The following is a 56163-nucleotide window of genomic DNA, read 5'->3' as shown; positions in this document are numbered from 1 at the left end:
CGGGTGCTCCTCGGTGAGCGGAATACATCTCGGGTTACATACAGAGCCGGGCCCCACTGTAGTCGGGTGGGGCCCGGGGCTCTCGGCGAGGTCGGCCGGTGGGGTCGGGGGGCGGCTCAGCCGAGCAGCTCGCTCTGCAGGGCGACGGTCTGCTGGAACGGCACGGCCGCGGCGGTCCCCTTCCGCTGCTGTGTCACCAGACCCACCATGTCCCCGGCCACCAGGTACGCCTGGCGCAGGTGGGCCGCGCCGCGCGGGCTCGTCTCGTCGTAGGCGTGCACCGTGACGTCCGTGCCGTGCGCCTCCTCCGGGTACCCCTCGTCGAGCTCGACGTCCTGCGCCCCGATCAGGTAGCGCTGCGGCGACGAGGACCCCGACGCCAGGGTGTCGGCGACCGAGGCGGCCTGCGCCCCGGTGCCGAAGTGGAGCAGGAAGATCCGGGTGCGGGTGCCGTCCGGCGTCACCCAGGCGCGGCCGGTGATGTGGCGCAGGCCCGCGTCGGTCAGGTCGACGCCGAGGCCCTCGCGCTCCTCGGCCTCGTACTGCGCGAGGAACGCCTTGGTCGTCACCCAGCCGCCCTCGGCGCGCAGGCCCGGGTCCGGGCGGGCGCCGGCCGGGGCGGGCAGCACGAGCGCGCGGGGGTCCGCGTAGTGCGCCCCTGCCGCGTTGCGCTGGTCGAAGGGGCGCGGGGCGCCCTTGGGCAGGGCGGGGCGGGTCAGGACCGGGTAGTCCCAGCGCCCGTCCGACTCGGTCGCGAGACCGGGCAGGTCGGAGCGATTCTGCTGGGTGATCCCGTAGGCGGTGCCGCCGGCCGCGAGGGCGAAGACGACGACGGCGGCGCTCCAGCGCAGCACGGCGCGTGCCACCCGCCGCGGCCGGAGGGTCTGCGGCGCCGCCGGTTCCGCAGCGAACTGCTCCGCGGGCTCCTTCGTGGGCTCCTCCGCGATGACGACGGCCTCCTCATCCCCGTGCCCCGTATGCTCGGGGCCCTGGGTGATCAGGCGCTCGCTCTGCTTATCGCCCTGGTGCTCGCTCAGGACTTCGCTCACGCTTTCGCTGGGCTTCTCGCTCAGGCTGTCGCTCTGCTTCTCGCTCAGGCTTTCGCTCATACCGCCTCACCCACCGTGCCGAGCCGGTCCAGTTGCGCGCCCATCAGGCTGGCCGGTTCACCGGAGGCCACCAGGGCCTTGCCGGCGCTTCCGAAGGGGACCTTCTTCGTGCCCTGCGCCGAGAAGGTGACCACGACATCGCCCTGGTAGGCGGTGCAATACACCATCTCCAGCACCTCCTCGGCATCTCTGGGCATCACATAGCAGCGCGCGTCCTTGTAGCCCTTGATCTTGGGGCCCTTGCGGAAGACGCCGATCGCGTCGAACACGGCCGTCTGCGAGCGGACGATGGTGCGTGCCGTGCCGCTGCCCTCCATCCGGGCCAGGGTGATCTCGGCGACGATGCCGCCGTCGGCCATGCTCTGCGAGGCGTACGAGCGCATGGCCATGCTGGTGATCTTCTGGCGGTCGATCTGCCGCTCCATGCGCCGGCGCTGGGTCATCGGCAGGAAGCTCAGCGACTTCTTGCGCAGCGCGGTGGCCTCCCGGCCGGAGAACTCCTTGTCGCTGCCGAACTCGTCCATGTCGGGCCCCGCCTCGTACCCGACCGGGTAGGGCAGCAACGATGCTCCGACCTCCCGGTGCCCCACCGTGTCGGTGGAGTCGTGGCCACGGGAGGGGAACTGCCAGCGGGGCGCGCCGGGATCCCGGTCGGCGGTGGCCACGCGGGAGGCCGTGACGCCGACACCGGTACCGACGACGCCCAAAACCAGTGCCGTCACGACGAGACCCACGACCAGGCGGCGCCGCGACCGCCGCGGCTGCTCCGGCGTCTGCGGCTGCTCCGGCTGCTGCTGCTGTACGTCCACGCTCACATCCGCCCCCACTGCGCGCGGGCCAGCTCCATGGCCCGCTTCTTGCTGACCGGCCGGTCGGCGTTGCTCAGCCAGATCTCCATCTCCAGGTCACCGCGGCTCGCGACGGCCTCCGCCTGGTACCACCCGGACTCGGGATCGCGGTCGGCGCCCACGTAGACGGTGCCGGTGCCGGAGCCCGGGATGCCGTCGGGCGTGTCGTCGGGAAAGCGCCAGTCCATGCCTTGCTGCTGCTCGATGGCGGAGGCCTGGGCGTCGGTGCTCTCCAGGTCCCGGTACTGCGTGAGCCGGACCTCGATGTCCGTGCCGTCCTCGGTCCACATCACGGAGGCCGCGCGCCGGAACTCGCTCTCCAGCAGGTGGGAGAAGGCCGACTCGGTGTCCTCGTACGTCGCCGCGATGTCCGCGACGTCCATCCAGGCGCCGTCGCCCGTGCCGCCGGACACGTCGCGGGCTCCCTTGGGCGCGCGGACCAGCAGCCGCCGCAGATCGCCTTCCGTGCGAACGGCTCGGTCCTGTGCGGCGGACAGCGGCTGTGGCGCGCCCTTGGCCTGCTCGATCGTCGGCTGGGACAGCGCAGGCAGCCGGTCCACGGCACGGTCGGCCTGCACGATGTAGCCGGTGCAGACCCCGGCGACGACACCCAGCACGGCGGCGCACGCGATCAGCAGCGTGGTACGGCCCCGGCGGCGCCGGGGAACAGGCGTCGTCCCCAGTGCCGTCTCCCCAGGCGGCGACTGTGGAGCGACAGGCGGCGCCTGAGGCGCCGTCTGCGTAGTTTGTACGTCTTCCAACAGGTCCCCCACGGAACGTGACGCACGGATTCCGTATCCGCGCGCACAGGAGACCCACAGAGACCCATGCAGGTTGCACGGTTTTGGATAACGAAAGCGCTTCGACCACATGCTTGCTCGGCGCGCCCTCACGCCTCCGTCAGATCCAGCCCCGCCAGCTGCGCCCTGCTCGCCACCCCGAGCTTCGGGAACGCCCGGTACAGGTGATAGCCCACTGTCTTCGGGCTCAGGAACAACCGGGCGCCGATCTCCTTGTTGGTCATTCCGGTGGCGGCGAGCCGGACGATCTGCAGCTCTTGCGGGGAGAGCGCGTCCAGGGCCACCGACGTGCCCGACGGCGTACCCGGGTCGCCGGTGGCGCGGAGTTCGGCGCGCGCCCGCTCCGCCCACGGTGTGGCACCGAGCCGCTCGAACGTCTCGGCCGCCGACCGCAGATGCGCCCTGGCCTCCGTCTTGTGGCGCTCACGGCGCAGCCGTTCCCCGAACAGCAGCCGGGTGCGGGCCGCCTCCCAGGGCCGCCCGCTGTCGGCGTGCAGCCGTACGGCGGTGGTGAACAGGGCGTACGCGCGCTCCCAGTCGTCCTGCGTCAGCGCGCGGCAGCGGTGCAGTACGGCGTCGGCCCACGCCTGCCCGGACGCCTCGGCCCAGGAGGTGTACCGGGCGAGCGGCTCGTGCGCCGGGTCGCCGACGCGCGAGGCGGCCTCGACCCAGTCGGGTGCGGCGTACACACCCTGGATCTGGTGGCGCCCCGGACCCTCTTGCGCGGCGGCGAGGCGCCGCACGGTGCCCGCGCCGTCACCGCGCCCCAGGTCGGCAAGGGCGAGGGCCCATTCGGCCCAGGCGAGGCTGTTGACGATGCCGGTGGTGTCGTAGTGGTCGTGGCAGCGGGCGGCGTGGCCGCGTGCCTCGTCCAGGTCGCCGCGGACGGCGGCCAGCCAGGCGAGCATGCCGTGCAGGTGGCCGCCGCGGTGCGGCTGTCCGGTGTCCGCCGCGAGGCGCAGCCCCTCGGTGGCGGTGGCCGCGGCCTCCCGGAACCGGCCCAGGTACAGCTCGCTCGCGGCCAGCGGGAGGTGGGCGAGCGGCAGCCAGCCCACGTCTCCCCGGTTCCGGCACTCCTCCGCCACCTCGGCGGCGATCTGCCGGCCCGCGTCGAAGTCGCCGATGAGGCCCGCGACGAACGCCGCGTTGATCCGCAGGGCGCGCGGCGCCGTCGCCCCGGTCCGGCCGTACGCGACCAGCGGCCGCATCACGGGGACGGCGCGCGCGGGCCCCTGTTCCAGGAAGATCGCGGCGCCGCACACCGCGTCGATCGCGGGCCCGAGCCCGTCGCCGGGGCCGGGGCCGGGGGTGAGCGCGGTCAGCCGGTCGGCGCAGCTCCGCAGCCGTTCGGGGTCGCCGAGCTGCCAGGCGTTGCGCGCGGCGTCGACGAGCAGCGCCCCGGCCTCGGCCCCGCGGCCCAGCGCCGCCGCGCCCCGGACAAGGAGGTCGTGGGCCTGCTCCGGCGCGCCCTCCTCGAACGCGGCGCGGGCCCGCAGCGCGTGGAGGCGGGCCAGGGTGTGCGGGTCGTCGGCGGCGGGGCGGGCCTCGCGGAGGAGGGCGCGGGCCCGCTCCGACAAGCCCGCGTCGGCGGCGGCCCGCGCGGCGTCGACGAGGCGGCGGGCCTTCAGAGCCGGGTCGGTGGTGAGGGCGGCGGCGCGGGCCAGTGCGGCGCCCGCGCCCGCGTGGCCGCCGAGGGCGTCGGCGCGGACGGCGGCACGGGCCAGCGCGTCGGCGATCTCGTCGTCGGGGCCGGTCGCGGCGTGCGCCCGGTGCCAGACCTGCCGGCCGGGGTCGTCGGCGAGTACGTCCGCCAACTCCGCGTGCACTGCCCCGAGTTCACCGTGTTCGGCGGCGTTCAGGATGGCGCTGCGCAGCAGCGGGTGCCCGAACTCCAGACGTCCCGTACCGCCCCGCAACCACACGAGCCGCGCCCGCTCGGCCTCCTGGAGCGGGGCCGGCCCGGTCACCCGCTCGATCACGGCGAGATCGCCGTCGCCCGCCGCCGCGACGAGCAGGGCCCGGCGCGCGGGCTCCGAGAGCCCGGCGACCCGGAACGCGTACGCGTCCTCCAGGCGGCGCGGCAACGGCAGGACGTCCCCCGCACCACTCACACCAGCCACGTAAGTCACACCAGCTACACCAGCTACACCAGCTACGCCACCCGGACCGTCTCCGTAAGCCGGAAGTCCGAGTAACGCCAACGGGTTCCCCGCGCACTCCGCGACGGCCCTGCTCCGAGCCGCCCGCGGCAGATCCGGCGCGTGCTCGTCGAGCAGCCGCCCGGCGCTCGCCTCGTCGAGGCCGGTCAATCGCAGCGAGGGCAGTCCCGGCGGGTTGAAGCCGTGCCCGAGCCGTGCGCCGAACAGCAGCACGATGCCCTCGGCGGTGAGCCTGCGGGCCGCGAAGAGCAGCACCCGCGCGGAGGCGTGGTCGAGCCAGTGGGCGTCGTCGACGACACACAACACGGGCCCGTCAGACCCCAGTTCGACGAGCAGCGACAAGGTGGCGAGCCCGGTGAGCAGAAGATCGTCCGTTGCCCCTGCGCCCATTCCCAGCGCCGCACGCAGCGCGTCCGCCTGCCGCTCGGGCAGCCCGTCGAGCCGGTCCAGCACCGGGTGGAGCAGCAGATGCAGCGAGGCGAACGGGATCTCCGCCTCCGTCTCGAACCCGGTGGCCCGTACGACGCGCATGCCGTACGTGTCCCGGGCGCGTTCGGCGGCGTGGTCCAGCAGCGCGCTCTTGCCGATGCCCGCGTCGCCCCGGACCACGAGCACACCGCCGGCCCCTGCGACCGCGCCGCCGAGCAGCCCGTCGAGCCGCGCCATTTCCTCGTCGCGGCCGTGCAACCGGCGCCGCGCCATTTCCTCGTTCCGGCCGTGCGACCGGTCGTCTCCCCCGCCCATGCGGCAGATCCTAGATCGCCCGGCGGGCCGGTCCTGGGCACATGTCCGATACCGTCGCCGCCCCCGCCCGACCAGGCTCTCGGGCATGGAGACAAGACCTGCGGACGCGTCCGTCGTCCTCGACCACGTCACGCGCCGCCACCCCGGCGGCGAGACCCCGGTGACCGCGCTCGACGACGTGTCGGTGACGTTCGCGCACGGCACGTTCACGGCCGTCATGGGCCCGTCCGGGTCCGGCAAGACGACGCTGTTGCAGTGCGCGGCCGGGCTCGAACGACCGCAGGCGGGGCGGGTGTTGGTGGCCGGACACGATCTGGCGCGGCTCAGCGAGCGCAAGCGGACGCTGTTGCGCCGCGAGCGGATCGGGTTCGTGTTCCAGTCCTTCAATCTGCTGCCGTCGCTGACCGCCGCGCAGAACGTCGCCCTGCCGCTGCGCCTCGCGGGCCGCCGCCCCGACCCGGCCCTGGTCCGCCAGGGCCTGGCCGCCGTGGGCCTCGCCGAGCGGACGGGACACCGGCCGGCCCAGCTCTCGGGCGGCCAGCAGCAGCGCGTGGCGCTCGCCCGCGCCCTGGTGACCCGGCCCGCCGTGCTCTTCGCCGACGAGCCGACCGGCGCCCTCGACGCCTCGACCAGCCGCCAACTCCTCCAGCTCATGCGCACCCTCGTCGACCGGCACGCCCAGACCCTCGTCATGGTCACCCACGACCCGCTCGCGGCGGCCTGCGCCGACCGCGTCCTCTTCCTCGCCGACGGCCGCCTGACCGGCGAACTCACCGACCCGACCCCCGACGCCGTGACCACCCGCATGCTGCACCTGGAGGCGTCGTGCTGAGCCTCGCCCTCGCCACCCTGCGCACCCGCTGGACCTCCCTCGCGGGCTGCCTCACCGCCCTCGTCCTCGGCACGTTCCTGATGGCGGCGTCGGGCCAGGTGCTCGCGTCCACCCTGACCTCGCCCGAACGCGGCCCGCAGCGGTACGCCGCCGCGCCCACCGTCGTCGTACCGGACACGGACCTCGAGGTGGAGACCGCGCGCGGGACGAGCGGCGCCCCGCTCGCCGAGCCCCGTTCGCTGCCCGCCTCGCTCGCCGGGCGCGCGGCCGGGCTGCCCGGCGCGGTCGTCGACCGGATCATCCCGGCACGGCTCGCCTCCGGTACGACGCTGACCGGCCGCCCGTGGTCGGCGCACCGTACGGCCCCGCAGCGGCTGACGGCGGGCCGGGCGCCGCGCACCGCCACCGAGATCGCCGTCAGCGGTCGAGAGGGCCGGCCGGGCGACCGGGTCACGGTCGTGACGGCGGCGGGCCCGGCCACGTACCGGATCGTCGGCACCACCACCTCAGAGCCCGGACCGACGGTCTTCTTCACCGACACCCGCGCCGCTCGGCTCTCGCCCCGCATCGACGCGTTGGCGCTCCGGCAGCCCGCCTCCTCCGCCGCCGTACGCGAACTCGTACGCGGTACCGGCGCGCACGTCCTCACCGGCGACGACCGGGCGCGGACCGATCCCGCGCGGGCCGCCGACACGAAGGCCCGCAACGACGCCAGCACGGTCGTCGGGATCGCGGGCGGGTTCGCCGTGTTCGTCAGCGCTTTCGTGGTGTCGTCGACGTTCGCCTACGCCACCGGGCGGCGCCGCCGCGAGTTCGCCCTGCTCCGCTCGGTCGGCGCGACCGGCCGCCAGCTGCGCCGCATGGTGCGCGCCGAGGCGTGGCTGCTCGCGCTCGTCGCGTCCGGGCTCGGCGCCGTGCTCGGCCCGCTCGCCGCGCCCGCGCTCCTGGACCGGCTGATCGCGCTCGGCCTGGCCCCCGACTGGACGGTGGTCAGCGGCTCGGCCGTCCCCGCGCTCGTCGCCTTCCCGACCGGTGTGGCCGTCGCGCTCGTCGCCGCCGCGGCCCCCGCGCTGCGGGCCGGGCGCACCGGCCCCGCCGAGGCGCTGCGCGAGGCGGCGGCCGAGAGCCGGGCGATGACCCCGACCCGCTGGGCCCTCGGTCTCGGCAGCCTGGCCACGGCCCTGGTCTGCATGGCGGTGAACGCCCTCACCGATCCCGCCTCCGCCACGCACAACAAGACGGCGATGCCCCTCGTCATGCTCCTCGTCGCCGCCGCGGCCCTGCTCGCCCCCGCTGTCGCCGCCCCGGTCGCCCGGCTCGTCGCCGTACCGCTGTCCCGGCTGCCCGGCGCGGCCGGCGAGGTCGCCGCCTCGGCCGCGCTCGCCTCGGCCCGGCAGACCGCGATGACGGCGGCCCCGGTCCTGGTCACGGTCGGCCTGACGGCGGCGCTGCTCGGCGGCGCGGCGACCGGCGACGCCGCGAAGGAGGAGATGCGGACGGGCCCGGTGCGCGCCGAGTTCGTCGTCACGGCGCGCGGCGACGGCGGCCTCGACCGGGAGCTGATGGACCGGCTGCGCGCGCTGCCCGGCGTGGACGTGTCCGCCCCGGTCCCCACGAGCGTCTACACCCTCGAAGGCGATACGAAGCTGATCCGGCGGCCCGTCGAGGCCGTCGACCCGAAGGCGCTGGACGCGGCGGCGGACATCCCGGTCGAGGCCGGTTCCCTGGCCGTGCTCCGCCCCGGCACCGTCGTCGCCTCGCCCACCTGGGAACACGGGCTCGGCGAGTCCTTCCCGGTCTGGGGCCCCGACGGCAGCCGGTCCACGCTCAAGGTGGTCGGCCTGCTCGGCGCGGGCGCCACGGCCGACGCGTACATCACGCCCGGCCGCGCGCTCACCGCCCGCCCGCCGCTCGCGTACGTGAAGCTGCGCCCCGGCACCGCGCCCTGCCCCGTGCACACGGCACTGGAGCGAGCCACGCGCGGCCACAGCGCCACGGCTCTGACGAGGGAGCGGTGGAGCGCGGAGGCGGCAGAGGGCGGCCGGTCGGCGAGCCGTACGGGTCTGCTCGCGGTCCTCGGGGTCGTCCTCGCGTACACGGTGCTCGCCCTGGTCAACATCTCCCTGATGGCGGCGGCAGACCGCACGGCCGAACGCCGCGCGCTGGCCCTGCTCGGCGCCCGACGGCGCCAGGTCGCCGCGTTCGCCGCGATGGAGGCGCTCCTCGTGGTGACGGTCGGCGCGCTGCTCGCCCTCGGCGCGGCGGCGCTGAGCCTGGCCGGGCTGTGGTGGTCGGTGCTGCGCCTGGCGGGCCCGATGTGGCCGCGCGTCCCGTGGACGGCGATGGGCACGGCGACGGCGGTCTGCGCGCTGCTCGCGGTGGTGGCGGCGACGGTACCGGCGGCGCTGAACCGCCGCCCGGGAACATGACACCGATGGGTGTCAGGGTGGGTGTCCGGGTGGGTGTGGTGTCAGGGTGGGTGTCAGGGCCTGGGGCGCTTCTTTCCGTCCAGCTCGTCCCACCACTCGTCGGACTCGGTGTCACCCGACGGGTCGTCCCACCAACGGTCCTCGGGGCCACGCCGGTTCGCGACGATGGCGGCGACCGGCGGGATGACCATGGCGACCACGCACATCCCGACGGCGGCGGGCACGGACCAGAGCCGCACGAGGCCCCACGCCAGGACGAAGAGGCCGATGCACAGGCCCATCATGGCGAAGTACAGATGCTTCCGCCGCGCGTACATACCCCCAGCGTAGGCCCGCTTCGCTCCCCCCGCGCAAGCCGAAGGACCGCACCCCGTACCAGTGGCGTCCAACCCCCGGGATGCGGCCCTTCGAGCCTGTGATGTGCGCGTCGCGGCGCCGCCGTCACACGGCGATCGCGACCTCCGCGAGTCCGCCGGTCTGCGCGACGACCGTACGGTCCGCCGTGCCGCCCGGGACCAGCGCGCGCAGGGTCCACGTGCCCTCGGCCGCGTAGAAGCGGAACTGGCCCGTGGCCGAGGTCGGGACCTCGGCGGTGAACTCGCCGGTCGAGTCCAGGAGGCGGACGTAGCCCGTCACCGGCTCGCCGTCGCGGGTCACCTGGCCCTGGATCGTGGTCTCACCGGGCTTGATCGTCGAGGCGTCGGGACCGCCGGCCTTCGCTCCACACATACGTAACTCCTAGGCAGGAAAGGTCAGTTGGACGTGGTTCGGGTTGCTCGAGGGTTACTTCGCGGCGCCGAGCTCGATCGGCACGCCGACGAGGGAGCCGTACTCGGTCCACGAGCCGTCGTAGTTCTTGACGTTCTCGACACCGAGCAGCTCGTGCAGCACGAACCAGGTCAGCGCGGAACGCTCACCGATGCGGCAGTACGCGACGGTGTCCTTGGCCAGGTCGACCTGCTCGTCCTCGTACAGGGCCTTGAGCTCGTCGTCCGACTTGAACGTGCCGTCGTCGTTGGCGTTCTTCGACCACGGGATGTTCCGCGCGGACGGGACGTGGCCCGGACGCTGCGACTGCTCCTGCGGCAGGTGCGCCGGGGCGAGGAGCTTGCCGCTGAACTCGTCGGGCGAGCGCACGTCGACGAGGTTCTGGTTGCCGATCGCGTTCACGACGTCGTCACGGAAGGCACGGATCGAGGTGTCCTGCGGCTTGGCCTTGTACTGGGTCGCCGGGCGGTTCGGTACCTGCGCGCCGTCGACCAGGTCGCGGGAGTCCAGCTCCCACTTCTTGCGGCCGCCGTCGAGGAGCTTCACGTCCTGGTGGCCGTAGAGCTTGAAGTACCAGAAGGCGTAGGACGCGAACCAGTTGTTGTTGCCGCCGTAGAGGACGACGGTCGTGTCGTTGCCGATGCCCTTCTCCGACAGGAGCTTCTCGAAGCCCTCCTGGTCGATGAAGTCACGCCGGACCGGGTCCTGGAGGTCCTTGGTCCAGTCGATCCGGATCGCGTTCTTGATGTGGTTCTTGTCGTACGCCGACGTGTCCTCGTCGACCTCGACGATCGCCACGTTCTCGTTGTCGAGGTTGGCCTCGACCCAATCGGCGTCGACCAGGACGTCGCTGCGGCTCATGCTGTCTTCCTCCGGGGCAGTTGCGGCGGGGCATGCGGGATTTCGGTGCGCAGGATGGGCGCGGGGCGGCCCCGAGTCCGAACTCGAGGGGCCTGGGAGAAGGCGGGTGCCGGTCGTGTGTGGCCGGGTGTCCCGCTCAGACAGTGCGACAGAGCATGGCGGCGACGCGGCACAGGTCTACTGCCCGCCGCTTCGTGAGGTCCGCCTGTCGCTTCATGCGTCCGATCGTAAGGACGTATCGGGCGCCGTGTCACCGGCATGTCGCATACTGAGACGTAATCGTCCGAATGGCGGGAACCGACGCCTGTCCGGGCCGTCGCGCGGCGGCCCCGGGGGCGCTTCCGCCGCCCGTCCTTCTGATGGATGGACGGCTCCGTCTCGCAGTACGGACGGTCGCCGCTCAGCCGCCCTCGTTCGTCCCTGCGCGTCCCTGCGCGTCCCTGCGCGTCTTTACCCGGTCGTCCCTACCCGACGAGCTTCAGGTTCGAACCCTTCACCGTGATCTCCACGCCGTCCTGCACCGCCTGGACGTTGTCCAGCTCGATGCCCGCGGGCAGGTTGTCGATCGCCTGCTGGAAGTCGGTGACGGCCCGGACCCGGCCCTCCGCCAGATCGAACGCGCCGATCTTCGGCAGGCTGTCGGCGCGCGCCGAGACCTTGCCGTCGGTGACCTTCACGGCGCTCAGCACGGTCGGGTGCAACGTGCCGACCGGCGTCTTCACCGTGACCGCCACCTTGATCTTGTCGCCGCCGCCGTACGAGAGCCCGTCGATCTGGGCGGTGATGCCGGGGGCCACCTGGGCGACGTCCTGCTTCTTCACGGCCTTCAGGAGCTCGGCGTAGGAGATCCGGGCGGTGCCGGTGGCCGACTCGGCGGTGGCGGAGCTGTAGCTGCTGTCGAACTCCACGCCGTGCATCTCGGCGTCCAGGTCCGCGATGCGGATGCTGTCGCCGCCGCTCTTCGCGTCGTAGTCCTTGATGCCGATCTCCACGTCGTCCAGGGTGCCGCCCACGACCTGGGTGAGGAACGGGAAGCCCTTGATGCTCACGTCCGGGGTGTCGGCCAGGGCCTCGCTCGTGCGGATCTTGTCGGCGGCCTTGTCCTCGGCGAAGTTGACGGCGACGCGGTCGGCGATCACGAAGAGGCCGCCCACGATGACAACGAAGATCAACAGTATTCGCAGTGCGCGCATCGGGGTCCCCCATTTGCCAATTTGCCGTGTATACGTACCCGGCGCCTCTTGTCCCCCGGCCGGGGTGGATCTCGGGGCCGAGGGTACGTTGCCGCGATCGCCTCCGGCGGAGCCGGGCGAGGTTGTAGCGGAGTTGTCGATCAGCTGAGGGTTCGGGATCGGCTGATGCGGATCGGCGGCCGCGGCTCTCGTGGTGGCTGGTCGCGCAGTTCCCCGCGCCCCTGGGGTGCGCACTGCGTGCGGCATTCTCTCGTCCGTCATCGGGTGTGGCTTTCGTCGTGGTTGCTCGCGCAGTTCCCCGCGCCCCTGAGATGCGCACTGCGGGCGCCGTCCCAAGGGCCTCGATGGGGCGCGGGGAACTGCGCGGCCGGCCACGACGGCGGCGTGGACGGGCGGTCAGATCAGGGCTCGGCCCAGCAAGTAGACGGCCGGGGAAGCCGCGGCCAGCGGGAGCGCGACGCCCGCTGTCATGTGGACGAACCGCGACGGGTAGTCGTAGGAGGCGACCCGGTGGCCGATCAGGGCGCAGACACCCGCGCCGAGCCCGAGCAGTGCCCCACCGGCCCCCAGATCCGTCACACCCCCGGCGGCGACCCCCGCCCCCGCGGCCGCGAGCAGCGCAACCACCACGGACGCGGGCGTCGGCAACGGCAGGGCGCGGGCCACGATCACGACGGCCACGGCGACCGCCCCGACGGTCACCGCGTCCGGCTCCGCCGCGAGCCACCCCGTGGCGATGACGGCCAGCGCCGCCGAGGTGACGGTCGCCATCAGCCCGTACATGCGCTCGTCGGGCGAGGCGTGCGAGCGGAGCTGGAGGACGAGGGTGAGCAGGACCCAGACGCCGAGGGTGCCGAGGATCGCGGCGGGCCCGTGCTCCCGCCCGGCCGCGAGCAGCGCGATGTCGGCGACGACCCCGCCGAGGAAGGCGAGGGCGATGCCCTGACGGGCGGGCCACATCCCGTTCAGCCGGAACCAGCCCGCGGCCGTGACCGCCTGGAGCAGCAGCAGCGGGACGAGCAGCCCGTATGAGCCGACGAGAGCCCCACCGGCGAGCAGTACGCCGAGCGCGGCCGTCAGCGCGGCGGGCTGAATGCCGGGCTCGATCACCGGCGACCGGCCCTCGGCGCGGGCGCGCTGCGCGTCGGTGACGCGGGTGTTGCCGGTGACGGTGGGCGGACCGTACTCCGGCTCGGGCTCGGGCTCGGCCGAGGAAGCGGGGGCGGCGGGCGCCGGGGACGCCGGGGACGCAGCTCCGTACCCCGCCCACTCCTGCTGCTGAGCCTGCTGCTGCGGCTGCTGCGGTGGCAGATACGGCTGCACAGGCGGCTGCACCTGCGTGTCCCAGGTCTGCCCCTGCCACTGCTGCGTCTCAGGCGCGTCGTCGTACGCCTGCGCCTGCTGCGCGTACGGCTGCCCGTACTGGTCGTACTGGGGCTGCTGCTGCTCATACTGCTGCTGGGCGTACTGCTGGCGCTGCGCGTATTGCTGCTGCTGCGCGTACTGCTGCTGCGAGTACTGCTGTGGATAGTGCTGCTGCTGCGGATACTGCTGGTCGTCGCTCATCCGGTGTCACCCTCCTGCGAACGGCGGGAGCACCTCGACCGTGCCGCCCTCGGCAAGCCGTACCGTCTCATGCCCGCGGGTCCCCACGGGATCCCCGTCGATGAGGAACGAGGAGCGCCGCAGCACCCGTACGAGATCACCGGGGTGCCGCGTGCGGGCGGCGTCGAGCGCCGCGGCCAGGGTCTCCGCGTCGTACGGTTCCTCGGCGACGCCGGCGGCCGCTTTGGCCGCCGCCCAGTAGCGGATCGTGCCCTGAGCCATGGAGGCGGCTCCTCTCCTCGTGTGCGGTCGGCGTCCTATTGTGCGGCACCGGCGGCGGCCGCCCACGCCCCGATCCGGTCGAGCAGGGCGTCGCTCGCCGCGTGCTCCGCGTGGCCCATGCCCGGCTCCAGCCACAGCTCGGCGCCGCCGTCCGCGGCCTCGGCGAGCATCCGGGGGTGGTCGACGGGGAAGTACGGGTCGCGGTCGCCGTGCACGACGAGCAGCGGCGTCGGCGCGATCAGCGGGACCGACTCGACCGGCGACAGCGGCACCGGGTCCCAGTCATAAGGATGGATACGGGTACGGAGCCCGAGCCGGCCGACCATGCGGCCCGTGGGCCGGGTCACCACCCAGTGCAGCCGCCGCATCGGGGCCGTACCTCGGTAGAACCAGCGGGCGGGGGCGCTGACCGCGACGACCGCGTCAGTGCGCGCTTCCGTGCGCCCCCTGTGCGACGCGGCGTGCCGGAGGACGACCGAACCGCCCATCGAGAACCCGACCGTCACCACGCGCGCGTGGCCGAGCGAACGCGCCCATTCGACGACCGCGGCGAGATCGAGCACCTCGCGGTCGCCCACGGTCGACCGACCGCCGGAGCGCCCGTGGCCCCGGAAGGAGAACGTGATCACGGCCGCACGCTGGGCGAACACCGCCGCGGCGCGCCGTACGTGCGGCCGTTCCAGATCGCCTGTGAAGCCGTGCGCGAGCACGATCACGGGGTCCGCGCCGGGCGCCGGACCGGGCTCGTAGGCCGCCTCGACGGCGATGCCGTCCGGTGTCCGCAGCATCACGCGCCGTGTCCGTTCAGTGATCGGCCGCACAGAAGATCCGCTCTCTTCACCTGCCGGATCCCAAGTCATGTGGGCTATTGTGCTGTGCAGAGGACTCGGGCAGTGCAGCCCCCGGGTCCTTTTGTGCTTTCAGGAGCACACCTCAGCACCACCCCGGCAGCACCCCAGCACCACCACGAACAAGTACGAAGCAGTGCCGCAACGTCCTCGCAGGGACCGAGGAGGAACCAGACGTTATGGGCCAGCGAACCGTGCACGAACGTACGACGACCCAGGTAGGTGGGGCTCGATGAGCTCTTTGCTGCTCCTCACCAACGCCCTCCAGCCGTCGACGGAGGTGCTCCCCGCGCTCGGCCTGCTGCTGCACAACGTGCGGGTCGCCCCCGCCGAGGGCCCCGCACTCGTCGACACCCCGGGTGCCGACGTCATCCTCATCGACGGCCGCCGCGACCTCCCGCAGGTCCGCAGCCTCTGTCAGCTGCTGCGCTCCACCGGCCCCGGCTGTCCGCTCGTCCTCGTCGTGACGGAGGGCGGCCTCGCCGCCGTCACCGCCGACTGGGGCATCGACGACGTGCTCCTCGACACCGCGGGCCCGGCCGAGGTCGAGGCCCGGCTCCGGCTCGCGATGGGCCGCCAGCAGATCGTCGCCGACGACTCCCCCATGGAGATCCGCAACGGTGACCTCTCCGTGGACGAGGCGACCTACAGCGCCAAGCTCAAGGGCCGCGTCCTCGACCTGACCTTCAAGGAGTTCGAGCTCCTGAAGTACCTGGCGCAGCACCCCGGCCGCGTCTTCACGCGCGCGCAGCTGCTCCAGGAGGTGTGGGGCTACGACTACTTCGGCGGCACCCGCACGGTCGACGTCCACGTACGGCGCCTGCGCGCCAAGCTCGGCCCCGAGCACGAGTCGCTCATCGGCACCGTGCGCAACGTGGGCTACCGCTTCGTGACCCCGGAGAAACCGGAGAAGAAGGCCGAGAAGAAGGCGGAGAAGGAGGCCGGGACGGGCGCCGGCGAGAAGGCGGAGGCGGGCGCGGAAGAAAGCGAGCGCGCCGCCGTTTCAGCCGAGGCGTGAGAAGGGGGCGCACGCCCTGCCCACGGCGGGGTCCATCCGCGTAGACTCCGCGCGTGGCCAAGGTGACTCGGGACGACGTGGCGCGACTGGCGGGTACTTCGACCGCCGTCGTGTCCTACGTGATCAACAACGGACCCCGGCCGGTCGCCCCGGCCACGCGCGAGCGCGTACAGGCCGCCATCAAGGAGCTGGGGTACCGGCCCGACCGGGTCGCCCAGGCCATGGCGTCGCGGCGGACCGACCTCATAGGCATGATCGTGCCGGACGCGCGCCAGCCGTTCTTCGCGGAGATGGCGCACGCCGTGGAACAGGCGGCGTCCGAGCGCGGAAAAATGGTCCTCGTCGGCAACTCCGACTACGTGGGCGACCGCGAGGTCCACTACCTGCGCGCCTTCCTCGGCATGCGGGTGTCAGGACTGATCCTCGTCTCGCACGGCTTCAACGATCTGGCCGCCGCCGAGATAGAGGCGTGGGACGCGCGCGTGGTGCTGCTGCACGAGCGGCCCGAGTCGATCGACGACGTCGCCGTCGTCACCGATGACGTGGGCGGCGCCCAGCTCGCCACCCGTCACCTCCTGGAGCACGGGAACGCGTACGTGGCGTGCCTGGGCGGCACCGCCGACACCCCGTCCGTCGGCGACCCGGTCTCCGACCACGTGGAGGGGTGGCGCCGCGCGATGCAGGAGGCGGGCCTGCCCACCGAGGGCCGCCTGTTCGAGGCCCCGTACAACCGCTACGACGCGTACCAGGTGGCGCTCGGGCTGCTCGCCGGGCCCGACCGGCCGCCCGCCATCTTCTGCTCCACCGACGACCAGGCCATCGGCGTGCTGCGGGCCGCGCGCGAACTGCGCATCGACGTGCCGGGCGGGCTGGCCGTCGCCGGGTTCGACGACGTGAAGGAGGCGGGGCTCACCGACCCGCCGCTGACCACCGTCGCCTCGGACCGCTCGGCGATGGCGCGCGCCGCCGTGGACCTCGTCCTCGACGACTCGCTGCGCGTCGCGGGCTCGCGCCGCGAACGCCTGAAGCTGTTCCCGTCGCGCCTGGTCGTCCGCCAGTCCTGCGGCTGCGCGTAACCCCCGGGCCCGTCTTTATTTCGGGCAAACAGGGTTCTGCCGGGACTCTCAGGGCGCACTCAGGCGGCTCTCATGTACGGGCCACACGCTTGTCCCATGACCGAGAGCTTCCGCCGCAGCGGCGAGTACCAGCAGGACAGCACCGCCCCGCAGCAGTCCCCGTACTCGGGGAGCGCCTACCCTCCCCCGCCGTCGTACGAGCCGTCGTACGAGCCGGGTCGGACCGCCCAGTTCGCGACGTACGGGCCCGAGCAGGCCCCGGCGCCGGAGACGCCGGCCGCTCCGAAGAAGCGCAGGCGGCTGCGCGGCCCGGTCGGGCTGCTCGCCGCCGTCGCCGTCGCGGCGGCCGCGGTCGGCGGCGGTACCGCGTACGCCTTCCAGGAGCTGAGCGGCTCGGACACCACGGCGTCCAGCTCGACCAGCACCACCGTCGTGCCGAGCAGCCAGAAGGGCACCGTCTCCGGGGTCGCCACGGCGGTCAGCCCGTCGATCGTCGAGGTCAGCGCCACGCTCTCGTCGGGCTCCTCCACCGGCTCCGGCGTCATCCTCACCAGCGACGGCGAGATCCTCACCAACAACCACGTCATCTCCGGCGCCTCCTCCGTCAAGGTGGAGACGAGCGACGGCAAGTCGTACACCGCCGAGGTCGTCGGCACCGACGCCAAGAAGGACCTCGCGCTCATCAAGCTGAAGAACGCCTCCGGCCTGAAGGCCGCCACGCTCGGCGACTCCTCCGGCGTCGCGGTCGGCGACCAGGTCGTCGCCATCGGCTCGCCCGAGGGCCTGACCGGCACCGTCACCAGCGGTATCGTCTCCGCGCTCAACCGCGACGTCACCGTCTCCACCGACGAGGGCCAGCAGCAGCAACAGCAGCAGGGCGGCGGCACCGGGGAGTGGCCGTTCGAGTTCGGCGGCCGCGAGTTCAACGGCGACACCGGCTCGTCCACGACGACGTACAAGGCGCTGCAGACCGACGCGTCCCTCAACCCCGGCAACTCCGGCGGCGCCCTCATCGACATGAACGGCAACATCATCGGCATCAACTCGGCCATGTACTCCGCCAGCTCCGACTCCTCCGGTTCGTCGGGTGACTCCTCCAGCGCGGGCAGCGTCGGGCTCGGCTTCGCCATCCCGATCAACACCGTCAAGGCCGACCTCGACACGCTGCGCGCCGGGGGCGCCGACAGCTGACCGTTCCCTCACGTAAGGCCCGCACCATGAGCATCCGTACCGTCCGTCACCCCGAAGGGGCCGCCACCGCCGGCCCCGCCGACCTCTCCCTCGCCCTCACCGTCGTCTCCGCCCTGCACCGGCCCGTCACCCGCGCGCCCGAAGTGGTGCCGACGGCGACGCGCCGCGCCGTACGCGGGCGACGCGCCTCCGTGCGAGGCTGAGAGACGGCCCTGACCGCCCCCTCCCTCTAAGGAAGCGCAACCCATGAGCCCCGCCGAAGGCGACCGCGACCCGCACCGCATCCTCATCGTCGACGACGAGCCCGCGGTGCGGGAGGCGCTCCAGCGCTCCCTCGCCTTCGAGGGCTATGCCACCGAGGTCGCCGTCGACGGCGCCGACGCGCTGGACAAGGCCGCCTCCTACCAGCCCGACCTCGTCGTCCTCGACATCCAGATGCCGCGCATGGACGGCCTCACCGCCGCGCGCCGCCTCCGCGCCACCGGGTCCACCACCCCGATCCTCATGCTCACCGCCCGCGACACCGTCGGCGACCGGGTCACCGGCCTCGACGCGGGCGCCGACGACTACCTGGTCAAGCCGTTCGAACTCGACGAGCTGTTCGCGCGGGTGCGCGCGCTGCTGCGGCGCAGCGGGTACGCGTCCGCCGCGGTCGGGGCTGTCGACGACTCGGACGTTCTCTCCTTCGCCGACCTGCGCATGGATCTGGTGACCCGGGAGGTCACCCGGGGCGAGCGGACGGTCGACCTGACCCGTACGGAGTTCACGCTCCTGGAGATGTTCCTGGCCCATCCGCGTCAGGTCCTCACCCGTGAGCAGATCCTCAAGGCCGTGTGGGGCTTCGACTTCGAGCCGTCGTCCAACTCGCTCGACGTCTACGTGATGTACCTGCGGCGCAAGACCGAGGCCGGGGGCGAGCCGCGGCTCGTCCACACGGTGCGGGGTGTGGGGTACGTGTTGCGCTCCGGCGGGGCCGAGTGAACGGGGTGCTCCGCAGGGTGCGGGGGATGGCGTTGCGGTCGCGGCTCGCGCTGCTGGTGGCGGTGGCGGTCGCGGCGGCGGTTGCCGCGGTGGCGGTGACGTGCTGGTTCATCACCCGGGGTCAGTTGTACGGCCAGATGGACAACGAGCTGCGCAGCCAGGTCGGCCAGCTGAACCAGAACCGCCAGGCGATCCCCCTGCTGAACTGCCCCGACACGGGGGGCCAGCGCGCCATCCCGGGACCGACGATCCAGGTGATCAACTCCGACGGCACCGTCTGCACCGTACGGGGCGACACGCCGATCTCCGCCCGGGCGTCCGACCTCGCCGTGGCCGACGGCAGCTCGGACCGGGCCCTGCACACCACGGATGACGACAAGGGCAAGGCCATGCGAGTGCTGACGGTCCCCGTCACCTCAAGCCCCGGCAACCAGCAGGTCCAGGGCATCGCCGTCTCCATCGCCAAGCCGCTCGACGAGGTCACCAAGCCCCTCACCACCCTCGCCTGGGTCCTCCTCCTCGTCGGCGGCATCGGCGTACTCGGTGCCACCGCCGCCGGGCTCTGGATCGCCCGTGCCGGGCTGCGGCCCGTCGACAAGCTCACCGACGCCGTCGAGCACGTGGCCAGGACCGAGGACCTGACCGTCCGCATCCCGGTCGACGGGGACGACGAGATCGCCCGCCTCTCCGCGTCGTTCAACTCGATGACCGCCTCCCTCGCCTCCTCCCGCGAACTGCAACAGCAGCTCATCGCCGACGCGGGGCACGAACTGCGTACGCCCCTCACCTCGATGCGGACCAACGTCGAACTGCTCACCCGCAGCGAGGCCACGGGCCGCGCCATCCCCCCGGACGACCGCAAGGCGCTGATGGCGTCGTTGAAGGCGCAGATGACGGAGCTGGCCGCGCTCATCGGGGACTTGCAGGAGCTGTCGCGGACGGGGCTGAGCGCGGGTGAAGGGCCCGTCAAGGTCGTCTCCCTGCACGAGACCGTCCGCAGCGCCGTCGAACGCGCCCGGCTGCGCGGCCCCGAACTGACCATCGACGCCGAACTGGCCCCCTGGTACGTCCGCGCGGAACCGGCGGCGCTCGAGCGGGCGATCGTGAACCTGCTGGACAACGCGGTGAAGTTCAGCCCGGAGAAGGGCACGGTCGAGGTACGCCTGATGCGCGGGACGCTCACCGTGCGGGATCACGGCCCCGGTATCCCGGCCGAGGAACTTCCGTACGTCTTCGACCGGTTCTGGCGGTCCCCGACCGCTCGCGCGCTGCCCGGTTCGGGGCTCGGTCTGTCGATCGTGGCGCGGACGGTCGAGGCGAGCGGCGGCGAGGTCGCGCTCGCGGCGGCGGACGACGGCGGGACGGTCGCGACGGTGCGGCTGCCCGGCGCGCCCACGCCGCCACCGGAGATCCCGTAGCTCAGGCGCTCAGCGGCCCACGGTGAGACCCGCCCCCGACAGGTCCACCCGGATCCCGTCCTTCTCCACGTGCACGTCGCGCAGGCGTACGTAGCCGTGGTCGCCCGGCAGTTTCGGCAGCCGGAAGGCGAGGGAGAGCCGGTCGGCGAGCTGGGGGCGGGTGAGCTGGGACAAGCCCTTCAGGAGGGACGGGTCGAGGCCCAGCTTCTGGAGCAGCCACGGGTGGTCGATGGCGATGTCGATGAGGTTCGTCTTCATCAGGCTGTGGACGAAGCGGGGCGCGCCCGTCACCTCGCTGATCTTCTTGTCGCCGCGCAGGGCCTGGCGGACGGCCGAGTCGGGCACCCCGGCGCGGTGGGCGATCGCCGGAATGGCGAGCAGCCGCTTGGCCTTGTCCGTCTCCTCGGTGATCCGGCGCACCGACTCGGCGGTGAGGTGCAGGCCCTCGTCGGCGCGGGTGCCGGGGCGGTAGGTGGCGAGGTCGCCGATGTCGAGGCGCATGCCGTCGATGTCGGTGGAGATGCCGGAGGCGCCGAGGCGGCGGATCGTGGCGTCGGCCCTGACCTTCACGTCGTGCCCGGCGACGGGCAGGGTGCCGCGGGCGAGCACCCGGTCGCTGCCGTGCCCGGTGAAGGTGACCTGCGAGGCGCCGAGCTCGCGGTTCATGTCGGCGAAGCTGAGCAGTACCTCGCCGTGCATCGCGTCGACGTACGCGCCGCTGATGTCGGTAGGGCCCGAGCCCTCGATCCGTACGTCGTGGGCGGTGGCCGAGACCTCGGCGAGAGTGACGCGGTCGGCGGCGACGTCGGGGACGGTGATCTTCAGCTCGTCCACGCGGCGGTCGGCGAGCTGGGTGAGGAAGGGGAACCCCTCGATCTCGACCTCGGGGGCCGCGGTCAGCTTCAGCTCCTTCTTGAGCTGTTGCGCGGCGCGGTGCTCGGCGTAGAGGACGGCCCAGCGGTCGGCGAGGACGAGGAACGCGGTGAGGACGCAGACCGCGATCACACCCTTGACGGCGAGCGAAAGCCCGGCGAACCGGTTGCGGCGGCGTCCGCGCCCGTGATCGGGCGGCCGCCACGCGTCGTCGGCGTCGTCCGTGGCGGGCGGCTCGTCGTCCAGCACCTCGTCGAGCGGGTTCTCCGGGGGGGTCGGCGAGTGCGGCCAACTCCTCGTACGGGTTGCGGTAGTTATTTATGCGGTGGGGGGTACGCATCGGGCGATTCCACCACACACCCCCACCATCTCGGCAAGCAACCTTCACCAACGGACGGGTGGCCCACGGTCCACCGTAGGCCACCCCGTGTTCTCCCGCTCCACCCGGTTACTTCACGATCGTGATCCGGTCCGCCTTCGGCGGCGCGATCGGGTTCGCGGCCGAGGAGTTGGCGGTCAGGTAGTCGTTGAACGCCTTCAGGTCGTCCGCGCCGACCAGCGGGTTCTTGCCCTGGCCGAGCGACGCGAAGCCGTCGCCGCCGCCCGCGAGGAAGTTGTTCATCGCGACGCGGTAGGTGGCGGCGGGGTCGATCGCCGCACCGTTCAGCCTGATCGAGTCGACGACCACGCGGGCGGCGCCCGACTTGGTCATGTCGAGGGTGTAGGTGAGCCCGGCCGACGGCTGGAGGATCTTCGGCGAGGCCTCGTTCGAGCCGCTGACCTGCTCCTTGAGCGCGGCGATCAGCTGCGCGCCGGTGAGGTCGGCGAGGTTGACCGTGTTGCTGAAGGGCTGGACGGTGAACGCCTCGCCGTACGTCACGACGCCGTCGCCCTCGCCGCCGCTCGCCTTGAAGACGAGGTCGGAGCGGACGCCGCCCGGGTTCATCAGCGCCACGGACGCCTTCGGGTCGAGGGTCTTGGCGTGGGCGAGCTGCGCGTCCGCGATGAGGTCGCCGAGCGGCTCCTCCGGCGTACCGGCGCCACGGCCCGGGATGTCACCGGAGATGTAGCCGACGGCCTGGTTCGAGACGGGCGCGGCGAGCTTGTTCCAGCGGCCGATCAGCGCGGTCATGTCCGGCGCCTTGGGCTGGGTGCGGGTCACGACGTGGTTGACCGACTTCGCCGACTTCGAGGACTTCACGGAGGTCCGCACGATGTCCTTGGTGCGACGGTCGTAGGTCAGCGCGGTGTCCGTGTAGAGCTTGCCGTAGGACGACGCCGAGGTGACCATGCGCGGGTTGCCGGCCGGGTCCGGGATCGTGCACACGTACGCGTTGTGCGTGTGGCCGGTGACGAGCGCGTCGACCTTCGGCGTGATGCCCTTGGCGATGTCGACGATCGGGCCCGAGACGCCGGAGCCCGCGCCGGAGGCGTCACAGTCGTAGTTGTACGAGGACGACGCCGGCACCCCGCCTTCGTGGATCAGGGCGACGATCGACTTCACGCCCTGCTTGTCGAGGATCTTCGCGTACTTGTTGACGGTCTCGATCTCGTCGTGGAACTTCAGGCCCTTGACGCCGTCCGCGGACACGATGTTCGGCGTGCCTTCGAGGGTGACGCCGATGAAGCCGACCTTCACGCCCTTGTGCTTCCAGACGTAGTACGGCTTGAGGACCGGCTTGCCGGTCTTCTCGTCCGTGACGTTCGCCGCGAGGTAGGGGTAGTCCGCGCCCTCGAACTCGCGGCCCTTCTCGTAGCAGCCGTCCTCCGGGTGGCAGCCGCCGTTCTGGATGCGGGCCAGTTCGGTGGCGCCCTCGTCGAACTCGTGGTTGCCGACGCCGGTGACGTCCAGGTCGAGCTTGTTCAGCGCCTCGACGGTCGGCTCGTCGTGGAAGAGGCCGGAGAGCAGCGGGCTCGCGCCGATCAGGTCACCGGCGGCGGCCGTGACGCTGTACGGGTGCCCCTTGCGGGCCGTGCGCAGGGACGTGGCCAGGTATTCGACGCCACCCGCCTCGACCTGCTTCGTCGTGCCGTCGGCCTGCTTCTCCGTCACCTGTCCGGACGATCCGGTCGGCGGCTCCAGGTTGCCGTGGAGGTCGTTGAAGGACAGCAGCTGGACGTCCTGGTAGCGGCCCTGGTCGTGCTTGCCGTGGTCGCCGTGGTTGCCTCCGTGGGCCGCGTTCGCCGGGAGCGCGGCGATCAGGGCACCGGCCGTGGCGAGGGTGGCGACGGCGCCGAGCGTGGCCTTGACACGGCGGCGGACCGGGCGGGGGCCCGCACCGGAAGCTGGTCTGAATGTGGGCATACGTCCCCCTGGGGCCGGAGTGCACTGGTGCCGGAGTTGCTGCGGTCGGCGTGACAGCGGGAAGCCTAGAGTCAACGCGCGTAGCGCAACAGGGGGTTGCTGGTTACGAGCTGGTTGCCGCCATCTGGCCACGGGTCCGCCGTACCCTCGACCCCATGACCACCGACCCCGCCTCCACCAGCGATCCGGCCCGCCCAGGACGCCAGATCGAGACCCTTTCCGCCCTGACCGACGCGCAGGCCGCCACCGTGCTCGCGCTGCTCACGGACGCCGCCCGCGCCGACGGCCAGCAGGCCGTCTCGGAGCAGGGGCGGCTGCAACTGCGCGGCGGGGAGCGCGAGGGCGTGCACCACCTGCTGCTCACCGTCGACGGCGAGCTGCTCGGGTACGCGCAGCTGGAGGACACCGACCCGGTCGAGGCGCCGGCCGCCGAGCTGGTCGTGCACCCCGGTTTCCGCGGGCGCGGGCACGGACGGGCGCTCGGTGCGGCGCTCCTCGCCGCCTCCGGGAAGCGGCTGCGGGTGTGGGCGCACGGCGGGCACGGCGCGGCGCGCCACCTCGCGCAGGTGCTCGGCCTGTCCCTGTTCCGCGAGCTGCGGCAGATGCGGCGCCCGCTGACCGGCCTGGACCTGCCCGACCCGGTGCTGCCCGCGGGTGTGCGCATCCGCACGTTCGTGCCGGGGCAGGACGACGCGGCCTGGCTGGCGGTGAACGCGGCGGCGTTCGCGCACCACCCCGAGCAGGGCTCCCTCACCCAGCGCGACCTCGACGACCGCAAGGGGGAGCCGTGGTTCGACCCGGCGGGCTTCTTCCTCGCGTTCAAGGGGGACGAGCTGGCCGGCTTCCACTGGACGAAGGTGCACGCGGAGGAGCGGCTCGGGGAGGTGTACGTGGTGGGCGTCGCCCCGGGTCAGCAGGGCGGCGGGCTCGGCAAGGCGCTGACCACGACGGGCCTGCGCCACCTGGCCTCGGCCGGGCTCCCGACGGCCATGCTCTACGTCGACGCCGACAACAAGGCGGCGGTGAGCGTGTACGAGCGGCTCGGGTTCAGTACGTACGAGACGGACCTGATGTACCGCACGGAGTCCTGACCAGCACCTTTTACCCGTGGGGGTGACGTCGCTTGACGTCACCCCCTCTTTTGCATCACCCTTTCACTACTTGATTAGTGAAAGGGGGGTACACCGGTGGCCGAGGACATGACGGGGGACATGGCGAGGGGCGCGGCGAAAGACACGGCGAGAGACACGGCGAGAGACACGGCGACGGGCAGGGGCAGGGACACGGCGGTGGGCACGGGCAGGGACACGGCGACGGGCACGCCCTCGCGCGAGTACGTGATCGAGTTCCGGATCGACCGTCACAGCGGCGTCGCCACCTACCTCCAGATCGTCCACCAGACGGAGCAGGCGCTGCGGATGGGGCTGCTCGAACCCGGCGACAAGCTGCCCGCCGCCCGCGAGGTGGTGGAGGCGACGGCCATCAACCCGAACACCGTACTCAAGGCCTACCGCGAACTGGAGCGTTCCGGACTCGTCGAGGCCCGCCGGGGCCTCGGCACCTTCGTGCGCAGATCCCTCGGGTCCGCGCCGGCCGACTCACCGCTGCGGGCGGAGCTCGACGACTGGGCGAGACGGGCGCGGGAGGCCGGGCTCGACCGCGAGGACGTGGCCGCCCTGTTCGCCAGCGCGTTGGACACACACTTCGGCACCACCAGCACCACCAAGGGGACTGCATGAGCACGGCCATCGAGGCGAACGGCCTCGTCAAGCGGTACGGGCGGCGCTCCACCGCCGCCCTCGACGACTGCTCGTTCCGGCTGCCGACGGGCCGGATCAGCGCACTCGTCGGACCGAACGGGGCGGGCAAGTCCACGCTCCTCGCGATCGCCGCGGGCCTGCTGCGGCAGAGCGCGGGCCGGATCGAGGTCCTGGGCGGCGCCCCGGGCGAGGCACGCGCGAAGGTCGCCTACCTCTCCCAGGACAAGCCGCTGCACCCCCAGCTCTCCGTCGCGGACACCTTGCGGATGGGCGCCGAGCTGAACCCCGGCCGCTGGGACGCGGCCTACGCAGCGAAGATCGTCGAGCAGGGCGGCCTCGACCCGCGGACCCGGGTCCGCTCGCTCTCCGGCGGCCAGCGCACCCGCGTCGCGCTCGCCCTGGCGCTCGGCAAGCGGCCCGAGCTGATGCTCCTGGACGAGCCGATGGCCGACCTGGACCCGCTCGCCCGGCACGAGCTGATGGGCACGCTCATGGCGGACGCCGCCGAGCACGGCACCACCGTCCTGATGTCCTCGCACATCGTCGCCGAGCTGGCGGACGCCTGCGACCACCTGCTACTCCTGGGCGGCGGCCGGATCCGGCTCGGTGGCGGCATAGACGACCTGACGGACGCGCACAGTCTCGTCACCGGGCGCGGCGACCTGTCCGGGCACACGGTCGTCGAGTCCCGCGCCTCGGGCCGCGGCGTCACCGCCCTGATCCGTCGCGACGGCCCGCTCGACGCCGGCTGGCAGATCCAGGAGCCCTCCCTGGAGGAACTGCTCCTGGCCCACCTCCGGGCGCCCGACGCCCCGGCCCTGCTGACCCCGGGCACCACCGCCCGCACGGCCACCACCGGATCGGCGGTGTCCGCATGAGCACGACGACCCTGGAGCGGCCCGGGACCGGGGCGCGGGGGCCGCGACGCACCCTGCCCGGCCCCGACGGCCTGGTGTGGACGGTGCTCCGGTTGCACCGCACGGCCCTGTGGATGTGGCTCGGCTACCTGGTGATCACCGTCGGCCTGCTGCTGTGGCTCTGGGGGCCGGGTTCATCGGCCGCGCAAAAGGCGTTCGACGCCTTCGGCTACAGCGGTTCGCAGGACGACGCCTTCCAGGGGCTGTCCTCCACCCTCCCCCTCTTCGGCTCCTTCGACGCCGTCTTCTACAACCCGCTGTCGCTGACCCGGATCGCGGCGGTCGCCGTCGCCGTGTTCGCGGCGGGCCCCTTGATCGCACGCGAGCTGGAGTCCGGCACCGCCCAGCTGGCCTGGACGCAGTCCGTCTCCCCGGCGCGCTGGCTCGCCGCCAAGCTGGCCGTGCCCGCCCTCTTCGTCACGCTCGGCACCGCCCTGGTCGTCGTCCTCTACCAAGGGGTCTGGGACGCGCGCGGCCATCTCCTCGTCGCCGGGATCGGCCCGCGCGACTTCGCCTTCTCCATCGGCCCGGCGACCGTGGCCAACGCGCTGTTCGGCCTGGCGTTCGGCGTGCTTGTCGCGCTGCTCGTCCGCCGTACGCTGCCCGCGCTGGCGATCGCCGGGACCGGCCAGTACCTGGCGGGAGCCCTGCGCTCCAACTCCTGGCCGTTCCAGGGCTGGTACCAGCAGCCCGAGCTGGCCGTCCACAGCAAGGCGATCACCTCCACCGGCGCGGAGATCGGTGACCCCGGCTGCTACGAGGACCTGAAGTGCCTCGCTCAGCACCACGTCACCGGCTTCACCCGGCACTACCTGCCCTCCCCGGACTACTGGCCCCGCCAGCTCACCGAGACGGGCCTCCTGCTCGGCCTCACCGTGCTCGCCGTCGCGGCCGCGTTCCTCGTCCTGCGCCGCACCCAGCCCGAGGGGGCCACGGCATGAGCCTCGCACTTCCCCGCACCCGGGGTCTGACCTGGACGGTGCTCCGGCTGCACCGGATCGCACTGTGGCTGTGGATCGGTTACGTGGCGGTGGCGGCGGGCGTGCTGCTGTGGCTGTGGGGGCCGGGCACGAACGGGCTCGGCCTGAAGGGAGCCTGCCGGGGAGGCCCGGTGGTCGACTGCGTCGCGCACGGACAGACCCGGGACACCTACCACCGCGCCCTCGAGGCCGTCGACCTCTCCTTGAGCTTCCTGCCCCTGGCCGTCGCGGTGTTCGCCGGCGGGGTGCTGGTCGGACGCGAGCTGGAGCGCGGCACCGCCCAGCTGGCCTGGACCCAGTCGGTGTCCCCCGGCCGCTGGCTCGCCACCCGCCTCACGGTCCCGGCCCTGCTGGTCACCGTCGGCACCGGGCTCCTGGTGGCCCTGCGCCACGCGGTCGCGTCGCGGGCGAGCGGCCTCGACGACAACCAGTGGTACGTCGGCGCCTTCCACGTCCTGGGTCCGACCGCGGTGGCCCTGCCCCTGGCCGCCCTCGCCTGCGGCGCGCTCGGGGCGCTGCTGGTGCGGCGTGCCCTGCCCGGGGCGTTCCTGGGCCTCGTGCTGACGTCCTTCCTGTCGGCGGCCGTCTCGCTCGCGCACCCGCGCCTGTGGCCCACCGTGACCCGCGTGGGCTCGGTCGAGCAGGGTTACACCGGTTTCAGCGGCGAGATCGTCGAACAGGGCGCGGTCACCAGGTCCGGCGCACACCTCGCCGACCCTCTGTGCATCACCGACCAGGCTTGCCTCACCGGGCGAAACGTCACGGGCTTCTACACGGAGTTCCACCCGCCCTCCCATTTCTGGCCCCTCCAGCTCACCGAGACCGCGCTGCTGCTGGCCCTGACCGCCCTGGCCGTGACCCTCACCCACCGCACCCTGAGAAGAAGAGTCGCCGCATGACCCCGCCCCGCCAGGGGCGCGGGGAACGGCGCGGGAAAGGGCCACCGGCCGGTACCCGGAGGTCAGCGCACAGCCCCAGCGGCGCCGCATTGACACCTCGAACAAAAAACCGTCCGCGCCGTGCCCGCCCCCGGGACGTCATGTCACCGTAACCAGCGATTCAGAACGCCTTGCAACCCTCACGGAATGCAGAGCCCCGCCCCCGACCCCGCGAAAACCCCGGGCCCCACCCCGCTGGGCCGCCTCCACGTCGCGCCCGGAAGGGCCACCGCGCGGAAGAATGGGGCCATGAGCCAGCCGAGTCAGTCGAACGCCGCACAGGAACCGACCACTCCAGCGCCGCCGCAGCCGTCCGTGGGCTCTCTCGCCGCGCACCGCCCGCAGCCCGTGGCGGGCGCGGACTACGACCGCACGGCCGCGAAGCTCGCCGGGATCGTCGCCGACATCGACGCGGACCCGGACGACTACGAGGACGAGTACGCGGGTCAGGACGCGACCGGCGCCGACCTGCCGCAGGGCCGTTTCCTGGACCGCGAGCGCAGCTGGCTGGCGTTCAACGAGCGGGTCCTCGAGCTGGCCGAGGACCCGAACACCCCGCTCCTGGAGCGCGCCAACTTCCTGGCGATCTTCGCCTCGAACCTCGACGAGTTCTTCATGGTCCGGGTGGCGGGGCTCAAGCGCCGCATCGCGACCGGCGTGGCCACCCGCTCCGCCTCCGGGCTCCAGCCCCGCGAGGTCCTGGAGCTGATCTGGAACCGGTCGCGCGAGCTGATGGCGCGGCACACCGCCTGCTACCAGGACGAGGTCGCCCCGTCCCTGGCCGACGAGGGCATCCACGTCGTGCGCTGGAACGAGCTGACCGAGAAGGAACAGGCCCGGCTCTACACGCTGTTCATGCAGCAGATCTTCCCGGTCCTCACCCCCCTCGCGGTCGACCCCGCGCACCCGTTCCCGTACATCTCGGGTCTCTCCCTCAACCTCGCGGTCGTGGTCTCCAACCCGGTCTCGGGCCATCGGCACTTCGCCCGCGTCAAGGTCCCGCCGCTGCTCTCCCGCTTCCTGGAGGCGTCCCCGCAGCGCTACGTCCCCATAGAGGACGTCATCGCCGCCCCGCGCCACCTGGCGGAGCTGTTCCCCGGCATGACCGTCGAGGAGCACCACATGTTCCGCCTCACCCGCAACGAGGACCTGGAGGTGGAGGAGGACGACACCGAGAACCTTCTCCAGGCCCTGGAGAAGGAGCTGATGCGGCGCCGCTTCGGGCCGCCGGTGCGCCTGGAGGTCGAGGAGACCATCGACTCCGAGGTACTGAGCCTGCTGGTGCGGGAGCTGAAGATCAGCGAGGCGGAGGTGTATCCGCTCCCCGGCCCACTCGATCTGACCGGGCTGTTCTCGATAGCGGGTCTGGACCGGCCCGAGCTGAAGTATCCGAAGTTCGTCGCGGGCACCCACCGCGATCTGGCCGAGGTCGAGTCATCGTCCGCGCCCGACATATTCGCGGCGCTGCGCACCCACGACGTCCTCCTCCACCACCCGTACGACAGCTTCTCCACCTCCGTACAGGCGTTCCTGGAGCAGGCGGCGAACGACCCGGACGTGCTCGCCATCAAGCAGACGCTGTACCGGACGTCCGGCGACTCGCCGATCGTGGACGCGCTGATAGACGCCGCGGAGGCGGGCAAGCAGGTCCTCGTCCTGGTGGAGATCAAGGCCCGCTTCGACGAGCAGGCCAACATCAAATGGGCGCGCAAGCTGGAGGAGTCCGGCTGCCATGTCGTCTACGGTCTCGTCGGTCTGAAGACGCACTGCAAGCTGTCGCTCGTCGTGCGCCAGGAGGGCGACCAGCTGGTCCGCTACTCGCACGTCGGCACCGGCAACTACCACCCCAAGACCGCCCGCCTCTACGAGGACCTGGGGCTGCTCACCGCCAACCAGGAGGTCGGGGCCGACCTCTCGGACCTCTTCAACCGGCTCTCCGGCTATTCGCGCCGCGAGACCTACCGCCGCCTCCTCGTCGCCCCCAGGTCCCTGCGCACGGGCCTGGTCACGCGGATCGAGAAGGAGGTCCAGCACCATCGCGCGGGCCGCCCCGCGTACGTCCGCATCAAGGTCAACTCGATGGTCGACGAGGCCGTCATCGACGCGCTCTACCGCGCGTCGCAGGCAGGCGTCCCGGTCGACGTGTGGGTGCGCGGCATCTGCGCGGTGCGCCCTGGCGTCGCGGGCCTGTCCGAGAACATCCGGGTCCGCTCGGTCCTCGGCCGCTTCCTGGAGCACTCCCGGGTCTTCGCCTTCGGCAACGGCGGCGAGCCCGAGGTGTGGATCGGCAGCGCCGACATGATGCACCGCAACCTCGACCGCCGCATCGAGGCCCTGGTCCGCGTCGAGGACCCGGCCCACCGGGCGGCCCTCAGCCGGCTGCTCGAGACGGGGATGTCCGACAACACCGCCTCCTGGCACCTGGGCCCGGACGGCGAATGGACCCGGCACGCGCTCGACGCGGACGGGCGGCCCCTGCGCAACGTACAGGAGATGCTCATAGACGCCCGGAGGCGCCGGCGTGGCACAGCGACACCTTGATTCCGTCCCGGCCGCGGCCCTGCCCGCCGACGACACCGCCGACTCGGCCCTCGCGTCCTATCTGCGGGACCAGGCGACCGAGTTCCTGCGGGCGCTGCGCCAGCACCGCGAGAGCGACACGGCCGGGAAGACGGCGTACGCGGCCCGCGCCCTGCGCCGCGCCGCCCGCCGGATCAGCGGCACCCTGCACACGTTCCGCCCGCTCCTGGACGCCGACTGGTCCGACGCGCTGCGGCCCGAACTGGCCTGGCTGTCGGGCACCCTGGCGCAGGAGCACGCCTGCGCGGACCGCCTCCTGCGGCTGAACGAGGCGCTGCACCGGCTCACCACCGTGACCACGCGCCCCGCCGTCCACCACCCCGCCGTACGGGCGGACACCACCGGAGCGCCCCCGGCCCGCGAGACCCTGACCCTCGGCGCCGCGAAGGCCGCCGCCCTGCTCGACCGCCAGCTGACCCTCGCCAAGACGCGCGCCCACAGCACCGCGCTGGGCGCCCTCGGCTCGTCCCGCTTCCACGCGGTCGCGGACAACGTCGCCGTGCTCGCCAGCGAGGTCCCGCTGCGCGGCGCCGACACCGAGCTGAAGAAGCTCGCGACGGCCGCCGAGTCCCGGCTCACCGAGGCGGTCACCGCCCTGCACCCGACCGGCCACCCGTACAACCCGGACGCAGACACGCCCTGGCACCACGTACGGCTGCTCCTGCGCCTGCACCGGTACGCGCAGGAGGTCGCCCTCGGCGCCCCCGCGACCGGCGCGCGCTCCATCGACGACGAGGCGGCGCACGCCCTGAACGCCCACCGCGACGCCGCCGAGGCCGCGGCGGCCGCCGCCCAGGCGGCCCGCACCCCGCGCATCGCGCCCGCGACGGCGTACGCACTGGGCGTGCTCCACGCCGACCAGCGCCATCAGGTGGAGGCCGCCAGAACCGCGTTCGGACAGGCATGGCAGCGAGAGACAGTGGGAACCCCGTGACCGTGCACCCCCACGAAGACACGCACACCATCCGCGCGGCGGGCTGTGTCCTGTGGCGCCGCTCACCGTTCGACGACGGCCTGGAGATCTGCCTCGTGCACCGGCCCAAGTACGACGACTGGTCGCACCCCAAGGGCAAGCTGAAGCGCGGCGAGAGCGAGCTGGACGGCGCGCTGCGCGAGGTACGGGAGGAAACCGGCCAGGGGTGCGTCCCGGGAGCCACGCTGCCCACCGCCCGTTACATGGTCCAGGGCCGGCCCAAGACGGTCGCGTACTGGGCGGCCGAGGCCACGTCGGGCACGTTCGCCCCGAACCGCGAGGTCGACCGCGTCCTGTGGCTGCCTCCGGCGGCGGCCCGCAACCGCCTGACGGAGCCCCGCGACCGCAAGCTCGTGGACGCTCTGCTGGCGTCTCTCCACACCAACCTGGCGTAATCGCTCCGTGACCTAACCACACCGCCCGCTTAGGTTCACCCTCCGTTCATTCACGGCCATCGGTCACTTCACCTGATCTGCCTAATTTCGGCCGTGCACGGTGAGTTCCCGCGACAAGGGACCCGCTCACCGTTCATTGAGAAACCCGAGAAGTACGCAGACTCCGCACGCCGCCACAGACGACAAAGAGGCCGGCGGCTCCTGGAAGGAACATCCGAAGGTGAAGCTTCAGCGCAAGAACCGGCTCCGCGCCCTCTCCCTCGGCGCTCTCGCCGTCTCCGGCGCCCTGGCCCTCACGGCGTGCGGCTCCGACGACACGGGCGACACCACGGGCGGCGGCGCCAGCTCCTCCGCCAAGGCGGACGGCTCGAACATCAAGTGCGACGACGCCAAGGGCCAGCTCCTCGGCATCGGATCCTCCGCCCAGGCCAACGCGGTCGACGCCTGGCGCCAGGCCTACGCGCAGGCCTGCTCCGACGTGCAGATCAACTACAAGCCCGACGGTTCCGGCGCCGGTGTCACCGCGTTCAACCAGGGCCAGGTCGCCTTCGCCGGCTCCGACTCGGCGCTCAAGCCCGAAGAGGTCACCGCCTCGAAGAAGATCTGCAAGACCGGCCAGGGCATCGACCTCCCGATGGTCGGCGGCCCGATCGCCGTCGCCTACAACGTCTCGGGCGTCGACAACCTCGTCCTGGACGCCAAGACGCTGGCGCAGATCTTCGACTCGAAGATCACCAAGTGGAACGACCCGGCGATCGCCAAGCTCAACCCCGGCGCGAAGCTGCCCTCCACCAAGATCCAGGCCTACCACCGCTCGGACGAGTCCGGCACCACGGACAACTTCACCAAGTACCTGAAGGCCACCGCCGCGAGCGACTGGAAGTACGAGGGCGGCAAGGCCTGGCAGGCCAAGGGCGGCCAGTCCGCGCAGGGCTCCTCCGGCCTGGCCCAGCAGGTCAAGCAGACCGACGGCGCCATCTCCTACTTCGAGCTGTCCTACGCCAAGGACGGCGTGAAGACGGTCGACATCGCGACCGGCGCCGCCGCCCCGGTCAAGGCCACCACGGAGAACGCCTCCAAGGCGATCGCCGACGCCAAGATCATCGGCACCGGCAAGGACCTCGCCCTGGAGCTGAACTACGCGACCAAGGCCGAGGGCGCCTACCCGATCACCCTGGTCACGTACGAGATCGTCTGCGACAAGGGCAACAAGCCCGACACCCTCGCCGCCACCAAGTCCTTCCTGACCTACACGGCCTCCGAAGAGGGCCAGGCCGCCCTCGCCGACCTGGGCTACGCGCCGATCCCCACGGAGATCAACGCCAAGGTCCGCGAGACCGTCGCCAGCATCAGCTAGCCCGCGTGCGGGCCACCCCCACCAACGGGTGGCCCGCACCGTCCGGTGCACCGCCGCCAGAAGCCCGTACGCGACCGCAGTGAGCGGCAAGGGCTTCGCAGACCGGAGAACCCCATGGACATAACCACGCAATCACCCGCGCCACCGGCGCCCTCCGACCGTCCCACCCCAGCGGAGCAGAAGGCCGCCGCCCGCGGCGCCACCCGCCCCGGCGACCGGGTCTTCCTCGGTCTCTCGCGCGGCTCGGGCATCCTGCTCCTGGTGATCATGGCCGCGATCGCGGTCTTCCTCACCTACCGCGCCTCGCTGGTCCTCTCGGAGAACGAGGGCAACTTCCTCACCACCTTCGAGTGGAACGCCACCGCGGACCCGCCCGTCTTCGGCATCGCCGTCCTCGCCTTCGGCACGGTCGTCACCTCGGTGATCGCCATGCTGATCGCGGTCCCCGTCGCCGTCGGCATCGCGCTCTTCCTGACGCACTACGCGCCGAAGAAGCTCAGCGGCACGATCGCCTACGTCATCGACCTGCTCGCCGCCGTGCCGTCCATCGTCTACGGCCTGTGGGGCGCCCTCTTCCTGGTGCCGCACATGACCGGCGTGTTCAGCTGGCTCGACGACTACTTCGGCTGGACCGGGATCTTCTCCTGGCAGGGCGGCGCCCCGCGCACCCTGCTCACCGTCGGCATCCTTCTCGCCATCATGATCCTGCCGATCATCACCAACGTCTCCCGCGAGGTCTTCCGGCAGGCCCCCCTGATGCACCAGGAGGCGGCCCTCGCCCTCGGCGCCACCCGCTGGGAGGTCATCCGCATGTCGGTGATCCCCTTCGGCCGCTCCGGAGTGATCTCCGCGTCGATGCTCGGCCTCGGCCGCGCGCTCGGCGAGACGATGGCCGTCGCCACGGTCCTCTCCCCCGACTTCCTGATCCACGCCAGCCTGCTCGACCCGGGCGGCGGCACCTTCGCGCAGAACATCGCCGCGAAGTTCTCCGAGGCCAACGACCAGGGCCGCGACGCCCTCATCGCCTCCGGCCTCGTCCTCTTCGTCATCACCCTGCTGGTCAACGGCGCGGCCCGGTTCATCATCGCCCGCCGCAGCGAGTACTCGGGGGCCAACGCATGAGCCACGCGACGACGCCCGCACCCGCACCCGCGAAGCGCCCCTCGTCCCTCTCCGCCGCGCGCCTGCCGCGCTGGTCGCCCTGGGCCATCGCCCTCGGCTCGATCGCCGCGGCCTGCGCGATCGGCCTGGTGGCCGACCTGAGCAGCCGCATCCAGTGGGGCCTGATAGCAGCGATCCTCTTCGTCCTCGTCACCTACGGCCTCGCCGCCAAGGTCGAGGGCGCGCGCCAGGCCAAGGACAGGACCGCGACCAGCGTCGTCTGGGTCGCCTTCATCCTGGCCGTGCTGCCGCTGGCCTCCCTCGTCTACGAGACGGTCAAGCGCGGCATCAAGGTCCTCGACTTCTACTTCCTGTCGCACTCGATGGGCTTCGTCACCGCCTACCAGCCCGGCGGCGGCATCTACCACGCGATCCTCGGCACCCTGGAGCAGGTCGGCCTCGCCACCCTGATCTCCGTGCCGATCGGTCTGCTGACCGCGATCTATCTGGTGGAGTACGGCCGCGGCAAGCTCGCCAAGGCGGTCACCTTCTTCGTCGACGTCATGACGGGCATCCCCTCGATCGTCGCGGGCCTGTTCATCCTCAGCTTCTGGATCCTGATCCTCGGCTTCGGCTTCTCCGGCTTCGCCGGCTCGATGGCGCTTTCCATCCTGATGATCCCGGTCGTGGTCCGCTCCACCGAGGAGATGCTCAAGCTCGTACCCAACGAGCTGCGCGAGGCCTCGCTCGCCCTCGGCGTCCCGAAGTGGCGCACCATCCTCAAGGTCGTCCTGCCGACGTCGATCGGCGGCATCACGACCGGTGTGATGCTGGCGGTCGCCCGTATCGCGGGCGAGACGGCCCCGGTGCTGCTCCTGGTCTTCGGCAACCCGCTGATCAACGGCAACCCGTTCGACGGACCGCAGGCGTCGCTGCCGCTCTACATCTACCAGCAGTACGCGAGCAGCGGCGGCAGCGAGGCGGCGTACGACCGCGCCTGGGCCGCGGCCCTGGTCCTCATCGCCTTCATCATGATCCTCAACCTTCTGGCCCGCGGCGTGGCCCGCTGGAAGGCCCCGCAGACGAGCCGCTGACGCGGCTACCGCGCACACGCGCTCAAGCGCACGCGCCCCTCAGCGACTCGACCCGGAAGTAGTGAAACCCATCATGGCCAAGCGAATCGACGTAAGCGGACTCACCGCCTACTACGGATCCCACAAGGCGATCGACGACATCTCGATGACCGTCGAGCCCCGCTCCGTGACGGCCTTCATCGGCCCGTCCGGCTGCGGCAAGTCGACCTTCCTGCGCACCCTCAACCGCATGCACGAGGTCACCCCCGGCGGCCGCGTCGAGGGCAAGGTGCTCCTGGACGACGAGGACCTCTACGGCTCCCACGTCGACCCGGTCGCCGTGCGCCGCACCGTCGGCATGGTCTTCCAGCGCCCCAACCCCTTCCCCACGATGTCGATCTACGACAACGTGGCGGCGGGCCTGAAGCTCAACGGCTCCTACAAGAAGTCCGAGCTGAACGACGTCGTGGAGAAGTCCCTCAAGGGCGCCAACCTCTGGAACGAGGTCAAGGACCGCCTGAACAAGCCCGGCTCGGGCCTCTCCGGCGGTCAGCAGCAGCGTCTGTGCATCGCCCGCGCCATCGCGGTCCAGCCGGACGTGCTCCTGATGGACGAGCCCTGCTCGGCGCTCGACCCGATCTCGACCCTCGCCATCGAGGACCTGATCGGCGAGCTGAAGGAGCAGTTCACGATCGTCATCGTGACGCACAACATGCAGCAGGCGGCCCGCGTCTCGGACCGCACCGCCTTCTTCAACCTCGCGGCGGTCGGCCAGCCCGGCAAGCTCATCGAGATCGACGAGACGGAACGCATCTTCTCCAACCCGTCGGTCCAGGCGACGGAGGACTACATCTCGGGCCGCTTCGGCTAGAGGCCGGCCGCCTTTGACCCGGACTCCTCGTGGCGCTGCATGGCGGTGCCGCCACGAGGCCCGAGAGCCCGCCCCCGGTAGGGGGGCGGGCTCTCCCCCATTACGAGGGGCTGGGGATCAGCGCCGCTCAGGGGCGCGGGGAACTGCGCGACCAGCCACGACGAAAGCCGCGGACGCGTCCGCTCGTGACATGAGCAGACGCGTCCGCGGCTTGTCGTGGGTTGCTCGCGCAGTTCCCCGCGCCCCTGAGGCGGCTTAAGCGAAGGCCAGCCAAACGATGCCGTAACTAGCCGCAGCGACAAGCGCCGCGGCGGGCATCGTGATGAACCACCCCACCACGATGTTCTTGGCGACCCCCCACCGAACGGCGTTGACCCGCTTGGTCGCACCGACACCCATGATCGCGGACGTGATGACGTGCGTGGTCGAGATGGGCGCGTGGAACAGGAACGCGGAGCCGAACATGATCGAGGCCCCGGTGGTCTCGGCCGCGAACCCCTGCGGCGGGTCCAGCTCGATGATCTTGCGGCCCAGGGTCCGCATGATCCGCCAGCCACCCGCGTACGTGCCGAGCGACAGCATCACCGCACACACGATCTTGACCCAGACCGGGATCGGGTCCTCGAACGTCTCGTGGCCGCCGATGACGAGGGCCATGACCACGATGCCCATGGTCTTCTGCGCGTCCTGGAGACCGTGGCCGAGCGCCATGCCGGCCGCCGACACGGTCTGCGCGATCCGGAATCCGCGCTTCGCCTTGTGCGGGTTGGAGCGCCGGAACATCCACATGATGAGGGTCATCACGAGGTAACCGACGACGAGGCCGATCACCGGCGACGTGAACATCGGAATGACGATCTTGTCGAGCACCCCGGACCAGTACACGGTCGTCCCACCGGCGAGCGCCGCGCCGACCATGCCGCCGAACAGCGCGTGCGACGACGACGAGGGCAGCCCGAAGTACCAGGTGATGAGGTTCCACACGATCGCGCCCGCCAGGGCCGCGAAGAGGATGCCCATCCCCTTGTCGCCCTCCGGCGTGGCGATGATGCCCTCACTGACCGTCTTGGCGACGCCGCTGCCGAGGAAGGCACCGGCGAGGTTCATCACCGCGGCCATGGCGAGCGCCGCGCGGGGCGTCAGGGCACGGGTGGAGACGGACGTGGCGATGGCGTTCGCCGAGTCGTGGAAGCCGTTGGTGTACGTGAATCCGAGCGCGACGCCGATCGTCACGATCAGGGTGAAGGTGTCCATGAGCCGGCCTCAGGACTCCTTCACGGCGATGGTCTCCACCGTGTTGGCCACGTGCTCGAAGGCGTCGGCCGCCTCTTCCAGCACATCGACGACCTGCTTCAGCTTCAGCACTTCCATGGCGTCGTACTTGCCGTTGAAGAGCTGGGCCAGCAGCTTGCGGTGGATCTGGTCGGCCTGGTTCTCGAGCCGGTTGACCTCGATCCAGTACTCGGTGAGGTTCGACATCGTGCGCAGGTTCGGCATCGCCTCGGCCGTCAGTTCGGCCGCCCGCGCGAGCACCTCGATCTGCTGCTCCACGCCCTTCGGGAGCTCCTCGATCTGGTAGAGGACCACCAGGTCGACGGCCTCCTCCATGAAGTCCATGATGTCGTCGAGGGACGAGGCGAGGTTGTAGATGTCCTCGCGGTCGAACGGCGTGATGAACGAGGAGTTGAGCTGGTGGAAGATCGCGTGGGTGGCGTCGTCACCGGCGTGTTCGGCTGCCCGCATCCGCTCCGCGATCTCGGCCCGGGCGGAGGTATCCGCCCCGAGCAGTTCCATCAGGAGCTTCGAGCCCGTGACGATGTTGTCCGCGGACGCGGCGAACATGTCGTAGAAGCTCGTCTCCCTGGGGGTCAGACGAAAACGCACGTGGGGTCCTCGGGGTGCTCTGGATATGGGTCAGGCTGATGCTAGGCGCATCATCCGGCCACGGCTAACCGGCGTTCCCCCAGTGTCGCCCATCAGGCACAGTGATCAGCACGGGGCCCCGGGAACCGGCCGGACCCGCGCGAAGTCCGGTATCCTATACCCGCAGGGGGTATGTGGAGCCAGGCGGAGCCACCACGGGATCCAGCACACGATCCACGACGAGAGGTCGGACACGATGACCACGGACGCGAGCCCGACGGCGGCCCCCGGGGGCGGGGCGGAGCACGGCACCGCCGAGATCGTGACCGACCACGACCGCGGCATCCACGGCTACCACCACCAGAAGGACGAGCACCTCAAGCGGCTGCGCCGGATCGAGGGCCAGATCCGCGGCCTCCAGCGCATGGTCGAGGAGGACGTCTACTGCATCGACATACTCACGCAGGTGTCGGCCTCCACCAAGGGCCTGCAGTCCTTCGCGCTCCAGCTCCTGGAGGAGCACCTGCGCCACTGCGTCGCCGACGCGGCGGTCAAGGGCGGTGACGAGATCGACGCGAAGGTCGAGGAGGCCACGAAGGCGATCGCGCGGCTGCTGCGCACCTGAGGGTTCGGCTGTCGGACGTTCCGCGGGCGGGGGCCGGGCCCGGGATCCGTGACCTCAGTTTCGGGTCTCGCCGCGCGGGCCGCCGGGCAGCGCCTCGGCGACTCGCAGTACCTCGTCGATCCGGTCCGCGCTGAGCCGCCCCTCGGGGACGGCTGACGCCGCGATGATCAGTTCACCGCACAACTCGATCTCGGCGAGGGCGACGTGGTCCTGAACTGCCGTACCTACGGGAGCCACGCTCATCACCTCTTCCAGCCATCGTCGGTCGACTTCCCAGAGTAGGGAGCGCCCTACGGACCGCGCATGGCACGGAAGAACCATTTCCGGCCCCGGTGGGACCCCTTACGGCCCGTCCTTCTCGGCGACCTTGCCCGCGTAGATGTCCTTCTTGTGCGGCAGCCGGACGCTCGCGGACTTCCCGAACCCGTAGAGCAGCGTCGTCGACGCGACGTCGACGTCCTTCCTGTTCTGCGTGTCCGCGAAGCTGAAGCGGTGCCTGACCTTGCGGATCAGGCCCTCCTCGTCGAGATAGACGTCGAACGGCACCGCGGAGCCGCCGAACCCTTTCGCCGCCGCCGCGAGCGCGCCCTTGTTCCCCTCGGACGCGGCCTCCGCGGCCGACGCCAGGTCGACGGTGCCCCGGTAGTGCCGGGTCCGCACGCCCGCGATGTCGCTCTCGCCCGCATACGTCACCTCGCGCGCGCCGCGCAGCAGTTCGGCCGCCGCGAGCGGGTCGGTGGCGCCGCCCGTGACCAGATTGCCGTCGCTCAGCGCGGCGGTGTCGACCCGCACCCACTTGTCGGCGGGCACGCCCGCGCCCCGGTTCTTCATGAACAGGGCGCCGGGTGCGAGGAGTTCGGTGATCGGCCGGTGCTCCTGGGCCCCGGCCGCGTCCTGCGGCAGCCGCACCGTCAGCTTCCCCAGCCCCGCGCGGTAGTCGTAGACGCCCTCGCCGCGGATGGTGACGCGGGTGCCGCCGCTCGCCATCTCCATCGACGTGCTCGCCTCGGAACTGCCCTCGCGGACGAGCCGGTCGGCGGCTTGGCGCACCACGTGCGTGGCGTCCGCGTGCAGGTCACCCGCCTCGGCACCGCCGCCGCACCCGGCCGCGCACGCCATGATGCCGACCGCGGCCACGGCCGCCGCCCCGGTCCTCGCCGGGCGCCTGTTCTGCACCACCATCGCTTGTCTACCCCCAAGCCCGTCCGTGCGAAATGCGGCCCCGCTGTTGACCGGTTAACGACGAGTAGGGTCGACCGTCACGCGAACGGAGGTGTACGTGGGCCGTTCACCCGGTCCCGTTACCGTGTCGGGGTGGCACAACAGCAGCACGAGCACGCGACGACCGAGCATGCGACGACCGTCGAGGAACAGGGCCGGTTCGCGGCGGCCCGGTGCACCTGCGGCTGGCGAGGCCCCGCGAGACGGGCGCGCAGCAAGGCGCGCTCCGACGCGCAGGAGCATGCGCAGGGCGCGTGACGGGCAGACGACGCGCGGGGGGAACCCCGGCTTCCCGTAGCGCGTCTCGTCACCGGGAAGCAACCGGTGGCCGAGGGAGACACAGATGCAGCGGCGTACGTTCATAGCGGCCTCGGCGGCCACGCTCACCGCGGGAGCGGCCTCCGCCTGCACCCCGGACGACCCCCCGGCGCCCGTCTCGTCCGCTTCCTCCTCCGGCCCCGTCCGCTCCACGAACGCGAGCGCCTCCCCGGCCGTCAGCGCCGCCGCGAACCTCGACGCGCTGGCCAAGGACCTCGACGGGTCCCTGGTCCGCCCCGGCCAGTCCGCGTGGGCCGCCGCCCGCCAGCTCTACAACACCCGCTTCGACGAGCTGAAGCCGAGCGCCGTCGCGTACGTCGCCGGGCCCGATGATCTCCGTACGGCCCTCGCGTACGCCCGCGCCCGCGAGGTCAAGGTCGCGATACGCAACGGCGGGCACTCCTACGCGGGCTACTCCTCCGGCGACGGACGGCTGATCCTCGACATGTCCCGTATGAAGTCGGTCCGCGCCTCGGGCGGCGAGGCGGTCGTCGGCGCGGGCGCCAAGCTCATCGACGTCTACCGGGGCCTGGCCGCCAAGAGCGTCACCATCCCGGCGGGCTCCTGCCCCACGGTCGGCATCAGCGGCCTCACCCTCGGCGGCGGCCACGGCGTGGTCTCCCGCGCGTACGGCCTGACCTGCGACAGCCTGACCGGCGCGACCCTCGTGACGGCGGACGGCAAGGAACTGACAGCCGACGCCTCGAACGACAAGGACCTGTTCTGGGCGCTGCGCGGCGCGGGCAACGGCCAGTTCGGCGTGGTCACCGAGCTCCGCTTCAAGACGCATCCCGCGCCGCAGGGCGTCTCCGCGTACATGACGTGGCCCTGGTCGAAGGCGGCGACGGTCCTCAAGGCGTGGCAGGAGTGGGGTCCGGAGCAGCCCGACGAGATCTGGTCCTCGCTGCACGTGGCCAACGCGGCGGGCGGCCGCCCCACCATCTCCATAGCCGCCTTCTCCCTCGGCACCTACACCGAACTCCAGAACGCGGTCGACCGCCTCGCCGACGGCCCCGGCGGTCCGGGACCGGCCACCTCGGTCTCGCTCAAGCGCCGCTCGTACGAGGAGTCGATGGAGGTCTACGCCGGCTGCTCGGCCTTCTCCGACGACGAGCAGTGCCACCTGCCGGGCCCGACCCCGGGCCGCTCCGCCGCGGGCGACCTCCAGCGTGAGACGTACGCGGCCCACTCGGACTTCTTCGACCGCTCGCTGTCGGACGCCGGCGTGCGCACGCTGCTCGAGCGGCTGGAGTCGGTGTCGGCGGGCGCGGGCTCCGTCGCGCTCACCGCGCTCGGCGGCGCCGTCAACCGGGTCGACCCGACGGCCACGGCGTTCGTCCACCGCCGCTCACGGATGCTGGCCCAGTACATCGTGTCGTGGCAGGCGGGCACCTCGGGATCGGCGGCCCGGGACTGGCTGAAAAAGGCGCACACCGCGATGGGCCCGTACGCGTCCGGAGCGGCGTACCAGAACTACACGGACGCGACGCTGGCCGACTGGAAGCGCGCTTATTACGGGGCCGCGGCCGACCGCCTGACGAAGGTGAAGCGCCAGTACGACCCGACGGGCTTCTTCGCGTTCCAGCAGGCGCTGTAGGCCCCACGGACGAGGAGCTCCGGCAGGCGCGGCAACCGCTTCCCGCGCCCTTTCCCCCCGGACGGAGCAGGCGACACGCCCTCGGGTGGCCCAGACGGGCGGGCAGGGGTGCCCTGGAACCATGAACAGACCCCGAATAGTCGCCGCCACCGCCGCGACCGCCGCCGTCCTCGCCCTGGGCGCCGCCACGGCCGCCGCCCTCGAGGACGGGACACCGCACCCGGAGGCGGGCCCGCTGCTGCCGGTCTCCGCCGCCGTCGCCGCGGCCGCGGGGGCCGGTGGCCTCACCCTGATCCGCGGCGGCAAGGGGCCGACTACGCCGCCAGATCCCGCTCCTCGGCGGTCCCCGACGACCCGCGGGCCTCGGGAAGCTCCACCGCGCCCGGAGCCGTCACCACAGCCTTAGGCGCCCACACGAGCCATGCCGCGCGGGACCGGCCGATCGCCCTGGCGAGCGGCGTGAGCAGGGCGGAGGCGAGCGGCGAGAGCAGCAGCGCGACGGCGGTGCCGAGCGCGAAGCCGCCGACGACGTCGGTCGGGTAGTGCACGCCCATGAAGACCCGGCAGAACCCCTCCACCACGGCGAGCGCGAGTCCGGCGAGGCCCAGCTTGCGGTTGGCGACGAAGAGCGCGGCGCCCATGGCCATCGCGAGCGTCGCGTGGTCGCTGACGAACGAGAAGTCGTTCTTGCCGTCCACCAGGACGGTGAGCCCGTCATGGTCCTTGAACGGCCGTGGCCGCTCGACGAACGACCGGATCGGTACGTTCACCAGGACCGCGACGGCGGCGGCGAGCGGCGCCCACACCACGGCGGCGACCGAGGAGGCCGCGTCGTCGAGAGCACCGCGCTTGCGCGCGCCCCACCAGCACCACAGCACCACGAGGACGAGGCCGAGCAGGATCCCGTACTCGCCGACGAACTCCATGGCCCTGTCGAACCAGCCCGGGGTGGCGTCCGTCAGCCCGTTGATGTCGTAGAGCAGGGAGACGTCAGGGTTCGACCCGGAACTCTCGAGCGCCTCGAGTCCAGCCATGGTTCAACGGCCCCTTCGTCTTCAGCCACCCCCGTGGTCTGCTTCCGGTTCAGTAAGAGGAACGCACGTCCACCTTCCCCACGTTCCGCACTCCACCGAATGATCACGCAGACGTTATCGAAGAGAGACGCAAACCCGCAGCTCAGACCCGGGCGTTAACGGAGAGTTCAAGCCACGTCACACTTCCGGTGACGCGGTCGGCAGCGCCTCCGCGCCGGCCTCGGTGACCCGGGTCGCGCCGAAGTAGTCCGGCGTGTCGATGGGGTCGAACCGGATGACGGCACCCGACCGCGGCGCGTCGATCATGTACCCACCCCCGACATAGATGCCCACGTGCCGGATGGCGCGGCTGTTCTGCAGATCGTCCGAGAAGAACACGAGATCCCCGGGCAGCAGCTCGTCCCGCTTCGGATGCGGGCCCGCGTTGTACTGATCGTTGGCGACGCGCGGCAGCTCGATGTCGACCGCCGCGTACGCCGCCTTGGTCAGCCCGGAGCAGTCGAACCGCCCGCCCTGGTCCGCCGTCCCGTTGCCACCCCACAGGTACGGGGTCCCGAGCTTCTTCTGCGCGTAATAGATGGCTGCCGCGGCCTGCTGCGACGGCTGCACCCGCCCGACCGGCCGGGCGAAGCTCTGCTCCAGGGTCGTGATGGTCTTCACGTAGTTCTGCGTCTCGCGGTACGGCGGCACGCCCCCGTACTTGATGACCGCGTACGCGCCCGCGTTGTACGCCGCGAGCATGTTCTTGGTCGGGTCGCCGGGCGCGTCCTTCACGTAGGAGGCGAGCTTGCAATCGTACGAGGCGGCCGACGGGATCGCGTCGTCCGGGTCCCAGATGTCACGGTCCCCGTCCCCGTCCCCGTCGACGCCGTGCGCGGCCCAGGTCCCGGCGATGAACTGCGCTATGCCGTACGCCTTCGCCGGCGACGTGGCCTTCGGGTTGAAGCCGCTCTCCTGGTAGAGCTGCGCGGCGAGCAGCGCCGGGTTGATGGCGGGGCACAGATTGCCCCACTTCTGCACGAGCGACTGGTAGGCGGCGGGCACGGCGCCCTTGGCGAGCCCGACGGCCCCCTGGCCCACCCCGCTCGTCAGACTGCCCGCCGTCATGTACGTCCCCACGACGAGCAGGGTCACGAACCCGGTTCCCCCGGCGACGGCCGACCCCGCGACGATCCATGCCTTACGCACCGTCAACCGCCTCTCACCGCACGGGAGTACATCGACCCTCCAGTCTAGAGCCGCTCCGGCTCGAAGATCGGAAATTCACCACCGGGCGCCGGGCGGCGGACACCACCGGGCACCGGACAGCGGACACCACCGACCTTGATCGCCCGGCGATTGCCCGGCGTGACCAGGCGTGATACACAGAGTGACGATACGTTCCGGCGCATACCGGGGCCGCCCGCCAGGCGGCCCGGCGAGCGGCGGGGTGTACGAACTCGGCCAAACGAATGGCGGCAATGGTGCAGGCATCCGCGCCAATCTGCGCCAGAATGGGCGTGACCTCTGCGCTGCCGCGGAGGCGACAGAACTACCCACATGGGGCGGTGAGTTACATATGCTGCTGGCAGCCGAAAAAGGCGACATCACGACCATCATCGGCGGGATCGCCCCCGACTGGGGCCCGTTCGGGAGCCTGGGCAACGAGGCACGCGTAATGATCGAGGTGGTGATGGCCATCGCCATCCTGCTCTGCCTCGGCATCGCGATCTGGGGCGCGGCCAAACAACGGATCGGGGCAACGGCGCTGCGCGACACCTTCAGCGCGGAACAGGGCAAGGGGCTGATCGTCGCGGGCCTCACCGGAGTCTTCATCATCGGCTCCCTCGGCACGCTCTTCACGATCGTCTACGGCATGGCCGTCTGACCCGCCGGCCCGGCGTTTCCCGCCGCCGTCCCGCGGCGGAGAACGCACCGTCAGTTTCCGGCCGGTCCTCCCCGGTTATGCCTCTGTTCGAACCATGTCCGATACCCCGGTCCCCCGGGGTTCCCAGCCCCCACAGACCCCCACAGTCCCCCAGGCCCCCTACACCATCCGTTCCGTCGTGCCCACCGGCTGAGGTTGCGTCACCCTGATGTCGAGTCACCACTCCGCGTCCGCGCGGCAATCAGCACGGCTACCGTCGTATGCGGCGTATCCGGCGTATCCGGCGGTCCAGCACGAGGTTGAGGGGACGTGCGCGCGATGAGTCTCGACGACCGGCACAGCGACGACGTCTACGGCGGTACCGGCCAGACCCGGACCCGCTACCCCGATTCCCCCGGCCCCGACCCGCGCAGACCCGGCCGCTCCTCGTCCCGCTCGCTGATCACCGTGGTCGGCGTCGTGGTCCTGCTGATCGCGGCGATCGCGTTCGCCAACCGGGGCGACGACAGCGCCTCCGGCGGAAGCGGAAACTCCGGCTCGGCCCCGAAGTCGTCCTCGACCGCGGCGACCGGGACGAAGCCGGTGGATTCGGGGTTCGCCCATGATGAGCAGGGGGTTCAGTCGGCTGCGGCGAACTATGCGGTTCAGCTCGGCGGGGACGGCATGTTCAACGCGGACCGGCGCCACGAGATCGTGCAGCATCTGTCCGACCCCAGTGCACGTGATCGCCTCCAGGCGGGTTTCGACGCCGACTACTCGGCGTCGTTCCTCAAGTCCGTCGGCCTCGATACCGAAGGGCGCGCGCCCAGAGGCGTGACGTTCGTGAACCGCACGCTGCCCGCCGGCACCAAGGTCACCGACTACCACGACAGCCGGGCGACCGTCGACGTCTGGTGCAACGGCCTGTTCGGCCTGACCGGCGACTCCTCCAAGAACCCGGTGACGAGCAGTTGGTTCACCGTGACCTTGGAGCTCCAGTGGACCAGCGGCGACTGGAAGGTCCTCAAGACGAGCCAGAAGACCGGCCCCACGCCGGTCACCGGCGACAACCCCGTGAGCGGCTCCGATGAGATCGGCGGCGCGGTTCAGGACTTCGGAGGGTTCACGTATGCCCGATAGCCGACACCGCGTCCTCAAGTTCACCGCTGCCTTCGGCACCGTACAAACGGCGGTGCTGTTGTTCTCGGCCCGCGCCTTCGCGGCCCCCGAGGACGACCCCTGCAGCCTTATCGCGGGCCCCGCCAAGAAGTACTGCACCCGGGACGACAACGGCGGCGGATCCAGTGGAAGCACCGGCGACATGCCGCCCGGCACCAGCAACCCGCTCGACCCCCTCTCCAGCCTGGCCAAGGGCTGCGCAGACGCCGCGTCCTGGACCGTCGACCAACTCAGCGCGGCCGTCCGCGAGACGGCCGACGTGGACTTCACCAACCCCCAGTTCCGCAAGCAGTACGCCATCGTCTTCGCCGCCTCGGCCATCCTCACCCTCCTGCTGTGGCTGCTCGCCGTGGCGAAGCGTGCCGTGCGCGGCGTGCCGCTGAGCACGGCGCTCTCCGAAGCGATCGGCTTCCTGTGGCTGACGGTGCTGGCCTCGGCCTTCACCCCGCTGATCCTGTACACCGTCGTCTCCGCCACGGACGGCGTCACCGACGTCCTGTCGAAGGCGACGGGCGGCCAGACGAACACGTTCTTCGGCACGTTCTCCGACGCCCTCAAACAGGGCGACGACATCGGCGGCGGCCCGATCATGCTGATCGTCGTGTCCCTGGTGTCGATCGTCGCCGCAGGAGTGCTCTACCTCGAGCTCTACCTGCGCGCCGTCCTGCTCTACGTGGGCGCCCTGCTCGGCGTCGTCGTCTACTCGGGCCTCGTCGACAAGAACCTGTGGGGCCACGTCCGCCGCTGGGTCGGCATCATGGTCGCGATCATCCTCGTCAAACCGGTCATCGTGATCGTGCTCGGGCTCGCCGGCGCGCTCTCCAGCAGCGACGACGGGCCCTCCTCGCTGGCCGCCATCGTCTCGGGGCTCGCCATCATCCTGCTCGCCATCTTCGCCAGCGGCATGATCTACCGCTTCGTCCCGGGCTTCGGCGACGAGATGTCCAACGTACGCAAGAACCGCATCATGCAGGGCGCCGAGTCCAAGGCGGCCGCCGCCTTCACCTCGCCCGCCAGCCTCGTCTCGCAGGGCATCAAGACCCACAGCGCCCGCGCGGACAGCGGCGCGGGCGGCGGGGGCGGCGCCGGCCAGGCCCGCCCCGCCAACCCCGTCTCCGGCGGCGTCGCCGCGCACAGCACCCGCACGGCCGGCGGGGGCGGCGGATCTGTCCCCTCCGCCGCACCCGCGCCCCGTACGAGCCCCACGAACACCCCGCACGCCGGTAACCGCGGCAACGGCGGGGGCAGCAACCCCGGCTTCAACAGCAACGGCAAACCGCAAGGAGGTGCAGGGCGTTGACGACCCAGTCCCATGTGTCCCCTCCGGTCACGCCCCGCCGTACATATCTGATCGGCCGCGCCCGGCCGAACGCGATCGTCGGCAGGAACCGCGAGACCGGCGAGATCGCCCTGATCATCGGCGGGGCGTTCCTCGGCATGATGTGCGGGCTCCTCGTCCCCGTCCTCTCCTTGCGCATCGTGCTGCTCATGGGCTTCCCGCTGATCGCGATCGCCGCGGTCTACGTCCCGTACAAGCACCGCACCTTCTACAAGTGGTTCGAGATCAACCGGAGTTACAAGCGGTCCCTCAAGCGGGGCACCGCGTACCGCTCGCGCGCGATGGAGGCCGGGGTCCGGTTCGACGGGCACGAGGTCGAGATCGGGCCGCCGCCCGGGATCGGGCGCCTGACGTGGCTCGCCGCCCCGTTCGGCCCGGACGAGATCGCGGTCCTCCTCCACGCCGACCGCCGTACCGTCACCGCCGCCATCGAGATCGAGGGTCCGGGCGTCGGCCTGCGCGACTCCGAGGACCAAGAGGCGCTCGTCGACCGTTTCGGCACCCTGCTCAAGCACGTGGCGAACGGGGACGGGTTCGTCACCCGCCTCCAGATGCTCGCCCGCACCCTGCCCGCCGACCCGGACGCACACGCCAAGGACGTGGCCATGCGCGGCGACGAGCGCTCGCTCGGCTGGCTGCGGGAGTCCTACGACCAACTGCAGTCCATGGTGTCGACCAGCAGCGAACAGCACCGGGCATACCTCGTGGCCTGCATGCACTTCACCCGCGAACTGGCCGCCGAGGCCAACGCGATGGCGCGCGCCACCCGCCCCAAGGCGGGCAAGAAGATCGACCGGGACGCCGGGCTCGCCGTCGTCATGGCCCGAGAGCTGACGGACATCTGTTCGCGGCTCCAGGAGGCCGACATCCGCGTACGGCAGCCGCTCGGCCAGGGCCGGCTCGCCTCCCTCATCCACTCCATGTACGACCCGGACCACCCCATCGACCACATCCAGGCGATGACGAAGCGCAACGCCTGGCCGGCCGAGCTCGACGCCATGGAGCCGACGTATCTGCAGGCCAAGACGCGTGAGTCGTCGACGCGCGCGCCCTGGTGCCACGCCACCGCGTGGGTGAAGGAGTGGCCGATGACGCCGGTCGGCGTCAACTTCCTCGCGCCGCTGCTCGTCCACACCCCGGACGTCATCCGGACCGTCGCCGTCACGATGGACCTGGAGCCGACCGAGGTCGCCATCGAGCGGATGCTGACGGAGAAGACCAACGACGAGGCGGAGGCGTCCCGCGCCGCCAAGATGAACCGGACCGTCGACCCGCGCGACATCGCCGCCCACGGCCGCCTCGACCAGCGCGGCGAGGACCTGGCCAGCGGCGCCGCCGGCGTCAACCTCGTCGGCTACATCACCGTCTCGTCCCGCAACCCCGACGCGCTCGCCCGCGACAAGCGCACGATCCGGGCGTCCGCCGGAAAGTCGTACCTGAAGCTGGAATGGTGCGACCGGGAGCACCACCGGGCGTTTGTGAACACCCTGCCTTTCGCCACCGGCATCCGACGGTAGCCGTGACCTTCAAGGTGTCCTTCCAGGTGTCCCCCCACGTGTGCCCCATGGTCTCCCCCAAGGCAAGAAGGTAGGCGCTGCTCATGCGGGATCCGTTGTCCCTCCTCACGGATGCCTTCACGTCCTTCCTGTTCGGGAAGGTGGAGACGACCCGGCTGCCGGTGCGTACGTCGACGGGCCAGGCGCAGGCCGTCTACCTGCCGACCGCCGCGCCGGGCCTCGGCGACTCCGGCGTGATCATCGGTCGCGAGGTGTACTCCGGCAAGGGCTACATCTACGACCCCTTCCAGCTCTACGGGCAGCAGCTCCCCGCCCCGCACTGGCTGGTCCTCGGCGAGTCCGGGAACGGTAAATCGGCGCTGGAGAAGACGTACGTCCTGCGCCAGCTCCGCTTCCGCGACCGGCAGGTCGTCGTCCTCGACGCGCAGGGCGAGGACGGGGTCGGCGAATGGAACCTCATCGCGGAGGAGCTGGGGATAACTCCCATCCGCCTCGACCCGACGGCCGCCCTGGACATGGGCATCCGACTGAACCCGCTCGACCCCGCGATCACGACGACAGGCCAGCTGGCGCTGCTCCGTACGATCATCGAGGTCGCGATGGGGCACGGCCTGGACGAGCGGTCGGGCTTCGCGCTCAAGGTCGCGCACGCCTACGTCAACGAGACGATCGTCGAACGCCAGCCCGTCCTGACCGACATCGTCGAGCAGCTCCGCCACCCCGAGCCGGAGTCCGCCGAGGCGATGAACGTGGCCATAGAGGACGTACGGGCCTGGGGCCTGGACGTCGCGCTCGTCCTGGACCGCCTGGTCGACGGTGACCTGCGCGGCATGTTCGACGGCCCGACGACGGTCGGCATCGACCTGGACGCCCCGCTCATCGTCTTCGACCTCTCCCACATCGACCGGAACTCGATCGCGATGCCGATCCTGATGGCGATCGTCGGCGTCTGGCTCGAACACACGTGGATCCGCCCGGACCGCAAGAAGCGCATCTTCCTGGTGGAGGAGGCGTGGCACATCATCAACTCCCCCTTCGTCGCGCAGCTCTTCCAGCGGCTGCTGAAGTTCGGGCGCCGCCTCGGCCTGTCCTTCGTCGCGGTCGTCCACCACCTCAGCGACGTGGTCGACGGCGCGGCCGCGAAGGAGGCGGCGGCGATCCTCAAGATGGCGTCGACGAGAACGATCTACGCGCAGAAGGCGGACGAGGCGCGCGCCACCGGCCGGGTCCTCGGCCTCCCCCGCTGGGCGGTCGAGATCATCCCCACCCTCACCCCCGGTATCGCGGTCTGGGACGTCAACGGCAATGTGCAGGTGGTCAAACACCTCATCACCGAGACGGAACGACCACTGGTCTTCACCGACCGCGCGATGACGGAGTCCTCCGACCCGACGATGGGCGACGAGGCGCTGTACGCGGCCGAGCTGGAGGCTGAGGAACGGGCGGCGGCGTTCGTCGAACAACGCCTGACGGACGCCTCTTCCTCCGAGTCGACGGTGGCGTGAGACAGGTGGCCTGGTGATGGTGCGGGACGAGCGGCGCTACGGGGACGAACGCGGCCGGGGCGGTGTCCCGGACGGCCTGCTCGTCGGCCTCCTGGCGTTCCTGCTCGGGATGACGATCATGGTCTGGACGGCGACGGGCCTCGCCGGCCTCTTCACCAAGGGCGCCTGGCCCTCGAACGTCACCTTCGGCCGCACCCCCCTGGCCATGCGCTCCCTGATCGCCGAGCCGCACAACATCCCGGGCGCCTGGCCGGCCACCCCGAAAGCGGAGCTCTCCAACTACGGCCTGTTCTGGGGCCTCTTCATCGGCCAGCTGATGATCCTGGTGGTACTGGCGATCTTCGTAGCCGGAACGGTTGCCCGCTGGCGCGCGGTCCGCCGCTCGGCGAAGTACGCGAAGGGGACGACCCGGATCCAGGCCGAGCGGATCCCACCCTCGGACGATCAGATGCGCCGGGCGCAGGGCTCCGGTGAGCAGACACGGGGCGCGGCCGGGCCGGGGGCGGCGCCGGTCGGGCAGGTGCCGGGTGCCGGCGGTCCGACCCCGGACGCGGGTGCTGCCGAGCGGGTGCCAGGCTCCGACGTACCGGACGCGGGCCCGGCGGGGTGGGCACCGAGCACGGCCTACCTCGACCAGGTCCCAGGCCCTGGCACACCGCAACCGACCGGCCAGACACCGAACACGCCTTACTCCGGCCAGGCACCGGGCCCGGCCGGGCAGGCACAGAACGGGGCTTACTCCGGGCAGGCACCGGGCGCCGCTGCACAAGGCCCGGCGGGGCAGGCACCAGGCCCGGCGGGGCAGGCGCCGAACGGGGCTTACTCCGGGCAGGCACCAGGCCCGGCCGGGCAGGCACCGAACGGGGCTTACTCCGGGCAGGCGCTTGGCGCCGCCGCACAAGGCCCAGCGGGGCAGGCGCCGAACACGGCCTACCCCGGACAGGTCCCGGACTCTGCCACGCCGAGCACGGCATACCCCGGACAGGCGCCGGGCGCCGCCGCAGCAGGCCCGGCGGGGCAGGCGCCGAACACGGCCTACCCCGGGCAGGCGCCGGGCGCCGCCGCAGCAGGCCCGGCCCCCACGGCCCCCTTCGGCCAAGCGCCGAGCCTCACCCCGCCCCGCGCCGACAGCCACCACGGAGCGCAGCCCCCGGCCCACAACCCGGCCGATCCCACACGCACCGGCCAACCCGAACCGGCCCCCGGCGCCGCGCCCATCCACCCCGCCCCCTGGCCGCAGGGCCCCGCCCAAGTCGTCCCGGCCCCGCGGAGCGCACCCGGCCCCCTTCTCCTCGGCCCGCCCGCCGACCGTCACCCCCACGCCATACAGGCCATCCGCGACGCCGAGGGCCCGGCCCTCGTCATCACCTCGGCCGCGAAGGTCTGGCAGGAGACCAAGGACGCCCGGGCCAAACTGGGCCCGGTCCTCCTGTACGACCCGACGCACCGGTGCGACACCCCGGCCCGCATGCACTGGAACCCCGCGGCGGGCTGCAAGGACAGGTCCACGGCCACCACCCGCGCGGCAGCGCTCCTCGCCCCGATAAGGCCGACCGCCCGGCTGGACTCCGCCCTCGCCGAAACCGCAGAAACGCTGCTGCGCAGCTACTTGCACGCGGCGGCCGTCGACGGCAAACCGTTCCGCCACGTCCACCGCTGGGCACAGGGCAACCAGATCCAGGACGCCGTACGCATCCTGCGGACGAACCCGAAGGCGGCCGGCGGCTCCGCCGGGGAGCTGGAGGCCGCCCTCACCTCGCACCCGGAACGCCGCGACATGGCCCAGGAGCTGACGGCCCGCGCCCTCTCGGCGCTGTTCACCATCCACGTCCGCGAGTCGTGCACCCCGAACCGAACTGATGCGCTGACCCTGGATTCTTTCGTCGACGAAGGGGGCACGCTTTATGTGGTGGGTGAACCCATCGAGGACCCCAAGGCGAACCCGGGCGCGATGCCCCTGCTCACGGCGCTCGCCTCAAGCGTGGTCGAGCACGGCCGCCGGATGGCCGACAGGTCACCCGCCGGTCGGCTCGACCCACCAATGACACTCGTCCTGGACGACGTCGCGGCGGTGGCCCCCCTTCCCCAGCTGCCGGAGCTGCTGGCCGCGGGCGCGGGCCGGGGCCTGCCGACCCTGGCCCTGCTCCGCTCCCGCGAACAGGGCCGCAGCCGCTGGCCGGACGCGGAACTCCCGACGCCCTAGCCCTCTTTGGCGTAGAGCCGCAGGAACACCCGTACGCCGCTCTCGACGCGCGCCTCGACTTCCTCCCGAGCCATCGGCACGACCCCGAAGAACGTGTCGACGGTGACGGACCCGGCGGTGAGGAGCGTGAAGTACCGCGCCGCCTCGGCGGAGTTGTCCTCGTCGACGGCCAACACCCCTTGCACGCCCAGCTCCACGAACCGCACCCGCACCGCTTCCGTCACCGCCCGCGGCCCGATCCGCTGCCACTCCTCGATGAGGTCGGCGGGCAGATGCGGCCCCTCCGAGATGATCTGCCGGACGAGCAGCATGTGCGGGGCGTGCTCACTCCGCCGCCCCATCCACTCGCGCGCGAGGGCGGCGATGTCGTGCTCGATGTCCGTGACCTTGCTCAAATGCCGCTCGATGAGCGCCGCGTGCGCCGCCGTGACGCTCGCGGCGCTGTCGAGCAGCACCTCGCGGAACAGGTTCTTCTTGCCGCCGAAGTGGTTGTAGAGCGTCCGCGTGGAGACCCCGGCCTCGGCCGCGATCTCGTCGATCCCCGCACGCGTGTACCCGTCGCGCCCGAAGACCGTACGCGCACCGCGCAACAGCGCCTGCCGCTTCTCGACGGTTCCCTTGCGCGGACTCTGCCCGTCCTCCTGCTCAGCCATCACTCTCCTCAGCCCTCACACTCCGCCACCCTCCCGCTCAGCCTAGGCAACGAGACCCGGCCCCCGGGCCATCCGACCTAGGTACAACGACCGTTGCACTACTTACAACCATCGTTGTACCTTGCCGCCATGGCAACCGAACCCAAGGTCCCGGCGGCCCCCACACCCGGCGGTCACCGCCCCGCCCTCACCCTGACCGTCGTCCTGCTCGGCATGCTCACCCTGCCGATGGCCATGTCCGGCACGACGGTGGCACTGCCCCGGATCGGCGCGGACCTCGACGCGAGCGGCGCGTCCCTGCAGTGGGTCGTGGTCGGCTACTTCCTCGCCGCGTCCTCGTTCATGCTGGTGGCGGGCTCCCTCGGCGACCTCTACGGCCGCCGCCGCGTCCTCACCCTCGGCGCCGCCCTCTACACGGCAGCCACCCTCGCCTCGGCCTTCGTCCAGCACATCCTGCTCCTGGACGCGGCCCGCGCCCTCTCCGGCATCGGCGCCGCCGGCGTCATGGCGTGCGGCGGCTCGCTCCTCGCCGCGACGTTCACCGGCCCCGCCCGCACCCGCGTCTTCGCCTCCCTCGGCACCACTGCGGGCCTCGGCCTCGCCTTCGGCCCGACCTTCTCCGGCTGGCTCGTCGACGCCCTCGGCTGGCGCGCCACCTTCCTGGCCTACGTAGCTGCGGGCGCCGTCATCCTCGCCGGAACCCGCCTGATGGACGAGTACCGGGCCGAACTGCGCCCCCGCGTCGACAAAGCCGGCGCGACGACCTTCATCACCGGCCTGGCCCTGGCCCTCTTCGCCATCACGCAGGGCTCGAAGTCCGGCTGGACGGCCCTGCCCACCCTGGCCCCGGCCGCGCTGGCACTGGCCCTCCTCTACACCTTCGTACGCATCGAAAAACGCCTGGCCAAGACGGGCGCCGGCCGCCCGATCCTCGACCTGGGGCTCGCCCGCAACCCGGCGTTCCTCGGCTGGGCGGTCGGTGCGTTCGGCCTGGGAGCGGGCACCACCGGCGCCCTGACCTTCCTCCCCACCTACCTCCAGGGCGTCAACGGCTCCACGGCCCGCGCGGCAGGCCTGACGCTCCTCCTGATGACGGTGCCGGTCCTCGCCCTGCCCCCGCTCGGCGCCCGCCTGGTCAACAGAGGCGTGCCCGCCCGCCACCTCCTGGTCCTCTCGCTGCTCCTGATCGCCGCGGGCAACGCCTGGCTCACCACCCTCCACCCGGGCATCACCACCGCCGCCCTCGCCGCCCCTCTCCTCACCATCGGCACAGGTCAGGGCCTGTCCATCGGGATCATCGACGCGCAGGCCATGTCGATGACCGCCCCGTCCGAGGCCGGCATGGCCTCCGGCTTCCTCAACACGATCCGCGGCGGCACCGGCGCCGTCATGCTCACGGTCTTCGGCGCCCTCCTGCTCGCCTCGGTGGAGTCCCGGGTCGGCTCGGGGCCGCTCGCGGCGCGGGTCACATCAGGAACGGGCGGCCACACCGAGGAGTTCACGGCGGCCTGGCGCGTCGCGCTCTGGACGGTGTCGGCCCTGCTGGCAGCGCTGGCAGCCGTTACGTACGCGCTGCTCTCCCGCCCGCACCGCGCACCCACCCCCCGCACGACGGCCCCGCGCCCCCACCCCCAAACCACCAGCCACTGACCCTTTCGCACACGCACACCCGCACCCACACGCACACGTCTACGCATACGAACGACGGAGATCGACATGACGCGCCACGACATCACCGCAGCCGACCACGACCGCCCCCTCCGCGTAGCCATCGTCATCGGCTCCACCCGGGACGGCCGCCTGGCCCCGACCGTGGGCACCTGGTTCACCGACCAGGCCAGGACGTACGCCCCCGACACCCACTTCGACGTCATCGACCTGACCGACCTGCGCCTCCCCGACACCCACCCCGCCTGGGGCCACACCCCCACCCCCGAGCAGGCCGAACTCGCCGGACGTGTGGACGCCGCCGACGCCTACGTGATCGTCACCCCCGAGTACAACCACAGCTTCCCGGCCCACCTGAAGCACTTCATCGACCTCCACCGCACGGAGTGGCAGGCCAAGCCGGTCGGCTTCGTCTCCTACGGAGGTGTCGGCGGCGGCCTGCGCGCGGTCGAGCAACTGCGCCTGGTCTTCGCCGAACTGCACGCCACGACGATCCGCGACGGCGTGAGCTTCCACCGCGCGACCACGGACCACTTCGCCGAGGACGGCCCGGCCCACGCACCGCAGGGCGCAGGCGAAGCGGCGAAGGTCATGCTCGACCAGCTGGACTGGTGGGCCCAGGCCCTGCGCACGGCCCGCGCCGACCGCCCGTACAAGTAGGCGGTCCCGGCCAAAGGAACAGGCGGTCGTGGCTGTACAACTAGCCGGTCGTGGCCGGCCTGAACACCATCTCGTGATCCACCTTGGAGGGGTCGCCCGGATTCCGGACGGCCCCTCCCGTACGTACGAACCCGAACCGCTGATAGAACCGTGCGGCCCGCCCGTTGTCCTCATGGACGTGCAACCGCACCCGGGTCACGCCGTCGATCCCCAGCGCCCATTCGACCGCGGCCGAGAACAACGCCTCCGTGATGCCACTCCCCCGCGCGACGGGCCGCACGAACACCCCGACGAGCTGCGCCTGCCGCACTTCGACGACGTGCCCGAAGATGTCCTCGGCCCCGGCCTCCTCGACAAGCACGACGACGGTCCCCAGCCAGGCCCCGTCACCGCCCACCGCCACGAACTGCCGCGCGGCCTTACCGTGCGAGGCGCCCGCCGCTCGCATCTGCCAGAACACGTCGGGCCGCGCGAGCGCCTGCTCGTACGTCTCCAAGAAGGCCAGCGGAGCCGCCGGATCCTGCAGTGCGGTGAGCCGCAGCTCCTTCACGGCCGGCCATTCCTCGGGACGCACCGCACGGATCTCGAATTCCATGCGCCGCACACTACAATTGCCCCTGAACGCAGAAAAGCCCCGTGCCATATGGCACGGGGCTTTTCTCTACAATGAGTTCGGCGGCGTCCTACTCTCCCACAGGGTCCCCCCTGCA

53 protein-coding genes are annotated in these 56163 nt (G+C 71.7%); 31 read left to right on the top strand and 22 right to left on the bottom strand.

From position 1 onward, the window contains the following. Positions 1 to 116: 116 nt before the first annotated feature. The 4 genes from ACH4RC_RS35715 to ACH4RC_RS35700 form a co-directional block, all read right to left on the bottom strand. Positions 117 to 1109, bottom strand: coding sequence for a hypothetical protein (locus tag ACH4RC_RS35715; protein WP_398208259.1), 993 nt, complete (start codon positions 1107 to 1109; stop codon positions 117 to 119). After that, positions 1106 to 1924, bottom strand: coding sequence for a hypothetical protein (locus ACH4RC_RS35710; RefSeq protein ID WP_398208257.1), 819 nt, complete (start codon positions 1922 to 1924; stop codon positions 1106 to 1108). The genes ACH4RC_RS35715 and ACH4RC_RS35710 overlap by 4 nt, the downstream gene beginning before the upstream one ends. Further along, the gene (locus ACH4RC_RS35705; RefSeq protein ID WP_398208255.1) at positions 1921 to 2574 is read right to left on the bottom strand and encodes a hypothetical protein; all 654 of its coding nucleotides are present in this window, start codon (positions 2572 to 2574) and stop codon (positions 1921 to 1923) included. Before ACH4RC_RS35705 ends, ACH4RC_RS35710 begins: the two co-directional genes overlap by 4 nt. A gap of 272 nt (positions 2575 to 2846) precedes the next feature. After that, entirely contained in the window at positions 2847 to 5660 is a 2814-nt protein-coding gene (locus tag ACH4RC_RS35700; protein ID WP_398208253.1) for an AAA family ATPase, read from the bottom strand. An 85-nt stretch (positions 5661 to 5745) separates the two neighbouring features. Here ACH4RC_RS35700 and ACH4RC_RS35695 point away from each other — a divergent pair, with 85 nt between their 5' ends. Beyond that, positions 5746 to 6492, top strand: a complete 747-nt coding sequence (locus ACH4RC_RS35695) for an ABC transporter ATP-binding protein (RefSeq protein ID WP_398208251.1) — start codon at positions 5746 to 5748, stop codon at positions 6490 to 6492. Then, positions 6486 to 8921: an FtsX-like permease family protein gene (locus tag ACH4RC_RS35690; RefSeq protein ID WP_398208249.1), complete on the top strand. Its 2436-nt coding sequence runs from the start codon at positions 6486 to 6488 to the stop codon at positions 8919 to 8921. The genes ACH4RC_RS35695 and ACH4RC_RS35690 overlap by 7 nt, the downstream gene beginning before the upstream one ends. Before the next feature lie 53 nt (positions 8922 to 8974). On the opposite strand, the gene ACH4RC_RS35685 is transcribed toward ACH4RC_RS35690, so the two are convergent. The 8 genes from ACH4RC_RS35685 to ACH4RC_RS35650 all read right to left on the bottom strand — a co-directional run bounded on the left by ACH4RC_RS35685 (position 8975) and on the right by ACH4RC_RS35650 (position 14358). After that, a complete protein-coding gene (locus tag ACH4RC_RS35685; protein WP_398208247.1) occupies positions 8975 to 9238 on the bottom strand; it encodes a DUF3099 domain-containing protein in 264 nt (87 codons plus the stop codon). Between the two features lie 124 nt (positions 9239 to 9362). Next, on the bottom strand, positions 9363 to 9650 hold the full coding sequence (locus ACH4RC_RS35680) for a DUF1416 domain-containing protein (RefSeq protein ID WP_127832476.1): 288 nt from the start codon (positions 9648 to 9650) through the stop codon (positions 9363 to 9365). Positions 9651 to 9704: 54 nt separating this feature from the next. Continuing rightward, positions 9705 to 10550: a sulfurtransferase gene (locus ACH4RC_RS35675; RefSeq protein ID WP_398208245.1), complete on the bottom strand. Its 846-nt coding sequence runs from the start codon at positions 10548 to 10550 to the stop codon at positions 9705 to 9707. A 136-nt stretch (positions 10551 to 10686) separates the two neighbouring features. Then, on the bottom strand, positions 10687 to 10767 hold the full coding sequence (locus tag ACH4RC_RS35670; RefSeq protein ID WP_350203226.1) for a putative leader peptide: 81 nt from the start codon (positions 10765 to 10767) through the stop codon (positions 10687 to 10689). A gap of 247 nt (positions 10768 to 11014) precedes the next feature. Further along, the gene (locus tag ACH4RC_RS35665) at positions 11015 to 11743 is read right to left on the bottom strand and encodes a DUF2993 domain-containing protein (protein WP_398208243.1); all 729 of its coding nucleotides are present in this window, start codon (positions 11741 to 11743) and stop codon (positions 11015 to 11017) included. 396 nt (positions 11744 to 12139) lie between these two features. After that, positions 12140 to 13309, bottom strand: a complete 1170-nt coding sequence (locus tag ACH4RC_RS35660) for a hypothetical protein (RefSeq protein WP_398208241.1) — start codon at positions 13307 to 13309, stop codon at positions 12140 to 12142. A 6-nt stretch (positions 13310 to 13315) separates the two neighbouring features. Further along, entirely contained in the window at positions 13316 to 13570 is a 255-nt protein-coding gene (locus ACH4RC_RS35655; protein ID WP_398208239.1) for a MoaD/ThiS family protein, read from the bottom strand. 35 nt (positions 13571 to 13605) lie between these two features. After that, entirely contained in the window at positions 13606 to 14358 is a 753-nt protein-coding gene (locus tag ACH4RC_RS35650; protein ID WP_398208237.1) for an alpha/beta hydrolase, read from the bottom strand. 292 nt (positions 14359 to 14650) lie between these two features. Between ACH4RC_RS35650 and ACH4RC_RS35645 the strand changes: the two genes are divergently transcribed. From ACH4RC_RS35645 to ACH4RC_RS35620, 6 genes are all read left to right on the top strand, one after another. Next, a complete protein-coding gene (locus ACH4RC_RS35645; protein ID WP_398208235.1) occupies positions 14651 to 15436 on the top strand; it encodes a winged-helix domain-containing protein in 786 nt (261 codons plus the stop codon). A 53-nt stretch (positions 15437 to 15489) separates the two neighbouring features. Then, the gene (locus ACH4RC_RS35640) at positions 15490 to 16512 is read left to right on the top strand and encodes a LacI family DNA-binding transcriptional regulator (protein ID WP_398208233.1); all 1023 of its coding nucleotides are present in this window, start codon (positions 15490 to 15492) and stop codon (positions 16510 to 16512) included. 96 nt (positions 16513 to 16608) lie between these two features. Beyond that, positions 16609 to 17703 (top strand): S1C family serine protease, encoded by a 1095-nt coding sequence (locus ACH4RC_RS35635; protein WP_398208231.1) that lies wholly within the window; start codon positions 16609 to 16611, stop codon positions 17701 to 17703. Between the two features lie 26 nt (positions 17704 to 17729). After that, positions 17730 to 17906 (top strand): hypothetical protein, encoded by a 177-nt coding sequence (locus tag ACH4RC_RS35630; RefSeq protein ID WP_398208229.1) that lies wholly within the window; start codon positions 17730 to 17732, stop codon positions 17904 to 17906. A gap of 43 nt (positions 17907 to 17949) precedes the next feature. After that, the gene (locus tag ACH4RC_RS35625; protein WP_398208227.1) at positions 17950 to 18684 is read left to right on the top strand and encodes a response regulator transcription factor; all 735 of its coding nucleotides are present in this window, start codon (positions 17950 to 17952) and stop codon (positions 18682 to 18684) included. After that, complete coding sequence (locus ACH4RC_RS35620; RefSeq protein ID WP_398208225.1) at positions 18681 to 20102, top strand: ATP-binding protein; 1422 nt, start codon at positions 18681 to 18683, stop codon at positions 20100 to 20102. Before ACH4RC_RS35625 ends, ACH4RC_RS35620 begins: the two co-directional genes overlap by 4 nt. A 9-nt stretch (positions 20103 to 20111) precedes the next feature. On the opposite strand, the gene ACH4RC_RS35615 is transcribed toward ACH4RC_RS35620, so the two are convergent. Both ACH4RC_RS35615 and ACH4RC_RS35610 read right to left on the bottom strand, forming a co-directional pair. Beyond that, positions 20112 to 21224, bottom strand: a complete 1113-nt coding sequence (locus ACH4RC_RS35615) for a DUF2993 domain-containing protein (RefSeq protein WP_398208223.1) — start codon at positions 21222 to 21224, stop codon at positions 20112 to 20114. A gap of 199 nt (positions 21225 to 21423) precedes the next feature. Next, positions 21424 to 23280 (bottom strand): bifunctional metallophosphatase/5'-nucleotidase, encoded by a 1857-nt coding sequence (locus ACH4RC_RS35610; protein ID WP_398208221.1) that lies wholly within the window; start codon positions 23278 to 23280, stop codon positions 21424 to 21426. 155 nt (positions 23281 to 23435) lie between these two features. Between ACH4RC_RS35610 and mshD the strand changes: the two genes are divergently transcribed. The 12 genes from mshD to pstB all read left to right on the top strand — a co-directional run bounded on the left by mshD (position 23436) and on the right by pstB (position 36225). Further along, complete coding sequence (gene mshD / locus ACH4RC_RS35605; protein WP_398208219.1) at positions 23436 to 24371, top strand: mycothiol synthase; 936 nt, start codon at positions 23436 to 23438, stop codon at positions 24369 to 24371. Positions 24372 to 24617: 246 nt separating this feature from the next. Further along, positions 24618 to 25019, top strand: a complete 402-nt coding sequence (locus ACH4RC_RS35600; protein ID WP_398208397.1) for a GntR family transcriptional regulator — start codon at positions 24618 to 24620, stop codon at positions 25017 to 25019. Continuing rightward, positions 25016 to 25918, top strand: a complete 903-nt coding sequence (locus tag ACH4RC_RS35595; RefSeq protein ID WP_398208217.1) for an ABC transporter ATP-binding protein — start codon at positions 25016 to 25018, stop codon at positions 25916 to 25918. The genes ACH4RC_RS35600 and ACH4RC_RS35595 overlap by 4 nt, the downstream gene beginning before the upstream one ends. After that, positions 25915 to 26898 carry a hypothetical protein gene (locus ACH4RC_RS35590; protein ID WP_398208215.1) on the top strand — a complete coding sequence of 328 codons (984 nt, stop codon included), beginning with the start codon at positions 25915 to 25917 and terminating at the stop codon, positions 26896 to 26898. The genes ACH4RC_RS35595 and ACH4RC_RS35590 overlap by 4 nt, the downstream gene beginning before the upstream one ends. Next, on the top strand, positions 26895 to 27836 hold the full coding sequence (locus tag ACH4RC_RS35585; RefSeq protein WP_398208213.1) for a hypothetical protein: 942 nt from the start codon (positions 26895 to 26897) through the stop codon (positions 27834 to 27836). The genes ACH4RC_RS35590 and ACH4RC_RS35585 overlap by 4 nt, the downstream gene beginning before the upstream one ends. A 186-nt stretch (positions 27837 to 28022) precedes the next feature. Beyond that, a complete protein-coding gene (locus tag ACH4RC_RS35580) occupies positions 28023 to 30416 on the top strand; it encodes an RNA degradosome polyphosphate kinase (protein WP_398208212.1) in 2394 nt (797 codons plus the stop codon). Continuing rightward, positions 30397 to 31389 (top strand): CHAD domain-containing protein, encoded by a 993-nt coding sequence (locus ACH4RC_RS35575; protein WP_398208211.1) that lies wholly within the window; start codon positions 30397 to 30399, stop codon positions 31387 to 31389. Before ACH4RC_RS35580 ends, ACH4RC_RS35575 begins: the two co-directional genes overlap by 20 nt. Further along, positions 31359 to 31823 (top strand): NUDIX hydrolase, encoded by a 465-nt coding sequence (locus ACH4RC_RS35570; RefSeq protein ID WP_398208209.1) that lies wholly within the window; start codon positions 31359 to 31361, stop codon positions 31821 to 31823. Before ACH4RC_RS35575 ends, ACH4RC_RS35570 begins: the two co-directional genes overlap by 31 nt. A 220-nt stretch (positions 31824 to 32043) precedes the next feature. Then, positions 32044 to 33180: a phosphate ABC transporter substrate-binding protein PstS gene (gene pstS, locus ACH4RC_RS35565; RefSeq protein ID WP_398208208.1), complete on the top strand. Its 1137-nt coding sequence runs from the start codon at positions 32044 to 32046 to the stop codon at positions 33178 to 33180. Between the two features lie 114 nt (positions 33181 to 33294). Beyond that, a complete protein-coding gene (gene pstC / locus ACH4RC_RS35560) occupies positions 33295 to 34302 on the top strand; it encodes a phosphate ABC transporter permease subunit PstC (protein ID WP_398208206.1) in 1008 nt (335 codons plus the stop codon). After that, the gene (pstA, locus tag ACH4RC_RS35555; protein ID WP_398208204.1) at positions 34299 to 35375 is read left to right on the top strand and encodes a phosphate ABC transporter permease PstA; all 1077 of its coding nucleotides are present in this window, start codon (positions 34299 to 34301) and stop codon (positions 35373 to 35375) included. The genes pstC and pstA overlap by 4 nt, the downstream gene beginning before the upstream one ends. A 73-nt stretch (positions 35376 to 35448) precedes the next feature. Beyond that, on the top strand, positions 35449 to 36225 hold the full coding sequence (gene pstB / locus ACH4RC_RS35550; RefSeq protein ID WP_398208203.1) for a phosphate ABC transporter ATP-binding protein PstB: 777 nt from the start codon (positions 35449 to 35451) through the stop codon (positions 36223 to 36225). Between the two features lie 255 nt (positions 36226 to 36480). On the opposite strand, the gene ACH4RC_RS35545 is transcribed toward pstB, so the two are convergent. Both ACH4RC_RS35545 and ACH4RC_RS35540 read right to left on the bottom strand, forming a co-directional pair. Beyond that, positions 36481 to 37479 carry an anion permease gene (locus tag ACH4RC_RS35545; protein WP_398208201.1) on the bottom strand — a complete coding sequence of 333 codons (999 nt, stop codon included), beginning with the start codon at positions 37477 to 37479 and terminating at the stop codon, positions 36481 to 36483. A gap of 9 nt (positions 37480 to 37488) precedes the next feature. Further along, the gene (locus tag ACH4RC_RS35540; protein ID WP_394432785.1) at positions 37489 to 38109 is read right to left on the bottom strand and encodes a DUF47 domain-containing protein; all 621 of its coding nucleotides are present in this window, start codon (positions 38107 to 38109) and stop codon (positions 37489 to 37491) included. A 235-nt stretch (positions 38110 to 38344) separates the two neighbouring features. On the opposite strand from ACH4RC_RS35540, the gene ACH4RC_RS35535 reads away from it, so the two are divergent. Then, positions 38345 to 38713, top strand: a complete 369-nt coding sequence (locus ACH4RC_RS35535) for a metal-sensitive transcriptional regulator (RefSeq protein WP_398208200.1) — start codon at positions 38345 to 38347, stop codon at positions 38711 to 38713. A gap of 54 nt (positions 38714 to 38767) precedes the next feature. Here the strand turns inward: ACH4RC_RS35535 and ACH4RC_RS35530 are convergent, their stop codons facing one another. Further along, positions 38768 to 38956 (bottom strand): hypothetical protein, encoded by a 189-nt coding sequence (locus ACH4RC_RS35530; protein WP_398208198.1) that lies wholly within the window; start codon positions 38954 to 38956, stop codon positions 38768 to 38770. A 99-nt stretch (positions 38957 to 39055) separates the two neighbouring features. Further along, complete coding sequence (locus ACH4RC_RS35525) at positions 39056 to 39895, bottom strand: hypothetical protein (RefSeq protein WP_398208196.1); 840 nt, start codon at positions 39893 to 39895, stop codon at positions 39056 to 39058. Positions 39896 to 40027: 132 nt separating this feature from the next. Between ACH4RC_RS35525 and ACH4RC_RS35520 the strand changes: the two genes are divergently transcribed. Continuing rightward, complete coding sequence (locus ACH4RC_RS35520) at positions 40028 to 40192, top strand: hypothetical protein (RefSeq protein WP_398208194.1); 165 nt, start codon at positions 40028 to 40030, stop codon at positions 40190 to 40192. 85 nt (positions 40193 to 40277) lie between these two features. Then, the gene (locus ACH4RC_RS35515) at positions 40278 to 41849 is read left to right on the top strand and encodes an FAD-binding oxidoreductase (RefSeq protein ID WP_398208192.1); all 1572 of its coding nucleotides are present in this window, start codon (positions 40278 to 40280) and stop codon (positions 41847 to 41849) included. Positions 41850 to 42163: 314 nt separating this feature from the next. Here the strand turns inward: ACH4RC_RS35515 and ACH4RC_RS35510 are convergent, their stop codons facing one another. Together ACH4RC_RS35510 and ACH4RC_RS35505 are read right to left on the bottom strand one after the other, a co-directional pair. Next, positions 42164 to 42883, bottom strand: coding sequence for a phosphatase PAP2 family protein (locus ACH4RC_RS35510; protein ID WP_398208190.1), 720 nt, complete (start codon positions 42881 to 42883; stop codon positions 42164 to 42166). A gap of 177 nt (positions 42884 to 43060) precedes the next feature. Then, positions 43061 to 44071, bottom strand: coding sequence for an NlpC/P60 family protein (locus ACH4RC_RS35505; RefSeq protein WP_398208395.1), 1011 nt, complete (start codon positions 44069 to 44071; stop codon positions 43061 to 43063). Positions 44072 to 44441: 370 nt separating this feature from the next. On the opposite strand from ACH4RC_RS35505, the gene ACH4RC_RS35500 reads away from it, so the two are divergent. The 6 genes from ACH4RC_RS35500 to ACH4RC_RS35475 all read left to right on the top strand — a co-directional run bounded on the left by ACH4RC_RS35500 (position 44442) and on the right by ACH4RC_RS35475 (position 52472). After that, positions 44442 to 44750, top strand: a complete 309-nt coding sequence (locus ACH4RC_RS35500) for a hypothetical protein (RefSeq protein ID WP_394432769.1) — start codon at positions 44442 to 44444, stop codon at positions 44748 to 44750. 318 nt (positions 44751 to 45068) lie between these two features. Continuing rightward, a complete protein-coding gene (locus ACH4RC_RS35495; RefSeq protein ID WP_398208188.1) occupies positions 45069 to 45869 on the top strand; it encodes a hypothetical protein in 801 nt (266 codons plus the stop codon). Further along, the gene (locus ACH4RC_RS35490; RefSeq protein ID WP_398208187.1) at positions 45859 to 47208 is read left to right on the top strand and encodes a hypothetical protein; all 1350 of its coding nucleotides are present in this window, start codon (positions 45859 to 45861) and stop codon (positions 47206 to 47208) included. The genes ACH4RC_RS35495 and ACH4RC_RS35490 overlap by 11 nt, the downstream gene beginning before the upstream one ends. Beyond that, positions 47205 to 48764: an SCO6880 family protein gene (locus ACH4RC_RS35485; RefSeq protein WP_398208185.1), complete on the top strand. Its 1560-nt coding sequence runs from the start codon at positions 47205 to 47207 to the stop codon at positions 48762 to 48764. Before ACH4RC_RS35490 ends, ACH4RC_RS35485 begins: the two co-directional genes overlap by 4 nt. A gap of 83 nt (positions 48765 to 48847) precedes the next feature. After that, the gene (locus ACH4RC_RS35480) at positions 48848 to 50269 is read left to right on the top strand and encodes an ATP-binding protein (RefSeq protein ID WP_398208183.1); all 1422 of its coding nucleotides are present in this window, start codon (positions 48848 to 48850) and stop codon (positions 50267 to 50269) included. A gap of 16 nt (positions 50270 to 50285) precedes the next feature. Beyond that, positions 50286 to 52472, top strand: a complete 2187-nt coding sequence (locus ACH4RC_RS35475) for a hypothetical protein (protein WP_398208393.1) — start codon at positions 50286 to 50288, stop codon at positions 52470 to 52472. Here ACH4RC_RS35475 and ACH4RC_RS35470 read toward each other — a convergent pair. Continuing rightward, positions 52469 to 53125, bottom strand: coding sequence for a TetR/AcrR family transcriptional regulator (locus tag ACH4RC_RS35470; protein WP_398208181.1), 657 nt, complete (start codon positions 53123 to 53125; stop codon positions 52469 to 52471). The genes ACH4RC_RS35475 and ACH4RC_RS35470 overlap by 4 nt on opposite strands. A 129-nt stretch (positions 53126 to 53254) precedes the next feature. Here ACH4RC_RS35470 and ACH4RC_RS35465 point away from each other — a divergent pair, with 129 nt between their 5' ends. Continuing rightward, positions 53255 to 54775 (top strand): MFS transporter, encoded by a 1521-nt coding sequence (locus ACH4RC_RS35465; protein ID WP_398208179.1) that lies wholly within the window; start codon positions 53255 to 53257, stop codon positions 54773 to 54775. Positions 54776 to 54841: 66 nt separating this feature from the next. Beyond that, positions 54842 to 55453: an NADPH-dependent FMN reductase gene (locus ACH4RC_RS35460; protein ID WP_398208177.1), complete on the top strand. Its 612-nt coding sequence runs from the start codon at positions 54842 to 54844 to the stop codon at positions 55451 to 55453. A 40-nt stretch (positions 55454 to 55493) separates the two neighbouring features. Here ACH4RC_RS35460 and ACH4RC_RS35455 read toward each other — a convergent pair whose 3' ends face one another. After that, complete coding sequence (locus ACH4RC_RS35455; RefSeq protein ID WP_398208175.1) at positions 55494 to 56048, bottom strand: GNAT family N-acetyltransferase; 555 nt, start codon at positions 56046 to 56048, stop codon at positions 55494 to 55496. Positions 56049 to 56163 lie beyond the last annotated feature (115 nt).

Source organism: Streptomyces sp. NPDC016845, assembly GCF_044332585.1.
Lineage (GTDB): Bacteria > Actinomycetota > Actinomycetes > Streptomycetales > Streptomycetaceae > Streptomyces.
This window is presented reverse-complemented; position numbering and strand designations above follow the sequence as displayed.

What these genes read in the sequence shown, in the direction of transcription:
- ACH4RC_RS35495 (WP_398208188.1), top strand. Translation starts at nt 45,069, where the DNA reads ATGAGTCTCGACGACCGGCACAGCGACGACGTCTACGGCGGTACCGGC.
- ACH4RC_RS35695 (WP_398208251.1), top strand. Translation starts at nt 5,746, where the DNA reads ATGGAGACAAGACCTGCGGACGCGTCCGTCGTCCTCGACCACGTCACG.
- ACH4RC_RS35545 (WP_398208201.1), bottom strand. Translation starts at nt 37,479, where the DNA reads ATGGACACCTTCACCCTGATCGTGACGATCGGCGTCGCGCTCGGATTC.
- ACH4RC_RS35680 (WP_127832476.1), bottom strand. Translation starts at nt 9,650, where the DNA reads ATGTGTGGAGCGAAGGCCGGCGGTCCCGACGCCTCGACGATCAAGCCC.
- ACH4RC_RS35715 (WP_398208259.1), bottom strand. Translation starts at nt 1,109, where the DNA reads ATGAGCGAAAGCCTGAGCGAGAAGCAGAGCGACAGCCTGAGCGAGAAG.
- ACH4RC_RS35455 (WP_398208175.1), bottom strand. Translation starts at nt 56,048, where the DNA reads ATGGAATTCGAGATCCGTGCGGTGCGTCCCGAGGAATGGCCGGCCGTG.
- ACH4RC_RS35655 (WP_398208239.1), bottom strand. Translation starts at nt 13,570, where the DNA reads ATGGCTCAGGGCACGATCCGCTACTGGGCGGCGGCCAAAGCGGCCGCC.
- ACH4RC_RS35525 (WP_398208196.1), bottom strand. Translation starts at nt 39,895, where the DNA reads ATGGTGGTGCAGAACAGGCGCCCGGCGAGGACCGGGGCGGCGGCCGTG.
- ACH4RC_RS35490 (WP_398208187.1), top strand. Translation starts at nt 45,859, where the DNA reads ATGCCCGATAGCCGACACCGCGTCCTCAAGTTCACCGCTGCCTTCGGC.
- ACH4RC_RS35580 (WP_398208212.1), top strand. Translation starts at nt 28,023, where the DNA reads ATGCAGAGCCCCGCCCCCGACCCCGCGAAAACCCCGGGCCCCACCCCG.
- ACH4RC_RS35500 (WP_394432769.1), top strand. Translation starts at nt 44,442, where the DNA reads ATGCTGCTGGCAGCCGAAAAAGGCGACATCACGACCATCATCGGCGGG.
- ACH4RC_RS35460 (WP_398208177.1), top strand. Translation starts at nt 54,842, where the DNA reads ATGACGCGCCACGACATCACCGCAGCCGACCACGACCGCCCCCTCCGC.
- ACH4RC_RS35595 (WP_398208217.1), top strand. Translation starts at nt 25,016, where the DNA reads ATGAGCACGGCCATCGAGGCGAACGGCCTCGTCAAGCGGTACGGGCGG.
- ACH4RC_RS35470 (WP_398208181.1), bottom strand. Translation starts at nt 53,125, where the DNA reads ATGGCTGAGCAGGAGGACGGGCAGAGTCCGCGCAAGGGAACCGTCGAG.
- ACH4RC_RS35585 (WP_398208213.1), top strand. Translation starts at nt 26,895, where the DNA reads ATGAGCCTCGCACTTCCCCGCACCCGGGGTCTGACCTGGACGGTGCTC.
- ACH4RC_RS35670 (WP_350203226.1), bottom strand. Translation starts at nt 10,767, where the DNA reads ATGAAGCGACAGGCGGACCTCACGAAGCGGCGGGCAGTAGACCTGTGC.
- ACH4RC_RS35650 (WP_398208237.1), bottom strand. Translation starts at nt 14,358, where the DNA reads ATGCTGCGGACACCGGACGGCATCGCCGTCGAGGCGGCCTACGAGCCC.
- pstB (WP_398208203.1), top strand. Translation starts at nt 35,449, where the DNA reads ATGGCCAAGCGAATCGACGTAAGCGGACTCACCGCCTACTACGGATCC.
- mshD (WP_398208219.1), top strand. Translation starts at nt 23,436, where the DNA reads ATGACCACCGACCCCGCCTCCACCAGCGATCCGGCCCGCCCAGGACGC.
- ACH4RC_RS35625 (WP_398208227.1), top strand. Translation starts at nt 17,950, where the DNA reads ATGAGCCCCGCCGAAGGCGACCGCGACCCGCACCGCATCCTCATCGTC.
- ACH4RC_RS35515 (WP_398208192.1), top strand. Translation starts at nt 40,278, where the DNA reads ATGCAGCGGCGTACGTTCATAGCGGCCTCGGCGGCCACGCTCACCGCG.
- ACH4RC_RS35660 (WP_398208241.1), bottom strand. Translation starts at nt 13,309, where the DNA reads ATGAGCGACGACCAGCAGTATCCGCAGCAGCAGCACTATCCACAGCAG.
- pstC (WP_398208206.1), top strand. Translation starts at nt 33,295, where the DNA reads ATGGACATAACCACGCAATCACCCGCGCCACCGGCGCCCTCCGACCGT.
- ACH4RC_RS35665 (WP_398208243.1), bottom strand. Translation starts at nt 11,743, where the DNA reads ATGCGCGCACTGCGAATACTGTTGATCTTCGTTGTCATCGTGGGCGGC.
- ACH4RC_RS35465 (WP_398208179.1), top strand. Translation starts at nt 53,255, where the DNA reads ATGGCAACCGAACCCAAGGTCCCGGCGGCCCCCACACCCGGCGGTCAC.
- ACH4RC_RS35685 (WP_398208247.1), bottom strand. Translation starts at nt 9,238, where the DNA reads ATGTACGCGCGGCGGAAGCATCTGTACTTCGCCATGATGGGCCTGTGC.
- ACH4RC_RS35645 (WP_398208235.1), top strand. Translation starts at nt 14,651, where the DNA reads ATGAGCTCTTTGCTGCTCCTCACCAACGCCCTCCAGCCGTCGACGGAG.
- ACH4RC_RS35675 (WP_398208245.1), bottom strand. Translation starts at nt 10,550, where the DNA reads ATGAGCCGCAGCGACGTCCTGGTCGACGCCGATTGGGTCGAGGCCAAC.
- ACH4RC_RS35530 (WP_398208198.1), bottom strand. Translation starts at nt 38,956, where the DNA reads ATGAGCGTGGCTCCCGTAGGTACGGCAGTTCAGGACCACGTCGCCCTC.
- ACH4RC_RS35475 (WP_398208393.1), top strand. Translation starts at nt 50,286, where the DNA reads ATGGTGCGGGACGAGCGGCGCTACGGGGACGAACGCGGCCGGGGCGGT.
- ACH4RC_RS35635 (WP_398208231.1), top strand. Translation starts at nt 16,609, where the DNA reads ATGACCGAGAGCTTCCGCCGCAGCGGCGAGTACCAGCAGGACAGCACC.
- ACH4RC_RS35630 (WP_398208229.1), top strand. Translation starts at nt 17,730, where the DNA reads ATGAGCATCCGTACCGTCCGTCACCCCGAAGGGGCCGCCACCGCCGGC.
- ACH4RC_RS35570 (WP_398208209.1), top strand. Translation starts at nt 31,359, where the DNA reads ATGGCAGCGAGAGACAGTGGGAACCCCGTGACCGTGCACCCCCACGAA.
- ACH4RC_RS35510 (WP_398208190.1), bottom strand. Translation starts at nt 42,883, where the DNA reads ATGGCTGGACTCGAGGCGCTCGAGAGTTCCGGGTCGAACCCTGACGTC.
- ACH4RC_RS35610 (WP_398208221.1), bottom strand. Translation starts at nt 23,280, where the DNA reads ATGCCCACATTCAGACCAGCTTCCGGTGCGGGCCCCCGCCCGGTCCGC.
- ACH4RC_RS35535 (WP_398208200.1), top strand. Translation starts at nt 38,345, where the DNA reads ATGACCACGGACGCGAGCCCGACGGCGGCCCCCGGGGGCGGGGCGGAG.
- ACH4RC_RS35700 (WP_398208253.1), bottom strand. Translation starts at nt 5,660, where the DNA reads ATGGGCGGGGGAGACGACCGGTCGCACGGCCGGAACGAGGAAATGGCG.
- ACH4RC_RS35480 (WP_398208183.1), top strand. Translation starts at nt 48,848, where the DNA reads ATGCGGGATCCGTTGTCCCTCCTCACGGATGCCTTCACGTCCTTCCTG.
- ACH4RC_RS35590 (WP_398208215.1), top strand. Translation starts at nt 25,915, where the DNA reads ATGAGCACGACGACCCTGGAGCGGCCCGGGACCGGGGCGCGGGGGCCG.
- pstA (WP_398208204.1), top strand. Translation starts at nt 34,299, where the DNA reads ATGAGCCACGCGACGACGCCCGCACCCGCACCCGCGAAGCGCCCCTCG.